General features: G+C 46.9%; 46 protein-coding genes (1 of these 46 running past the window's edge). 28 read left to right on the top strand and 18 right to left on the bottom strand.

The features are described 5' to 3' along the window. A partial coding sequence (locus QUA54_RS14460; protein ID WP_333415182.1) for a calcium-binding protein occupies positions 1-1,874 on the top strand: 1,874 nt, incomplete at its 5' end. A gap of 172 nt (positions 1,875-2,046) precedes the next feature. On the opposite strand, the gene QUA54_RS14455 is transcribed toward QUA54_RS14460, so the two are convergent. Further along, entirely contained in the window at positions 2,047-2,604 is a 558-nt protein-coding gene (locus QUA54_RS14455; RefSeq protein WP_333415181.1) for an NUDIX hydrolase, read from the bottom strand. A 90-nt stretch (positions 2,605-2,694) separates the two neighbouring features. On the opposite strand from QUA54_RS14455, the gene QUA54_RS14450 reads away from it, so the two are divergent. Next, positions 2,695-4,026, top strand: coding sequence for an AMIN domain-containing protein (locus tag QUA54_RS14450; protein ID WP_333415180.1), 1,332 nt, complete (start codon positions 2,695-2,697; stop codon positions 4,024-4,026). Positions 4,027-4,199: 173 nt separating this feature from the next. Here the strand turns inward: QUA54_RS14450 and QUA54_RS14445 are convergent, their stop codons facing one another. Continuing rightward, entirely contained in the window at positions 4,200-4,796 is a 597-nt protein-coding gene (locus QUA54_RS14445) for a DUF3172 domain-containing protein (protein ID WP_333189336.1), read from the bottom strand. A gap of 287 nt (positions 4,797-5,083) precedes the next feature. Here QUA54_RS14445 and clpS point away from each other — a divergent pair, with 287 nt between their 5' ends. After that, a complete protein-coding gene (gene clpS / locus QUA54_RS14440) occupies positions 5,084-5,365 on the top strand; it encodes an ATP-dependent Clp protease adapter ClpS (RefSeq protein ID WP_172192892.1) in 282 nt (93 codons plus the stop codon). Positions 5,366-5,592: 227 nt separating this feature from the next. Here clpS and QUA54_RS14435 read toward each other — a convergent pair whose 3' ends face one another. Both QUA54_RS14435 and QUA54_RS14430 read right to left on the bottom strand, forming a co-directional pair. Next, complete coding sequence (locus QUA54_RS14435; protein WP_172192890.1) at positions 5,593-5,922, bottom strand: RNA recognition motif domain-containing protein; 330 nt, start codon at positions 5,920-5,922, stop codon at positions 5,593-5,595. 286 nt (positions 5,923-6,208) lie between these two features. Further along, positions 6,209-7,492, bottom strand: coding sequence for a hypothetical protein (locus QUA54_RS14430; protein WP_333415179.1), 1,284 nt, complete (start codon positions 7,490-7,492; stop codon positions 6,209-6,211). 408 nt (positions 7,493-7,900) lie between these two features. Here QUA54_RS14430 and QUA54_RS14425 point away from each other — a divergent pair, with 408 nt between their 5' ends. After that, positions 7,901-9,286, top strand: a complete 1,386-nt coding sequence (locus tag QUA54_RS14425) for a UDP-N-acetylmuramoyl-tripeptide--D-alanyl-D-alanine ligase (RefSeq protein ID WP_333415178.1) — start codon at positions 7,901-7,903, stop codon at positions 9,284-9,286. Positions 9,287-9,438: 152 nt separating this feature from the next. On the opposite strand, the gene QUA54_RS14420 is transcribed toward QUA54_RS14425, so the two are convergent. Then, positions 9,439-9,894, bottom strand: coding sequence for a MarR family transcriptional regulator (locus QUA54_RS14420; protein WP_333415177.1), 456 nt, complete (start codon positions 9,892-9,894; stop codon positions 9,439-9,441). Between the two features lie 108 nt (positions 9,895-10,002). On the opposite strand from QUA54_RS14420, the gene QUA54_RS14415 reads away from it, so the two are divergent. The 3 genes from QUA54_RS14415 to QUA54_RS14405 all read left to right on the top strand — a co-directional run bounded on the left by QUA54_RS14415 (position 10,003) and on the right by QUA54_RS14405 (position 12,381). Further along, entirely contained in the window at positions 10,003-10,947 is a 945-nt protein-coding gene (locus tag QUA54_RS14415; protein ID WP_333415176.1) for an EamA family transporter, read from the top strand. A gap of 83 nt (positions 10,948-11,030) precedes the next feature. Continuing rightward, a complete protein-coding gene (locus QUA54_RS14410) occupies positions 11,031-11,726 on the top strand; it encodes a glutathione S-transferase family protein (RefSeq protein ID WP_333415175.1) in 696 nt (231 codons plus the stop codon). Between the two features lie 40 nt (positions 11,727-11,766). Further along, positions 11,767-12,381 (top strand): FMN-dependent NADH-azoreductase, encoded by a 615-nt coding sequence (locus QUA54_RS14405; protein ID WP_333415174.1) that lies wholly within the window; start codon positions 11,767-11,769, stop codon positions 12,379-12,381. A 279-nt stretch (positions 12,382-12,660) separates the two neighbouring features. Here QUA54_RS14405 and QUA54_RS14400 read toward each other — a convergent pair whose 3' ends face one another. From QUA54_RS14400 to rpsB, 7 genes are all read right to left on the bottom strand, one after another. Then, entirely contained in the window at positions 12,661-13,071 is a 411-nt protein-coding gene (locus QUA54_RS14400) for a hypothetical protein (RefSeq protein WP_333415173.1), read from the bottom strand. Between the two features lie 294 nt (positions 13,072-13,365). Next, entirely contained in the window at positions 13,366-14,010 is a 645-nt protein-coding gene (locus QUA54_RS14395; protein WP_333415172.1) for a Uma2 family endonuclease, read from the bottom strand. A 352-nt stretch (positions 14,011-14,362) separates the two neighbouring features. Continuing rightward, positions 14,363-16,447 (bottom strand): elongation factor G, encoded by a 2,085-nt coding sequence (gene fusA / locus QUA54_RS14390; protein ID WP_333415171.1) that lies wholly within the window; start codon positions 16,445-16,447, stop codon positions 14,363-14,365. Positions 16,448-17,024: 577 nt separating this feature from the next. After that, positions 17,025-19,532: an ATP-dependent DNA helicase RecG gene (gene recG, locus QUA54_RS14385; protein ID WP_333415170.1), complete on the bottom strand. Its 2,508-nt coding sequence runs from the start codon at positions 19,530-19,532 to the stop codon at positions 17,025-17,027. A gap of 150 nt (positions 19,533-19,682) precedes the next feature. Further along, positions 19,683-20,624 (bottom strand): hypothetical protein, encoded by a 942-nt coding sequence (locus tag QUA54_RS14380; RefSeq protein WP_333198571.1) that lies wholly within the window; start codon positions 20,622-20,624, stop codon positions 19,683-19,685. A 200-nt stretch (positions 20,625-20,824) separates the two neighbouring features. After that, positions 20,825-21,484, bottom strand: a complete 660-nt coding sequence (gene tsf / locus QUA54_RS14375; protein ID WP_172187020.1) for a translation elongation factor Ts — start codon at positions 21,482-21,484, stop codon at positions 20,825-20,827. 322 nt (positions 21,485-21,806) lie between these two features. After that, complete coding sequence (gene rpsB / locus QUA54_RS14370) at positions 21,807-22,637, bottom strand: 30S ribosomal protein S2 (RefSeq protein WP_333189325.1); 831 nt, start codon at positions 22,635-22,637, stop codon at positions 21,807-21,809. A 430-nt stretch (positions 22,638-23,067) separates the two neighbouring features. On the opposite strand from rpsB, the gene QUA54_RS14365 reads away from it, so the two are divergent. The 4 genes from QUA54_RS14365 (at position 23,068) to QUA54_RS14350 (ending at position 28,089) form a co-directional block, all read left to right on the top strand. Continuing rightward, positions 23,068-25,272 carry a cation:proton antiporter domain-containing protein gene (locus tag QUA54_RS14365; protein ID WP_333415169.1) on the top strand — a complete coding sequence of 735 codons (2,205 nt, stop codon included), beginning with the start codon at positions 23,068-23,070 and terminating at the stop codon, positions 25,270-25,272. A 167-nt stretch (positions 25,273-25,439) separates the two neighbouring features. Continuing rightward, positions 25,440-25,979, top strand: coding sequence for a hypothetical protein (locus QUA54_RS14360; RefSeq protein WP_333415168.1), 540 nt, complete (start codon positions 25,440-25,442; stop codon positions 25,977-25,979). A gap of 328 nt (positions 25,980-26,307) precedes the next feature. Further along, positions 26,308-26,913 carry a DUF3038 domain-containing protein gene (locus QUA54_RS14355; RefSeq protein ID WP_422614740.1) on the top strand — a complete coding sequence of 202 codons (606 nt, stop codon included), beginning with the start codon at positions 26,308-26,310 and terminating at the stop codon, positions 26,911-26,913. Positions 26,914-26,916: 3 nt separating this feature from the next. Continuing rightward, complete coding sequence (locus QUA54_RS14350; protein WP_333415167.1) at positions 26,917-28,089, top strand: DUF4335 domain-containing protein; 1,173 nt, start codon at positions 26,917-26,919, stop codon at positions 28,087-28,089. 175 nt (positions 28,090-28,264) lie between these two features. Here the strand turns inward: QUA54_RS14350 and QUA54_RS14345 are convergent, their stop codons facing one another. Next, a complete protein-coding gene (locus QUA54_RS14345; protein ID WP_333415166.1) occupies positions 28,265-30,343 on the bottom strand; it encodes an abortive infection protein in 2,079 nt (692 codons plus the stop codon). A gap of 5 nt (positions 30,344-30,348) precedes the next feature. Further along, positions 30,349-31,020: a hypothetical protein gene (locus QUA54_RS14340; RefSeq protein ID WP_333189320.1), complete on the bottom strand. Its 672-nt coding sequence runs from the start codon at positions 31,018-31,020 to the stop codon at positions 30,349-30,351. 730 nt (positions 31,021-31,750) lie between these two features. Here QUA54_RS14340 and QUA54_RS14335 point away from each other — a divergent pair. The 3 genes from QUA54_RS14335 (at position 31,751) to QUA54_RS14325 (ending at position 34,548) form a co-directional block, all read left to right on the top strand. Continuing rightward, on the top strand, positions 31,751-32,683 hold the full coding sequence (locus QUA54_RS14335) for an OmpA family protein (RefSeq protein WP_333415165.1): 933 nt from the start codon (positions 31,751-31,753) through the stop codon (positions 32,681-32,683). A gap of 173 nt (positions 32,684-32,856) precedes the next feature. Continuing rightward, positions 32,857-33,081: a hypothetical protein gene (locus QUA54_RS14330; RefSeq protein WP_333415164.1), complete on the top strand. Its 225-nt coding sequence runs from the start codon at positions 32,857-32,859 to the stop codon at positions 33,079-33,081. A 696-nt stretch (positions 33,082-33,777) separates the two neighbouring features. Beyond that, on the top strand, positions 33,778-34,548 hold the full coding sequence (locus QUA54_RS14325) for a sulfotransferase family 2 domain-containing protein (protein ID WP_333415163.1): 771 nt from the start codon (positions 33,778-33,780) through the stop codon (positions 34,546-34,548). A gap of 546 nt (positions 34,549-35,094) precedes the next feature. Here the strand turns inward: QUA54_RS14325 and QUA54_RS14320 are convergent. Next, complete coding sequence (locus tag QUA54_RS14320; protein ID WP_333415162.1) at positions 35,095-36,207, bottom strand: AI-2E family transporter; 1,113 nt, start codon at positions 36,205-36,207, stop codon at positions 35,095-35,097. Positions 36,208-36,349: 142 nt separating this feature from the next. Here QUA54_RS14320 and QUA54_RS14315 point away from each other — a divergent pair, with 142 nt between their 5' ends. Then, on the top strand, positions 36,350-37,306 hold the full coding sequence (locus tag QUA54_RS14315) for an alpha/beta hydrolase (RefSeq protein WP_333415161.1): 957 nt from the start codon (positions 36,350-36,352) through the stop codon (positions 37,304-37,306). Positions 37,307-37,627: 321 nt separating this feature from the next. Here QUA54_RS14315 and QUA54_RS14310 read toward each other — a convergent pair whose 3' ends face one another. Further along, positions 37,628-37,855 (bottom strand): hypothetical protein, encoded by a 228-nt coding sequence (locus tag QUA54_RS14310; RefSeq protein WP_333415160.1) that lies wholly within the window; start codon positions 37,853-37,855, stop codon positions 37,628-37,630. A gap of 111 nt (positions 37,856-37,966) precedes the next feature. Between QUA54_RS14310 and QUA54_RS14305 the strand changes: the two genes are divergently transcribed. Further along, on the top strand, positions 37,967-38,155 hold the full coding sequence (locus QUA54_RS14305; protein WP_333373835.1) for a DUF433 domain-containing protein: 189 nt from the start codon (positions 37,967-37,969) through the stop codon (positions 38,153-38,155). Between the two features lie 50 nt (positions 38,156-38,205). On the opposite strand, the gene cysS is transcribed toward QUA54_RS14305, so the two are convergent. Beyond that, positions 38,206-39,795 (bottom strand): cysteine--tRNA ligase, encoded by a 1,590-nt coding sequence (cysS, locus tag QUA54_RS14300; RefSeq protein ID WP_333415159.1) that lies wholly within the window; start codon positions 39,793-39,795, stop codon positions 38,206-38,208. Between the two features lie 103 nt (positions 39,796-39,898). Further along, positions 39,899-40,021 (bottom strand): hypothetical protein, encoded by a 123-nt coding sequence (locus tag QUA54_RS14295; RefSeq protein WP_281363531.1) that lies wholly within the window; start codon positions 40,019-40,021, stop codon positions 39,899-39,901. A gap of 265 nt (positions 40,022-40,286) precedes the next feature. Between QUA54_RS14295 and QUA54_RS14290 the strand changes: the two genes are divergently transcribed. The 12 genes from QUA54_RS14290 to QUA54_RS14235 form a co-directional block, all read left to right on the top strand. Next, positions 40,287-40,490: a hypothetical protein gene (locus QUA54_RS14290; RefSeq protein ID WP_172187033.1), complete on the top strand. Its 204-nt coding sequence runs from the start codon at positions 40,287-40,289 to the stop codon at positions 40,488-40,490. 98 nt (positions 40,491-40,588) lie between these two features. Further along, positions 40,589-41,923, top strand: a complete 1,335-nt coding sequence (locus QUA54_RS14285) for a DUF4912 domain-containing protein (protein WP_333415158.1) — start codon at positions 40,589-40,591, stop codon at positions 41,921-41,923. Between the two features lie 662 nt (positions 41,924-42,585). Then, positions 42,586-43,899 carry an ABC transporter substrate-binding protein gene (locus tag QUA54_RS14280; protein ID WP_333415157.1) on the top strand — a complete coding sequence of 438 codons (1,314 nt, stop codon included), beginning with the start codon at positions 42,586-42,588 and terminating at the stop codon, positions 43,897-43,899. A 180-nt stretch (positions 43,900-44,079) separates the two neighbouring features. Beyond that, entirely contained in the window at positions 44,080-44,973 is an 894-nt protein-coding gene (locus tag QUA54_RS14275; RefSeq protein WP_333415156.1) for a sugar ABC transporter permease, read from the top strand. A 98-nt stretch (positions 44,974-45,071) separates the two neighbouring features. Further along, positions 45,072-45,935, top strand: a complete 864-nt coding sequence (locus tag QUA54_RS14270) for a carbohydrate ABC transporter permease (RefSeq protein ID WP_333415155.1) — start codon at positions 45,072-45,074, stop codon at positions 45,933-45,935. Positions 45,936-46,122: 187 nt separating this feature from the next. Next, positions 46,123-47,205 (top strand): ABC transporter ATP-binding protein, encoded by a 1,083-nt coding sequence (locus QUA54_RS14265; protein WP_333415154.1) that lies wholly within the window; start codon positions 46,123-46,125, stop codon positions 47,203-47,205. 333 nt (positions 47,206-47,538) lie between these two features. Beyond that, positions 47,539-47,889, top strand: coding sequence for a hypothetical protein (locus QUA54_RS14260; protein WP_333415153.1), 351 nt, complete (start codon positions 47,539-47,541; stop codon positions 47,887-47,889). A gap of 575 nt (positions 47,890-48,464) precedes the next feature. Beyond that, entirely contained in the window at positions 48,465-48,902 is a 438-nt protein-coding gene (locus tag QUA54_RS14255; RefSeq protein ID WP_333415152.1) for a DUF3574 domain-containing protein, read from the top strand. Between the two features lie 170 nt (positions 48,903-49,072). Then, positions 49,073-49,276 (top strand): hypothetical protein, encoded by a 204-nt coding sequence (locus tag QUA54_RS14250; RefSeq protein WP_333198537.1) that lies wholly within the window; start codon positions 49,073-49,075, stop codon positions 49,274-49,276. Between the two features lie 326 nt (positions 49,277-49,602). Beyond that, positions 49,603-50,115 (top strand): hypothetical protein, encoded by a 513-nt coding sequence (locus tag QUA54_RS14245; protein WP_333415151.1) that lies wholly within the window; start codon positions 49,603-49,605, stop codon positions 50,113-50,115. 177 nt (positions 50,116-50,292) lie between these two features. After that, the gene (locus tag QUA54_RS14240; RefSeq protein ID WP_333415150.1) at positions 50,293-52,299 is read left to right on the top strand and encodes an ABC transporter ATP-binding protein; all 2,007 of its coding nucleotides are present in this window, start codon (positions 50,293-50,295) and stop codon (positions 52,297-52,299) included. A 640-nt stretch (positions 52,300-52,939) separates the two neighbouring features. Further along, positions 52,940-56,929, top strand: the 5' portion of a protein-coding gene (locus QUA54_RS14235; protein WP_333415149.1) for a PAS domain S-box protein. Its footprint extends 975 nt past the window's final position; only the first 3,990 of its 4,965 coding nucleotides appear in the window; its start codon is at positions 52,940-52,942; its stop codon lies off the right edge, out of view.

Below are 56,929 nucleotides of genomic sequence, written 5' to 3'. Positions count from 1 at the left end.
CCGCGCCGGAACCAACACCAACACCAACACCAACACCACCAACACCACCAACACCAACACCAACACCAGCGCCAGAACCGAGCCCGATATTCGGTCCAGTGCCCGAACCAGATACCGGTTGCGGTTGCCAACCACTGCCCCTGCCGCCCAACTTCACATTTATCCCACCCCAGCCTTCACAAACACTCAACTTCGACTCCAGCGCCGCACAACTCATCGACATCCAAAACACAATTCTCGGGACTGCGGGAAACGATTCCTTAACAGGAAACGAAACTAACCAACTGTTTCTCTCCCTCCGCGGCGACGACACAGTGTTAGGTGAAGCAGGCAGCGATATCGTTTACGGCGAACAACAGCGAGATTTCATAGCTGCAGGCCTCGACAGCGACATCGTTTACGGCGGCAAACAAACCGATGCCGTATTTGGCGGCAAACAAGACGATCGCATTTTTGGCGATCGTAATTCCGACACATTGTACGGCGATCGCGGTGCCGACACCATCGTCGGCGACAACGGCAACAACATCGACTTGACCGACAGCGACGGCGACCTGATTTTCGGCGGTTCTTCAGGCGATGCCATTGCTAGCAACCAAGGTTCCGACACCGTTTACTCCGGCAAAGCTGGGGACATCGCCTACGGTGGCACCGACAGCGACCTGATTTGGGGCGACAAAGGCGCGGACACCCTTTCCGGCGACAACGGAGACGACTCTGTATTCGGCGGCGTCCTCAACTCCCAGGGCAACGACCCCGACGGCTTCGATTTGCTGTTTGGAGGCGATGGCAACGACTTACTCAACGGCCAAGAACAAGACGACACCTTGATTGGCGGCAACGGCCGGGATTTGCTGTTTGGAGGCAAAGCCGGCGATCGCATTTTTGGCGAAACTGACTCGGATACTCTCTACGGCAATCAAGGTTCCGACACCATAATCGGCGACTACGGCACTCAACAAGGCAGCACAATTGCCACTGATGAAGGCGACTTAATTTTCGGCAACGACACGGGCGATATCATCGGCGGAAGTAGCGGTAACGACAGCATTTTTGCCGGCAAAGGCAACGACTTAGTTTACGGTGGCAAAGACAGCGACCGGATTTGGGGCGAACTCGGTTCCGACACCATTGTCGGGGATGAGGGAGACGATTGGCTTTACGGCGGTTTGCAAAACCAGTTAGTGTCCGATGTTGATGGCCGCGACTTGCTGTTTGGAGGGGATGGGAATGACTTTCAGGGCGGAGGTGAGAGTTCCGACTCTTTGAGTGGGGGTGAGGGTAACGATATTGTTCGCGGAGGCAAGGATGACGACTTGGTGCACGGAGATGCTGGCAATGACTTGATGTACGGCGACTCCGGCAGCGATATTTTGTGCGGCGATCAGGGTAACGATACCATTAATGGCGATCGCGGGGAAAATCTGCGAGGCGCTGTGGGTGAAGACGGCCAGCAAGACTGTATTAACGGGGGCAGTGGCGATGACCTGTTATACGCCAATGAAGGTCAAGATACTCTCAACGGTGATGAGGGTAATGACACCCTCAACGGAGGGAAAGATCGCGACATTCTCAATGGGGGTGCAGGGGATGACTGGCTGTTTGGCGATGGGGGAGATGATACTTTGATAGGAGGTATTGGCAGCGATCGTTTTGTGTTGAGTGCTAATAACGGTATCGATACTGTGCTCAATTTTGATGTAGGAACTGATAAGTTTGTCCTCACCGAGGGTTTGAGTTTTGAGTCGTTGCAAATTAACTCGACTGCGAATGGCTTTTTAGTTAAATTTGCTGGCAGTGGGGAGGTTTTGGCTCAGGTTTTTGGGGCTAATAATTCTCTCACTTCTCTCGATTTTGTGGCTGGGACTCGGTAAGAGCGGAGTCATATTAGGTTCCGTAAAATAACCATTATCAGGTTGGGAGTAAGGACTTCAGTCCTCCGAAAACTCCCTCTGAATTCCTCACTACTAACCTGATAATGTGTTCTTTTCCGGGGAAATAATATAAATTTAACCAGCTCGTGTATGGCTCCATGCACACCACACTTTACGGCTGTTTGTGCAAAAAATCTAATCCTAAAAAAATAGCTGCGATGCTCCCGGCTACGCAAATTTCTCGGTTTGCTATTTTACAAAAAACTTCGGCAAGTGGGACTAAAACTACTTCAATATCTTCTGTAATATCCAATTGTATTTGGCTGGCAAGCTTGACATTTTTAGCAAAGTATAGGTAAATACAATTGGTATCTTTTACGGGGTTATCATATAAGGTTGCTAGTTCCAAAATTTCTTCAGCAACATATCCCGTTTCTTCGGCAAGTTCTCGGGCGGCAGCAGATTTCCCGCTCTCTTCAGCAGGATTGAAAGTTCCAGCCGGGAGTTCCAGCAAAATCTCGCCTGCTCCGTGCCTGTATTGGCGCACAAATACAAGTTCTTGCTGCTCTGTCGTGGCAAATACTAGGGCGATATTGGGTCGGACATGAACAAAAAAGTCGTCTATAATTTGTCCGCTTGGCAATTCTATTTCATCTTGTCTAACCTGACACCACTTGTTGTTAAGAACGAAGCGCGATCGCAATAATTTCCATTTAGCTAAATTTTTCATATCGCCATAATGCTAAACTTTCAGCGTCATCCGAAGGCAAAATTTTCCCATCCATAATCTATTTCAGATCCAAAATTTCACCCAGCCGCTATGCCATACAAAAAATTACTCACCAGATTTGGGGAAAACTTACAAAAATTGGCTGTTAATTCTCTAGGACGCGGATTATTTGCGATCGAGTCACTGAGTCTGAGTCTAGCAGTCGCCGCCGCAGTTGCAGCAGTGCCGGCAGCACAGCAACCAGCAAATGCTTCTACAGTCACAAGTTGGCAATTCGATCCGGCGACAAATCAGCTAGAAATTACTCTCCCAGAGGGAACAACCCCCACATATTCTCTACTCAACCCGAATCAAATTGCTGTGGATTTGCCCAATACTGAGATCGGAGTAGATGCAACTCAGCTATACCCGCAAGGCACTGTACGTTCTGTGGCGGTGAGTCAACTTCAACCGGGAACGGCGAGAATTCTGGTCAATTTGGCTCCCGGAGTCGGTTTCAGCGCAGGGAAAGTTCAATTCCAAAGAAGCGGGGTAGAAAATCGCTGGGTGTTGCGTCCTTCGATCGAACCGACTCCTATTGTGGAAACTTCCGAAACTCAACCCCAGCCTGCAATACAAGTACCGCAAAACCAGCCGCCGACAGATTCCAACTCAAATGGTGCTCCAAAGGTCGATCGACCTGACCCTCCTACTTCCCTGAATCTCGCTACAAATTCTTCGCAGCCACCAACTCCCAACGACCAAATCCGACCGCTAAGAGTTCCTTTAGTCAGTGTTCGCATTGACGGAGCCTCAGGGGTACAAGGTACTGCTGTACCCCGCCTAGTTCCTCAAATAACGGCTGCTGATGCACCCCAACAGCGGACGCTTACCTTTGGTGAAGCACTTCCTCGCGGACGATCGAATGCTGTTTTGCAGGCTGCGGCTGGGGCGAATGTCTTGTTGCCGGCGGGGACGGAACTCAGTTTGCTATACCCCGGTGCTGAGGCTTTGCGCCTTGCCCGTGCGAAACCCAGCCGAGAGGAAGTACTGCTGCTGCAAGGGGGAATTCTCGACAGTCGCGGCAATACGATCGTACCTGCTAATACGCCTGTCATCGGTCGATTTGAAACGACCAACCTTGGGAGTCGATTTGTTGTCGAAGCTATTAGTCTCAACGGCCGCAATATCCCTCTCTTCGCTCGCTCGGAACCTGTGGGAGGCCGCCGACAACAGCCTTCCGATCGCAGTTTGTTGCGAAATACTGGTATTGGTGGTTTAGCTTTGTTCTTGCTGAGCGGCTTTTCCGGTATCGGTTTGTTGGCGGGAGCAGCCGGTGGTGTTGCTACAACTTACGTCGCTGCTCCTCAACCTGCTACGATTCAACCCGGCCAAATTTTGCAAGTTCAGTTAACTGAAGATTTCCCGCAGTTCGGTTTTTGAAGGAACAAGTCCGAGGTTTGAGGGAACAAGGAAGTCTTCCCTCAAACCTCGGGCTTCAAAATCTACTGAGAGCAGTTTTCCCTTGTATGAAATAAAGTAGGGACTTAGGCCAAGCCTAAGTCCCTACCCGAGCATCTGTAATTGACTCAACTGAAAACCGCTATATCGGCGATTTAGAAATTTTGACCTTCAGTGGTTGGAGCTATCGAACCCGGTTGGTTGAGGAACAGGTTTTTAGCGCCGTCGTTTTGGTAGATACAGTTAATTTCGGGTTGGGCTTCCAGGGGGCCGGTGAAGCCAAAGGTGTTCATGCGATTTTTGCACTCTCGCACTTGGTTTTGGCTGATGAGTTTTCTTTGTTCCAGAATTGCCCAGTTATTGGTTCGCAGGACGCATCCGGGGCGCATACTCGGCTGCGAAATGTAGACGTTGAAAGGGTTAAGGGTGACGTAGAGGCGCATATCTGTCACCATCGCGCTTGCTCCAAACTGTACGCAAAGTTCTGGGTTCGGGGCGCTGCGATCGATAAATTCGCGGGATGCTACGTTCTCTGGGCTAATGGTAGCTGTGGAGCTAAAAGCAATGCCAATCCCAATTCCCAGAATAAAGACGGCTGTTAAAATCCCAAGAGTGGCGGAATTGAGGAAAGAGGGTTTGCCGGACTGAGGTTGACGCCGCGACTGTCCGCCAAATGAGCCGGAGTCTTCATCTCCCCGGGATGCGTCGTCGCTGAATCTGTCGTCGTTGTAAGATTTAGGTTTGCGTTTCATATAAGGTTCCCTCAGTTCTGGAGACTCAACAGGTAGTAGTTTGTTATTTTTAACCGATCTCGCCTTTCTAATATTATGGCGCTAGGAAGGTGGTTGCGGAGGGCCCAGGACACCCCCTCTGGCTTTGGTGTGGGGTTCACGGCTCGCGATCGACCAAGGGGCTGCCTTGTCTGATTATTCAGATTTCAATAAAATAACTGAAAGTGACATACTCTTGCACAGCGGAGGAATCCGGTTCAAGATTGTTGACAAATTTTAACATTTTACAAGTCAGGAGGTATAGATTAGTGTCTGTCGAAATTATTCAAAAAAGTTCCACAGTCCGCAAGCTGGCACCGCGCTACCGCGTTCTGCTGCACAATGATGATTTCAATCCTATGGAGTACGTGGTGCAGACTTTGATGGCGACGGTACCGAGTCTGACTCAGCCACAGGCTGTGAATGTGATGATGGAAGCCCACACTAACGGGATGGGACTGGTGATTGTTTGCGCTCTCGAACACGCTGAGTTTTACGCTGAAACGCTCAACAATCACGGATTGAGCAGCAGCATCGAACCTGACGATTAAAACCTGACGGCACTGCAACCGATTCGCCCAGAGCGTTTCAGGCTCATACCGTCAACCCTCATACCAAAAAGCCAAGGGTTAGGCCCTTGGCTTTTTGGTATATTTAAAGCGGTAGATATGGAAACTTGAAGAGCATAGGTTTTTCGGAACGGCCGGAAGTGGTTCGGAGCTAGGTGAGCTCGATCACCAATTTCAACTCTCCAATCTCAAATCTTTATCAGAGGAAATTAATAACGTCCTCCGCCGCCGCCGCCTCCGCGAGCAAATTTTCCAGGGCCGCCGCCGCCCCGGTTGCCGCCACCCCGGCCTTCATCTTCGCGGGGCTTAGCTTTGTTAACTTTGAGGTCGCGACCCATCCACTCTGCTCCGTCGAGAGCACTAATGGCTGCATCTTCTTCTGCATCTGTTGACATTTCTACAAAACCGAAGCCGCGGGGGCGACTGGTTTCTCTGTCGGTAGGTAGATGTACTCGCTTAACGGTTCCGTATTCGGCGAAGACGGTGGTGATGTCTTCTTGGGTAACTTGGTAGGATAAGTTACCGACGTATATCGACATGAGGAATAACTCCAAAATTTAGACAGTGCGAAGATTTCAGTTTCGGAGAGTCCCCTGCCGATACAGAAGGGCAAGTTTTTAGACAATTCTGTAGCAATGAACAAAGCCTGCAACTGAATCTGATTCACACTTGGTACTTTAACATAGAATAGCGTCTTTTGAGTAGGTTTCAGCAGTTAATTAAGTCGTTCTAATTAAACGTAAAACTTTTAGGGTATTGAGAAACCTGGTTTCTCGGTGTGATGTTTTGTCAAGGTGGAAGCACAGAAAGTTGTGGCGCGTGCTCTCACCGCAGGAAAGATACATCCACCTTGCCAAAGTTTGTACTCAAAGCTAGATTCACGTTTTCCAGGGCTTTGACTAACCACACCACGCCTTCTCGGGTACTGAATTCATAGTGACCGAACAAAATTGCCAGCCGCTTTTCTAGGTAGGGCTTGACTTTGCCGCAAATTAGTACGATTTTCAGCAGCAAACCTGTGGTTTGGGTCGGCCCGAGATTAGAGATCAGGTCGATGAAGACAAAGTGGTTGGGCCGCACAGGACTCTCTACTACTAAAAAGTTCAATAACTGGCTGCAAGTTCTGATCATTAAAAATTCGTTGAACTTCTGATCGTCGCTGTGAGGAAAAGTATTTTGTAGTTGCTTATACAATTTTTCGTTAAATTGACGTTTGCCGTAGCGATCGTCGGTGACAGAAGAAATCAGGTATTCGTACAAGTCGTCTTTAAATGAGCCGTAAGACGCAGTTGTGCTGGCGTTCGCCGTGAAGCGACCCGCTAGCTCTCTGTAGGTATCGGCTCCTTCTACTTTTCCGACAAATTGCTTGAGGGCAAAGAACAGTTCTGGATCGCTCAACAGCGTTGGGTTTTTTATAGGCTGTATAACTCTCCCGAAAGAAATTGAGGTTTCCCGCCGTGCTGTTTGGGCTTTTCTCACTTGGTGAGCGACGTATTGGGAGAGGTTGACCTCAAATTGCTGCTGCTTTTGAGCTTGGATTTTTTTAATGATTTTCTGCTGTTCGTAGGTGCTGTCGTCGCTGAGCAGGCAGTGTTTATACAGGTAAGGATAGCGGGGAATTAAGGTTCCGAGGGCAAGGGTAGCAGGGATTTTGCTGTTGCTGCTATCTTCATTGCTGTGAGTTATGACTTTGGCTAAGCGTTGGAGTGTGAGGTACTGTTCGCTTTCGGTAAATTGATTTACTAATTTGGGGATCGAGCCTCGCGCCCGCGATTGATTGTAGCCAAATAGTATTTTGGGTGCTTCTTCAAACAGAGCGATCAATTCAGGGATGGCTGCTTGCTTGCTGGAGTAAGTTTGCCAGCGGTTGATCAGGATGTGGCAGCAGCGGTTGAGGATGTACTTGAATTCTTGTTCGGCGTGTTCTGAGGCTGCTATTTTTTCGAGTGCCTCGGCGACGGAGCGATCGGGATATCCGGTACCATGAATAAACAAAGTGCGAAAGCGGCTGATGAGTTCGGCCGGCTGCTCTCGTTGTACCAACTCCAGCCAGTGCTTGTAAAGTAGCTGTTCTTCTTCGTAAATTTTCTGTCTATTGTAGTCGTTCACTGTGGATTAACCTCCCAGTCTGGGGCAAGAGCTTTCAGCGCTATTAGCTTGATGAATTGGCAGATGAAGCGCAACAATTGAGTCAACCGAGCTGCTCGCCGGATGAGGCTTAGGGTAGAAGCTGTCAGCAGCTTAAGCCGATCGATATTTTTTGCTTAGTTAAAACTAATTACCAACATCAGCATGGCATGAATTGTTGGTAATTAGCAAGGCCTTAAATCAATAGAGCCTTTGTAAAGTATTGGTAAAGACTGTGAGTAGGTACGGAAGAATTTCTTGGTTTGCTGACGATTTAGTATTAGGATTGTCAAGGTCTATCCTGGCCAGCAGCCCCCTGTCAGTTAAATGTCAGGTCAAGCAAGGTAGGATTAGCTGTGAAAATAATTATTTGAAAGGTGAGTGCTGGTTATGGTTTGTCGCGTAAGTATCGCCAGACTTTTTGAAATTTTAAATGTACCTTTGCCTGCTGTGCCTGACGATGTTTTGACAGCTTTAGGGACAGGTATTGCCACAGATACGCGCACTCTTGAGGGAGGCGAAGTATTTTTGGCGCTGCGGGGAGACAATTTTGATGGTCATCAATTTGTGGCAAAAGCCCGTGATTTGGGGGCGATTGCGGCGATAGTCGATCGACATTGGCAAGAGGAATTGCCTAATTTTCCGCTGTTGCGCGTGGACGATACTTTAAAAGCTTATCAGTCGATCGCCCGCTGGTGGCGAAACCAGTTCAGTATACCTGTAGTTGCTGTTACTGGTTCGGTCGGTAAAACTACTGTTAAAGAATTAATTGCGGCGGTTTTGTCAACGAGTGGAAATGTTCTTAAAACTCAATATAACTACAACAATGAAATTGGCGTACCAAAAACTCTGTTGGAGCTTTCACCTTCCCACAATTATGCTGTAATCGAAATGGGAATGCGCGGGAGTGGCGAAATAGCGCTGCTGTCGCAAATTGCGCGTCCTACAGTGGCGGTAATTACTAACGTAGGAACGGCGCATATCGGGCGATTGGGTTCGGAAGAGGCGATCGCCCAAGCTAAGTGCGAACTGTTAGCCGAAATGCCTGCTGATAGCATTGCTATTCTCAATCACGATTGTGACAGATTAATAGCAACTGCGGCCCAAGTTTGGCAGGGAAAAACTTTAACTTACGGTTTAGAAGGCGGCGATTTGTGCGGAGAATTGCTCAATAATGATACAATGTCTGTAGAAGGTGTGGAATTGCCACTGCCGCTGCAAGGACGGCACAATGCTGTAAATTATTTGGCGGCTTTGGCGGTAGGAAAAGTTTTAGGTATTGATTGGGAAGTTTTAAAGCAAGGTTTGTCTGTGCAGTTACCGGATGGACGGGCGCGCCGCTACGATTTGCCGCAGGATATTGTGATTCTGGATGAGACTTACAATGCTGGTTTGGAGTCGATGTTGGCGGCCCTGAGACTGTTAGCAGATACTCCAGGAAAGCGCCGGATTGCGGTGTTGGGAACGATGAAGGAATTGGGCGACAGGGCGATCGAATTTCACCGACAAGTGGGAATGGCGGCGCGAGAGTTGAATCTGGATGCTTTGTTTGTTTTTGCTGATTTTGAGGAAGCGACGGCGATGGCTGCGGGTGCGGCGGGTTTGCCTTTTGTGGAGGTTGAAGATATTGCGAGGGAGAATTCCCGCGAAGATTTAGCAAGGCATTTAATGGAGTGTGTCACACCGGGCGATCGCATTTTATTTAAGGCCTCTCATTCGGTGGAGTTGAATCGAGTTGTTGAGAAAGTTAGAGCTGATTTGGGCGGGGAAGAATAGAAGAGAAACTTGGCGGTTGTGACTCGGCGATTTATATCGTTTCCGATGAAGAGCGGATTTGATATTAAAGAGACTTTTGGCGAACAAGAGTTCTGCCACCGAGACTGGCATCATTCTGGTTCGCCAAGTGAGGACTATCTGCTCGGACGCCCTTACTGACTAACTGCCGCAAGCATTCGCTTCAGCACTCGCTGCATCACCTGAAGTTCTTCATCATCCAGGTGACAGGCAAAGTATTCTGCAATTCCTTCAGCGTAAACCGTCCACATTTGCTGTTGCATCGCCAATCCTGCCTCAGTCAGCACAGCATAGGTGCCACGCCGATCGCTCGGACAGCGTTTTCGATATAGCAGTCCGGCTTTTTCCAGGCGATCGACCAGATGGGTCAGATTGCTCCGGCTCAACAGCGCCTTCTCGGCTAAATCGCTCAAGCGCAGACGATACTCTGGCGCTTCTTTGAGCGTCAACAGTACATCGTACCAATCCATCGAGGGCAGCCCGGCCTGAGAAAACTTTTCGCCCATGCGATCGAGCAGCTTGACGTTGGCGGTGATAAAAAGCCGCCAGACAGAGTTCTGTAGATTGTCCAGTATAGGTTTAGCAGTCATCTCAGGATTATCTCAAAAAAGTAGTTGAAATTTCAACTATCGCGTGCTATCGTAATTTTAGTTGAAATTTCAACTATCAAATACTAAACTACTTGCGAAGGTGAAACGATGGCTGCTAAAACGCCTCACACCGCCTGGAAATCTCTGCTCGAAGGCGATCGCGACTCACCCAATCTATTGGGACTGCTGGCAATGCTCCTGACAGTTGTTGCCTGGGCGATCGCTGCTAATGTCGCCAATCGCCTGTTTTTATCAGGAGTGCAGCCGTTTGAGCTAGCTGGAGCAAGCGCAACGATCGCCACCTTTGGACTTGCGATTCTGGATAGTTTGGTGGGACGCTCCCACGCCAAGCCGATCGATCGTCCACAATTTACGCTGGGACTCATTCTCGTTGGCTTAGTCGGTGCCGATTACCTGGCAATTCAGCGCTTGCCTGTAGCCGTGGCGATCGTTCTGTTATTTACGGCTCCTATTTTGGTTGTCCTCTGGACTGCTGTGACTTCCCGATGCCTGCCTGCTCGCCCTGTACTGGTGGCGCTAATTCTTTCCATCGTCGGAGTGCTGCTGGTTTCTAATTTACTCGTCAGTCACGAGGCACGGGTTGAGTGGTTGGGAATTCTCGTCGGTTTAACGACGGCGGTGTTTTTTGCTGCCTATATTGTACTGAGCGATCGGGTGAGCGCAACTCAAGAAACCATTGGTGTAATGTTGAAAGTTTTTGCCGTCGCCAGCCTATTTTGGATTGCCTATCAGTTGACGCAAGGAATACCTTGGACGCTGCTTGCACGGGAGAACATTCTGAAAGTTATCTATGTCGGAATTGCAGGGAATTTACTTCCTTATCTATTGTTTTTCTGGTGCATTCAACGGATTCAGGCAGAAAGAGCGGCGATCGCTGCTACGCTAGAACCCGTCGTTGCAGGAGTGCTGGCATGGTTTTGGTTCGATCAAACCCTGACAGGAATGCAGATAGTTGGTGGATTTACGATCGTTGTGGCGATTACCTGGATGCAGTTTCAAACCGCAACCCCAAACTCCCTAGATTCACAGTAGCTGTTGCGAATGCTACTAGCTAGAACAAAAAAACGATTGAGCGATCGATAGAAATTAAACGTTTAGTAAGGGAAGAATGACTCATGTCTCAAGTAAAAATTTATAGCGCCAAAGTTTGTCCCTACGCTCAGCGAACTCGCATGGTTCTACTAGAAAAAGGGGTAGACTTTGAACAGATTGAGATAGATCTGCAAAATAAGCCAGATTGGTTTGCTGAAGTTTCTCCCTATGGCAAAGTACCCGTAATTCAACACGAAGAAAATCGGATCTGGGAATCGAGCATTATCAACGAATATCTGGAGGAAGTATTTCCAGAGCCACCCTTAATGCCCAATAATCCGGGATTGAGAGCGATCGCCCGCATTTGGATTGACTTTGCCAATACCAAATTTACCCCTGCATTTTACAAATTGCTGTTGAGCCAGGATGTTCAACAACAACAAAACTGGACAAATGAACTCCATCAACACTTGTTGTTTATCGAAAAAGAGGGATTTCGTCAGTTATCAAAAGCAGGTTCCTACTGGTTAGGTGATTCACTGAGTTTAGTCGATCTGTCCTTCTATCCCTGGTTCGATCGATGGATAGCTTTAGAACATTATCGAGGTGTCAAACTGCCAGCAGAATGTACTCGATTGAGGGAATGGTTGGGTGTGATGCAGCAGCATCCTTCTGTTCGAGCAACTGCTCAGCCTCCCGAAGTTTACATTCAGGATTACGCCCAGTATGCCAGCGATCGAGCCTCTGGAGTAACTGCTGCGGAAATGCGACGCTACTAGGCAATCAAATTCAAAACAATCTCATGGAGAAAGTGATTTTATGGTTCGCATTTTACAGATCGACACCAGTCCTCGGTACGAACAATCTCATTCGCGGATGCTTGCGCAAGAATTTATGGAAAAGTGGAGCGCTCGTCATCCTGAAACTAAAATAATCCACAGAGATTTAGGGTTAAATCCTGTGCCTTACATTGATTCGACATGGGTGAAGGCAAAGTTTACCCCACACGACCAATACACTCCCGATTTGGCAGATGCGCTCCAGCTTTCAGATGAATTGATTGATGAGTTTTTGACTGCCGATCGCTACGTTCTATCTGTCCCGATGTATAACTTCAGTATTCCGGCAGTGCTTAAATCCTACATCGACCATATTGTTCGACCCAAACGCACCTTTGCTGTTGATGCTGGTGGTTTTAAAGGATTAGTAACTGACAAAAAAATGCTGATTTTTACTGCTCGCGGCAGTGATTTTAGTCCGGGTTCTGCATTTGCCCCATTTGATTTTCAGGAACCTTTTTTGCGAACTGTATTTAACTTTATTGGCATTACGGATATTCAATTCATCAATGCCAATGCGCTCAACTCCAATCGGCGGGAGCAATCTTTAGCAGAAGTCAGAACAGCGATTCAATATTTTGCCTTCTGCTGGTAGTTCATTTAATTATATAGCAGTTGTCAAGTCAGTGACACCTATACGATCGGCGCTCTGTTCGGGACAGAAAAATACCACAAACAATAAATGTAGTAGGCGGGGAAGTAGCTCAATTTTTTCCTCGGAAACCTGCTGGATTACTGGGTATTTGAAATTAGTCGATCGCGTCGAACTCACGTTTTGATCGTTGATGCATAAAGGTAAGGTGCACACTGCGCACACCGAGGATAGTGTCTGCGCGTAAGTCCCGATCGATCAATATTCCGATCGCTCTAACGGCTAGATTTCGATATCTGGAGAAATCTCAATTATTGAAATTTTGGCATTTTCAACTAATGTATTTCCCATCATTATATTGTGCATTGCCTCAAACTTAGATTCATCCTTAGCAATTCGTTCGTAGTGCAAAATTACGTGATAACGCTTTTCAATTGGCTCTCCAGAATCCGAAATTTTCACCGCGTCCCAATCTATATTTTGAGATTCTTCGGCTTTCTGGCGGTAGCGAGAGGCTAAATGTCCTAAGCCGATCGCGATCGCGTGTTCTTTCGTTTGTCCGTAAAAATTCATGCGATCGTCGGGGCGATCGCTCAGAGATGACAAAATCTGACAAAGATACTGCCCGTTTGATTGAGCACAAACGTCGATCGCAATTGTACCAGCAGTGCGATCGGGATTTATTTCGGTCATCTCAACCTCGCTATCTGATGAAATAAAATTGCTAAATCGTATCAGGGTCAATATTTAATTCTCGCAGTTTGGCGGTCAGGCGATCGGCTCGTTGCGTCTCTTGTTGAGCACGTTACATCTCTATCAAAATTGAGATGGAGGAGAACATTAGCGATACGCTTTAAGATATGCAAGGGCGAAATTGAGGTGAATTTGAGTATCTCGCCCGAGTCATCCATCCGCGTCAGTCAGCGTTCATCGGCGGTTGCTAAAAAGAGCGTCAAACCCAGCCATCCCCTAGGGAATCGCCCTCATTCACTCTCCTGACTGAATTTGACTCCTCACCCACTCCCGGAACAAGCGAATTAAAGCATTTTCTTTTGTAGTCCTCCTCAATTCCAAAAAGCGCAGCATCTCAACTTGCGACAAAAAAGGGAAAGTCGGAGAAACATCTCTTTCGGCATATTCCTGTGATTCTAACTGATAAATTATTAAACGATTTCCGTCGTAGCGCCAAACTTCCGGTACGCCTAAACTTGCATATAAAGAAAGTCGATCGATCGAACTGCTAGTCACGTCAATTTCCACCACTAAATCTGGCGGCGGATCTTGATTGAGATCGATTTGTTGTTTGTCCCAAACCACATCCTCATTTTGGATGTAGTAGCACTGATCCGGTTCCAAACCGCGAGCTAAATCCTCGCGCCTGCAAGTTAGTGAACCCAAACTCCGAATTTCAACATTTAATTCTTCACTCACACTTTCCACAAAACGACCCAAAATTTTCTTACTACCTTCGTGGGGTGCTGATGGAGTCATAATTTCTAAATTTCCGCGATCGTAAGTCAGGCGAATTCCTCTCTGTTGGGCTAACTCATTCAGCAAGGATTCGTATGTTTTCCAGCTAATATTTTTCAGCAGAATTCCGGTACTTTGACTCGGGATCAGGATGGCTGTCATGGCTACCTGCCTGGGTTTTAAATTATTGATTGTATCTTAGCAAAGATTATATTGATTGATGCGCGATCGCCCTTTTAGAGAGACTTTTGAAGAGAGCATCTCTTGCGGAGACTAAAAAGTATTTTTTAGGAGTGTGAAAATAAAATTGGTATAAGCCCAGGCGCATCTAAGTTTTACTGTGAAGTGCGATCGAACTCTTGTGGGGAGTTGGGGTTGGGCGTCTCGCCCGCCCGAAAAATACAATTTATATCCGCTGGAGCTTACTCCCATTGACCAAGGTTAAAAACTAGAAAAATCTAGTTTTTAACCTTGGCGATCGAGTGCGACGAATCGATTCGTCGCACTCAATACACTACTTCGCAGCTTGACGCTCTTTTGCCGCTTTAATCACTTCTTCAGCGATGTTATTCGGACAAGGAGCATAGTGCGAGAAGGACATTGAGAACTGTCCGCGCCCAGAGGTCATAGTACGCAAGTCGCTAATGTAACCAAACATTTCGCTCAACGGCACATCTGCCTTGATCCGCGCTCCTGTCTGGCTTGTCTCCTGAGATTTCATCATCCCCCGGCGGCGGTTGAGGTCGCCGATCACGTCGCCCATGTAATCATCTGGAGTGAATACATCGACATTCATAATCGGTTCGAGCAACTGAGGCCCAGCTTTAGGCAGAGACTGGCGATAGGCCGCTTTGGCAGCAATTTCAAAGGCCATTGCTGACGAGTCAACGGGGTGGAAACCGCCTTCTAGAAGCGTGAATTTCAAGTCTAGGCAGGGGAACCCAGCCAAGACGCCTTTGTCGATGCAGCTTTCAAAGCCTTTTTCGACCGCTGGCCAATATTCTCTCGGTACGCTACCACCAGTCACTTTTGACTCAAACTGGAAGCCGCTTCCCACCTCACCAGGCTCGATCACATAGCCAATCTTGGCAAATTGACCGGAACCACCTGATTGCTTTTTGTGGGTGTATTCGTCTTCGAGGCGCTTGGTAATCGACTCGCGGTAGGCTACCTGCGGTTCGCCGACTTCTACTTCGATGCCGTGGGTGCGCTTGAGAATGTCTACTTTGATGTCGAGGTGTAACTCGCCCATCCCCTTGAGAATCGTTTCGCCGCTTTCTTGATCCGTCACCATGTGGAACGATGGGTCTTCTTGCACCATCTTGGTGAGGGCTGCTCCCATTTTTTCTTCGCCGCCTTTTTGTTTCGGTTTGACCGAAATCGAAATAACGGGATCGGGGAACACCATCGGCTCTAGGGTGGCAGGATTTTTGGGGTCGCAGATGGTGTGTCCGGTGCGGACGTTTTTCATACCGACGATCGCCACAATGTCCCCTGCTTGGGCCGATTCGATTTCTTCGCGAGAGTTGGCGTGCATCTCCACCAAACGGCTGACGCGCTCGGTTTTGCCTGTGGCGGTGTTGAGTACGGTGTCGCCCTTGGACAACTTACCGGAGTACAGGCGCGTGAAGGTTAAAGCACCGTAGCGATCGTCCATGATCTTAAACGCGAGTGCCCGCAATGGCCTGTTGGGATCGACGATCGCAAACTCGCCGGTTTCCTCGCCATCGAGATCGACTTCTGGCTGCGGTGTGACTTCCATCGGGTTCGGCAGGTAGTCAACTACGGCATCGAGAACCAACTGCACGCCTTTGTTTTTAAACGATGAGCCGCAGTAGGTGGGGAAAAATGCCCGATCGCGAGTACCTTTGCGAATGCAGCGCTTGAGGTCGTCGATGCTCGGCTCGTTGCCTTCGAGATACTGTTCCATCACAGCGTCGTCTTGGTCGACGGCCAGTTCGATCAACTTTTCGCGCCAAGTTTCGACATCATCGACCATATCGGCGGGGACATCTTTAATTGCATAGTTCATCGGATCGCCTGATTCATCCCAGATCCAGGCTTTGCGGGTCAGCAAATCGACTACACCGCAAAACTTTTCTTCTATGCCGATCGGCAATACCATTACCATCGGTTTAGCGCCAAGGATTTTATCGACTTGCTGGACAACGCGGTAAAAATCTGCGCCCGTGCGATCGAGCTTGTTGATGTAGATGACGCGAGCGACTTTGGAATCGTTAGCGTAGCGCCAGTTGGTTTCAGATTGCGGTTCAACTCCACCCGAACCGCAGAACACACCGATGCCACCATCGAGAACCTTCAGCGAACGGTACACCTCGATCGTAAAATCGACGTGTCCCGGGGTATCGATGATGTTGAGCTGATGCTCGTTCCAGAAGCAGGTGGTAGCAGCGGATTGAATCGTAATACCGCGCTCTTGCTCCTGTTCCATGAAGTCAGTAGTCGCCGCGCCTTCGTGAACTTCACCAATTTTGTGGATTTTGCCTGTCAGTTTCAGGATTCTTTCTGTTGTGGTGGTCTTGCCAGCATCTACGTGGGCGAAGATGCCAATATTTCGATAACGAGTGAGATCTTTCATAATTACTGTTGAGATTAAATTCGACGAACCGTCGGCGACCACCTGCAAGCGTAACCAGCGAGGAATCAATGTTGCCTTAGGCGCCAGTACAGGCTAGATTTCCTTTCCCCTGTTTCTGGCAGAACTATCTTAATTTTGACACTTCCCCGTCATTCCTGCGAAGGATTTTTGGTTTAATTCAGTACGGGAATCCTTACAATTCATAAAAATACCCTAGACCAAGGGAAAAATTTTCTGTGAAAGTTAGGTTGGGTTCAGAAAGTAGGTTGGGTTGAGGCACTCGTACCCAACAAATTCTTGTTTTTGACGCTTCGCTAAACTTGATATTTTGCACCATTCTCAGCAAAACGGTATAAAGCGGGTTTTCCTGACAAAAAACCTCAGATTTTACGTGACTTTGTGGCAAGAAACCCGGTTTCTGGCATTAAATCTGACATTAAATAGGTAGGTGCAAATAAATCAGCCTACGGGGAGAGGGTGCGTGAGTGGAGCAATAAACTGTCGGCTGTGATAGATATTCGCTTAACCCGACCATACAAAATATTATTAAAAACACTGTTGCTGCGTCCAGGAATATCTAAGTCAAAATCGACCCGCTCATCATCCGCTGATATCTCCGCTCCAATTCATCCCGCACCACTGGCCACTGATTCAAAGTTTCATCATTCTCAATTACCATTTGAGCCGCCGCCCTCGCCAACTCCAAAACCTCCTGATCCTCCACCAAACTCGCCAAAGCAAAATCCGGCAAACCCGACTGCCGAGTGCCCAAAACCTGACCTGGCCCGCGCAATCTCATGTCCATTTCCGCAATAAAAAAGCCATCTTGAGATTGTTCTAAAACCTTCATTCTCTGCATAGCTTCCGCCGTTTTGGAACCGGGCATTAACAAACAATAAGAACGGTTGCTGCCCCGACCGACTCGACCCCGCAACTGGTGCAATTGGGACAGTCCAAAACGCTCAGAATTTTCAATCAGCATTACCGTGGCATTCGGCACATCTACTCCCACTTCAACCACAGTAGTAGATACTAAAATATCCGTTTCTTTGTCCCGAAACTTAGTAATTGCCTCATCTTTGTCGGCACTGCTCATCCTGCCGTGGAGCAAACCCACCTTAAACTCAGGAAATACACTTTTTTCAAGTTTCTCTTTTTCCTCAATTGCCGATCGCACATCCAACTTTTCCGACTCCTCGACCAGCGGTAGCACCACATAAACTTGACGCCCGCTAGCCACTTCCCGCCGAATCAAATCGTAAGCTTGAATGCGTTCTTTGGCAGACAGTACAGTGGTTTGAATCGCCTGCCTGCCGGGGGGAAGTTCATCAATTTGACTCACATCTAAATCCCCGTGCAGCGTCAGCGCCAGCGTCCGGGGAATGGGAGTTGCCGTCATCGTCAAAACGTGGGGAGCTTCGCCTTTTTGCTGCAATTTAGCGCGCTGCTGCACGCCGAATCTGTGCTGTTCGTCAATTACTGCCAAACCCAATTTTCTGAAACTCACCGTATCTTGAATCAGCGCGTGAGTTCCCACTAAAACAGGCAATTCTCCGGTTTCTAACTGGCTGTGAATTTCCCGGCGCTTTGCTACTTTTGTCGAACCAGTTAACAGTTCGACAGACAAGTGCATCAAGTTAAACCAACCTACCAATTTGCGATAATGCTGTTCTGCTAAAACTTCTGTCGGCGCCATTAAAGCGGCTTGATAGCCGGATTGAATTGCTGCTAGCATTGCCACGACGGCTACTACAGTTTTACCGGCACCGACATCGCCTTGCACCAATCTGTTCATAGGTTGCGGCGAAGCTAAATCGTTGAGGATGTCGTTAATTACTCTTTCCTGAGCATTAGTCAAGGCAAAAGGCAAGATTTCATAAAAATGTTCGATCAATTTGCCGCTAGGAAGGATGACAGCACTAGCTTGAGCTTTTCTTTGGGTTTGGCGGCGCTTTAAAAGTCCTAATTGCAGGTAGAAAAATTCGTCAAAAACTAAGCGGCGGCGGGCGGCGGCCAAACAATCTCGATCGAGCGGAAAGTGAATATTAGTCACGGCATCGGCTAAACCCATTAAACCGTAACGCTCGCGCAAATCTTCCGGTAGCGATTCTGGCAACATTTTCGCCGCCGGCATTGCAGCCAAAATCGATCGCCTCACCGAACCGGCATCCACCCCCTCTGTCAGCGGATAAACCGGTATCAGGCGGCCGACTTTCATTGATTCGATCGCACCGCCGGAGTCGTCTAATACTTCTAACTCAGGATTGTCTAAAGTAATTCCATATTTACCCTGCTTCACCAACCCGGAAGCTGCCAGCACCGCACCAGTACAATACTCGCGCTTTTTGAATTCTTGCCAACCGCGATTACTGTAGCGAGGACCTGCAAAAAAACGACTAATTTTTATTTCTCCGCTGCGGTCTTTTAAAATTACTTCTAATATGGTTAACTTCTTATTCTTCGGACTAGAAAAGCAATTGCACCGCTTTACTTCTGCGATCAAAGTCACAGTTTCCCCAGCTACGAGTTCGCGAATTTGTACTTGCTTTGCATAGTCGATGTGGTTGCGCGGATAGTAGTAAAGCAAGTCGTATACAGTGTATAAACCCAGTTTTACCAAGCGGTTGCCATTGGCGGGCCCGATGCCGGTGACGCGGGTTAACTGTTGGTCGAGAGTCAGGCCCGGCGGTGCGGGTGCTGCACTCAGGGGTGCAGTTCGGGGAACGGAAACTGCTGGGGCGGTTGGTTGGGGAGCGTTTGCGGGTCTGACTTGTGCTGCTTGTTCTTGCTGGTGCCGAGTTTCTTGTTCCCAAACTTGCTCCATTTGCCTCAGAAAACTGACCGTAATGGCGATCGAATGTTGGCGCTGTTCGAGATCTTTCTGAGGGTAGATGTCAAATTCAGCGGCTAGTTGTCTGGCTCGATCGCGCGAAGAAGCCGCCACAGCAACTGCCAACTGTCTCAAACTGAGGCCCAGAAACTCGCTGAAGCGGTATTGACTGCCTTGGATGTCGTTAAATCCGCGATCGGCTTCTACTGAAAGAGCTTTTTGCAATCGCTGCCATTCTGGTTGATTATTAGTCATCAGTCATCAGTCATTAGTAATTAGTAATTAGTTATTAATCATTAGTCATTAGTCATTAGTCATTAGTCATTAGTTATTAATCATAGCTCAAGAATTCCAGACAACTGTCAACTGTCAACTGACAACTGACAACTGTCAACTGTCAACTGACTAATCTTCAAACCAACTCGATCGCCAAGCCGACTCAGCGTCCACCACAGCAAGTTCCCGCTGCTTTTTCTGGTAATCGCGGCCTAGCGAGTTCAACTTTACAGAGAGGTTGCGAATTTGCTGGCGCCAAGCCGAGGTTCCCGCATCAGCAAACTCTATTTCCGACAGTCGCAGTTTAATCGCTGTAATGTGCAGCGCCCTATTACCGGATGTTTCTGCCAAGTTTCGGGATGCTGATGACGCATCGGTTTCAATGATTAAGTTTAATAAGTTAGGTGGCCCAGCAACGCTGTCGCCGGACAATTCAGCTTGAGAAGCAGCTTCTAGAATAGGTTCTGGCAACTGACTGGGCAAGATTCCCGACTGTTGCAGCAAGCGGTTGGTGTCGCGAGAAAGCAGCTTGATAATACGGGCGATCGACTTTTCTATACTATTTTGCCAGCGCGCCAAACTTTCGGGGGAATTGGCACTTGGCATTTGGTAATTTGCCAATGAAAATAGATAGTTAATGGCGGAAACTTCGTTTTTTCCCTCTTTTTTTTCCTTTATTTCTTCTTCCTCTTCTTCTTTTTCTTCTTCTTCCTCTTCTTCCTCTTCCTCTTCCTCTTCCTCTTCTTCCTCTTCCTCCTCTTCTTCCTCTTCCTCTTCTTCTTCCTCAGATTCTGTCGTCACTAGAGAGCGCAATTTTTCCTCCGACGCCGCAGCCAAAGCCCTTACAGACTGCTGCATTTTTTGCCGCCCGTCGAAGGACAACTTGAGAAAGGACTCCGGTACTGCTTGAGTGCAAAGGTGATAGCAAGCCAAAATTAATTGCTGCCGCACTGCTTGTCCCAACGCAGTTAAATAACCATCGTATGTACTGCGAAACTCCAAAGTCAAGGCTGCTAAAGCCTCTTCGAGTCCTGCCAAATCTTGCTCTATTCGCTCTCTTGCTCGCACCATATCTCTTGTATAAAATTAAAATAGGAGGCGGGCAAAAAAACCAGGTTTCTGCCACAAATTGTCTGAGTTTCCATTTAATACTGGTTATAAACCGGGTGTTTTGTACACCGTCCGAGAGTCCTGTAAAAATTAAAAATTAAAAATGCAAAAAATCAAGTTTTCACATTTTTAATTTTTAATTCTCAATCTTACATTGGGGATTATTTAGCACCCATTTGGGCTGCCACTTCATCGGCAAAGTTAGCTTCTACCTTTTCAATGCCTTCGCCCAACACAAAACGCACGAAGCGGCGCACTTGGACATTTTCTCCAATTTGGGCGATCGTTTGTTTCACCAACTCTTCCACCGAGATATTCTGATCTCTAATAAAAGGCTGATCCATCAAAGATAACTCTTTCATGCGCTTGTCAATACGCCCTTGAACAATCTTTTCTTTGATGTTGTCCGGCTTGTTGCCCAAGTCGTCCTTCTCCATTTCAATTGCCTTTTCTCTTTCGACAACTTCGGCGGGGATATCTTCAACTTTCACGTATTCCACATTCGGGCAAGCTGCAATTTGCATCGCAATATTCCGCACCAAAGTTTGGAATTCTTCGCGGCGTGCCACAAAATCAGTTTCGCAGTTAACTTCCACCAGCACTCCCACGCGGCCGCCCGTGTGAATGTAGCTACCTACGAGCCCTTCTGAGGCAACCCGTCCTGCTTTTTTGTCTGCCCCAGCGAGACCTTTTTTCCGCAGCCACTCAATGGATGTTTCGATATCGCCATCGTTTTCAGCGAGGGCTTTTTTGCAGTTCATCATGCCCGCGCCGGTTTTGTCGCGCAGTTCTTTAACAAGTTTTGCAGATATGTCCGCCATCTTCTTTAAGTTCCCAATCAAAATTAGTTATTAGTCATTAGTCATCAGTCATTAGTCATCAGTCATTAGTCACTAATTTTAATGTTAATGATTAGACCAGAGTGAAGAAATACCCAGTCGATATTAGTACCGACTTTGTAGGTGTAGCGCCAGAATTAATTCTAGCGCTGACACAATGAATGCTTTTGCCAGAACTCTACTAATGACTTAGACTCCTGCCATGTACAATTAAAAATTAAAAATATCCAACTAAAAATAATTATTATTTTTAATTTTCAATCTTTAATTTTTAATTTGCTGGTGTCAGAAACCGAGGGCAATACTAGCTCTCGGTTTCTTCGCCTTCGGCCTCAGCAGCTTCGTCGGGATCTACATAATCGGGGTCATCCAATTCTTCGATTTCGACATCATATTCAGCGCCTTCGTAACCACCGTCGTAGTCGTAGTCTTCCTCAGAGTCGCCGCCCTGCTGACCGTGACGACCTTCGTAGATGGCATCAGCCAACTTGCCGACAATCAGCTTGATCGATCGAATAGCATCGTCGTTCGCCGGAATCGCAATGTCCACCAAATCCGGGTCGCAGTTGGTGTCCAACAGAGAGACGATCGGAATTCCCAACTTTTGGCATTCCAACACCGCATTATACTCGCGGCGTTGGTCTACCAGCACCACTCCGTCGGGAATCTTGCGCATGGATTTAATCCCGCCCAGATACTTCTGGAGTTTGGCCATTTCTCGGCGCAGCACCGAAGCTTCTTTTTTCGGCAACAAATCTAGGGCGCCGATTTCCTCGCGGCGCTCCAAATCCTTGAGGCGCTCCACGCGGGACTTAATAGTCGTCCAGTTGGTGAGCATTCCCCCCAGCCAGCGCTGGTTGACGTAATAAGCACCGCAGCGTTGAGCTTCTTGGGCTACAATCCCGGCCGCTTGGCGCTTCGTACCCACGAACAAAAACTTTTTGCCTTTTTCTGAGGCCACTCTCATGTACTCGTAGGCGTCTTCCATAAGCTGAGCGGTTTGCACGAGGTCGATGATGTGAACCCCGTTGCGCTCTGTAAAAATGTAGGGAGACATTTTCGGGTTCCACCGGCGGGTTTGGTGTCCGAAGTGAACCCCTGACTCTAACATTTGAGCCAAACTGACTACTGGCATTGTATTTTTAACTCCTGTATTCGGGTTAATCCTCCACCCGGTCGTATTTCTGAAGGTTTGCGCCCTCGAAACACCCGAAAACCCGGATGTGCGAATTTAAACAACTTTTCTAGTTTATCACAGCGCGCGCTACTTTGTCTGACAATCTGATATCCCTAGGTTTAGATGGGCGGTGGGCACCCGGAGGTGAGATTTAGTGCGGGGTGCGCAGGCTGCGGTTAGAGTTACTTGCAAGCGCTTCTTAAAAACGAAAAATCGAGGTGGGAGGTTGCCAAAGCCTTTGTTCGCTTGTGAGAGAATGGCGTTGTTGGTGCGCCTCTTGTGCCTTCTACCTTCGATCGAGCTGGTACCCATTTTTTTCGATCGGCAATTCTGTCGGCTTTACTGCCGTGCTCTCTCGATCCGCAAAAATCTCAAAGCTAAAAACGCCATGCCCATCCCTATTCTAGTTCTAGTTGAAGTTCTAATTGTCATCGCACTTTCCCGAATTGTCGGTTTGGGATTCCGCTGGATCAAACAACCTCAAGTCATTGGAGAAATCGTAGCAGGAATTATGCTCGGCCCGTCTCTGTTTGGGTTAGTTGCACCAGGTTTAGCAACAGCCCTTTTTCCCGCCGAGGCTGTCCCCTTCCTCAACGTGCTATCCCAAATCGGGCTGATATTTTTCATGTTTTTGGTTGGTTTGGAACTGAATCCGAAATACCTAAAAAGCAATTTAGATATCGCGATTTTAACTTCCCACGTCAGCATTCTAGTGCCGTTTTCTCTGGGAAGCTTGCTAGCACTGCTGCTGTATCCCATTGTTTCAAATAATAGCGTTTCGTTTACAGCATTTGCCCTGTTTTTGGGCGCTGCGATGTCAATTACTGCTTTTCCGGTGCTGGCAAGAATTATTACAGAACACAACTTGCAGAATACAAAATTGGGGACGCTGGCCCTGACTTGCGCGGCTGTTGACGATGTGACAGCTTGGTGCTTGTTAGCAGTGGCGATCGCAGTTACTAGAACTAACTCAATGTTAGGCGCTTTACCGACAATTATTGCATCTTTAATTTACATCGGTTTCATGCTGACTGTAGTCCGATGGTTGTTGCAGCGAATTTCCCAGCACTACAACCGCACGGGCAGGTTAACTCAGTTAGTGCTTGCAGGAATTTACATGGGAGTTGTAGCTTCTGCCTTAATTACTGAATTGATCGGCATTCACTTAATCTTCGGTGCATTTTTGCTGGGTGCCGCCATGCCTAAAAATGCGGGATTAACCAGAGAATTAGCTCAGAAAACTGAAGATTTTGTCTTGATATTTCTGCTGCCAGTCTTTTTTGCTTACAGCGGTTTGCGCACTCAAATCGGCTTGCTCAACAGTCCCGAATTGTGGCTGCTGTGCGCCGCTGTTTTGGGAGTGGCCATTGTCGGCAAATACGTCGGCACTTACGTGGCGGCCAGAGTCTGTGGCATCAGCAACCGCGAAGCTTCTGCACTGGGATGGCTGATGAATACTCGCGGTTTGACTGAACTAATTGTGCTGAATATCGGTCTTTCTCTGGGCGTAGTTTCGCCGCTATTATTTACGATGTTAGTCATCATGGCTTTAGTGACAACTTTTATGACTTCGCCGCTATTGGAGTTGACTTATCCCAAACGGTTAATTCGGTTAGATATTTCAGAAGTTAGCTCGGAGGAATTAGAATTAGAAGCTTCACCAATTGCGGCTAGCAGCGAAGAAACTGCTAAAAAATTGCTGCCAACTTATCGAATTTTAGTACCGGTTTCTAATCCCAGCACGCAGAAAGGTTTACTGCAACTAGCGGTAGCGCTGGCGCAGCCGGCTGCTGGTATGGGTGGTGACGATTTACAGTCGGCGGCGGTTCATCCTTTGAGTTTGATAGAATTAAATGAGGATTATGCCTTTGAAAGTACGCCTGCGGAAGCAGATCGCATTATTCAAGAGCGCCGCTCGAAATTATCAGAATTGATTGAGAGTTTGGAACTGCCTGACGCGCGAAAATTTGTACATCCTATCGTTCGGGTTACTAATGATGTAGCCCGGGAAACGGCACAAATTGCGCAAATCGATCGCGCGGATTTGATTTTAGTAGGATGGCACAGGCCTAGTTTTAGCAGCAATCGTTTGGGAGGACGTGTCGGTCAAATTCTCAGCAACGCTAAGGTGGATGTAGCAATTTTTGTTGACAGAGACCGGGAAACGTTGAATAACTTGTTAGTACCTTACGCGGCAAACATTCACGATGATTTGGGGTTAGAATTGGCGCTGAGACTGTTAGTTAATAGCGAGGAACGCCGTTTGACGGTGCTGCGGGTGGCGGTTGACGGGGAATCTGGAAACGAGCTGAGTTACGAGTTTCAGCGAGTGATGGAGCAGTTGCCGGTTGAGGTGCGATCGCGCATTGAAACTCCGATTGTGGAGGCTGCTGAGCCAATTCAAGCTGTGGTGGCGGCTTCTGCTAATGCTGATTTGACTATTGCAGGTACGAGTCGGGAGTGGGGAATTGAGCGCCAAACTTTGGGACGGTATACTGATGAATTGGCTGTGCAGTGTCATTCTTCGCTGCTGATTACGCGGTGTTACGTTAAAGTGCGATCGCACTTGGCTTCGGCACTTCCTCAAAGGTAGTCAGTTGACAGTTGACAATTGGTAGTTGACAGTTGACAGTTGGCAGTTGACAGTTGGCAGTTGGCAGTTGACAGTTGACAGTTGTTATTAGTTATTGGTTATTTGTGAGTTGCCACCAATGCCCAATTCCCAATGCCCAATTACCGATTACCAATGACCGATGACTAATGACCAATTACCAATTACCAATTACCAAGATCATGCATCAGTTTAACGTCAAAAAATTAACATTCTATGGTGTTTCTATCGCTTTTGTTGCGGTACTTTTTAAAATAGTGAGTGCTTACGGGGAAACAAATTTAAAGGCGGCTCCGGCAATTGGGGGTAATTATCGCTTCGATGCTCAAAGTTTGCCCGAATGTCTGAAATCTGATTCGTTGGTCTTGACAATCGAGCAATCGGGTGTTTATTTGAGCGGTAATTTGCGATCGGGCAGCAGCGAGGGCGATCGCGTAAAAACAGGCGAGGAGAAAGCTTCTCTAGTTGGCAAGTGGGAAACTCAAGGATTGAGTTTGTCGGGTGCTGTTCCTAATTTAACGGGTTGCAGCGACTCCAAAGCAACGGGTCAAAACAGTTCTGTTAAACTGCGAGGAATTGTGGAAAAAGAAAGCCTCAAGGGAAAAATTAGTCTGACAGATGGGGCGGCGGCTACTGATTTTACGGCTCAAAGACAAGCGGCGGTGCAACCCCAGAAGAAGGAACATTGATCGATCCCAATGGGGCATAAGAAATGGGGAATGGGTAATTGTCAAATTCTTTGTCCCTCTCCGACTCTGCGACTTTCCTACTCTCCGCTTCTCCCCAGGCTAAGTAAGGAATCAAAAAGCTCTGGAGGCGGGGGTGGGGGAGCGGGCGATCGAACTCCTGCCCCCAGAGCTCGCCCGCGACGGTCGGTTGCTGCTAGATTGGAAAATATATCTAAAAGTGAATGATAAAAATAAAGTATCCCAGAAGAGTCTTTGGTTGAGAATTTGTCTTGCTCAAGACCCCCCGTGCCCGTATAGTTTGTTTGGAATGGATGTTGCCGTGATCTTAATGCCGTCAGAAACTTCGCTTACCCAGTCAAAACCCTTGATTTTAGACAGTTTGCCAGACTTGTCGCCGAACGATGGCGGGTGTCCCCGCCGGGCTAGATTGCAAATTGACTTGATGTTGCTGGCGATCGAAGCCTTGTATCTCGGAGGTGCTGAAGAAATGCTGGCAGTGTCAAAGGACCTGGAATTGGAATCAATTATCAAAAATCGGGTTGCCCTTTGGCTGATGCGCAATACTAACCCGCTGAGACGCTACACGCAGCGCCGCTCCCTTACCATGGTGGAGGCAAAAGCGCTGGTGGCGATCGCCTGTAATATGGCGCGCAAGTTAACCGCGACAATTCGGCAGTTGCTGCTAGACTCACAGCAGTTGCGATCGAGAAATATCCCCCTCAACCAGAACTTGCCGCTGGCTGAGTATTTAGAACGCTTTCGAGCTCACTTTCGATCGCGCATGAACCCCAAGCGATCGCTAGTTGCAGCTTACGATTCCGACGACAAGCTCAACGAACTAGCTTTGAACTTGTTGAGCAAACTGCTATTTTGTACAGGCACAGCCGGAATGCAGCGCTTCTGGGTTAGCCTGTTTGATGGAGAAGTTGAATAAAAAATGACTATTAGGCGTCAGTACAGTCTGCCAAATTGCACCCTGGTTCTAGAAGGGTTGAGCGATGGATCGGCAGCCAGCCAATTAGATATACGGCCGGTGCTTTCCATACTAATGAGCGCTGAATGCTATGTTACAGGTCTCAGCGGGCCCCTAAGCGGGGGACGAGACTTTTTTGAAAGCTTGGTGAGGGCCGTCAGCAGCTACGCTCAAGAATTTATGAGCGGAGTGCATTATCCCGATCGCTACGGCCCGAATTTGGGTATGGTGCAGTTGCACAGAATTGACGGGAATTTGCATCGGTTGACCGTTCTACCCACCGAAACAGGCAGCCCAAGCCAAATCGATCAAAAAACAGAACTGTCGGCAAAAGTAGATTTGACGACGGTACAGCTATTTGACTTAGTGGAAGCGATCGATCAGTTTTTTGCGGACACGCAGACGCTGCCGGAATTGTCACTGCAATTAACCCCAATTTCCAAGCGTTACGTCAAGTCTGCCGAACCTTTGGCGAAGCGGAGTTTGCCTGCTGTCGTGGGGGTGTCGAGTTTGGCTTTGGCGGCGATGGCGTTTTTCTTGGTGCCGGTGCCCGAAGTCCAGCGCCCGAGAGATCCGGTGCGGCAGCCCAATCCAGCCGGCCAGAATCTCGGAACGCCGAATCCGAGCGGATCGGGTTCGCCTAATCCCAATCCCACGCCTGCGGCGGGCGGTTTGCTGCCTGGGGATAAAACTCCGAACGCTGAATCGAGTTCGCCGACTCCGATCCCCGCACCGCAGTCGGACGCTTCACCTAGCGCCACACCGCAGTCGAACACTTCGCCGGAAAGCACGCCGAGTCCTGTTTCTGAAGGTTTGGCAAGCCCTGAGGTGGCAGCCGTGCCAATTAGCGATCCAGGGGAAATTGAGCTGTTGAAGGGCAAACTTTCCCAGCAAATTGACGGAGTTGTGAAGAATCAGCCTCGCGTTGATGCGGAGTTGGTTTATCGGGTGAGTGTGGCTAAAGACGGGGCGATTGTCGGTTACAAGTCGGAAAATTCGGCAGCAGTCGATCGATCCGAAACGCCGTTGTCGGAGTTGCTTTACAAACCGGTTGGCAGCAGGCCGCCTGCGGAACCGCTGGCTGATTTCCGAGTAGTTTTTGCACCAGACGGCACTGTTCAAGTCACTCCTTGGTAATGGTTGATTGTTGACTGTTAACGGTTAACTGTTGACTGTTGACTGTTAACGGTTGACTGTTGACTGATACCAAATCCCGCTTAAATGCTCCCTCAATCTCTTAGTCTGCGGAGGCAGACTTGGTTTTTCTAGTAGCGATTTCAATCGCCGAATCATCTACAAACCGATTGCTGATTTAAAATCCTGTTGGTGCGATCGGCTCAATGTCGGGGTCAAATCCTCCGACTTGATTTGTGCGAATTATCCACAAAAATGCTCCCTGTTTTAAGAAAATTTTAGCGATTTCATCTTGGGTACGCCTGGGCAGCATTGTTCGGTAACTAATAGCAGCTTTTATTAGGTTCAATATACCCGCAAAAAAGGTTTTTTTCAGTTCCGAATCAATCCCCGCCAATCTCGGATTTTTCCGCCAATCTGGACGGACAATGCCGAGAGGCATTAATACTTTTTCTAAACTTTCTCCTAAAGCTACTAACTGGTGAAATCTTTGGGTTTGTGCGTCGGTGGGATGTGTTTTCAGCCAGTCTTGAATCTGAGGATTTGACTCTATTTCGGAAGTAATTTTTTTAATTGTCGCGTAAATTGCCTGACTTGAATCTTGGACGCAAGAAGTTGCTGGCGTCACTAAACTTGCGCCGGTGCCGTCTCCGCTGCGGTAGCGGGCCATCATGATATCTAGTTGCTGGTTTAATTCGGTTAAAGGCGACAAGGCGATCCCGCCAAAATCGTAGTCGCAACACACGCAATCTAATTTACAGATGATATCGCAAACCGGGCGATCGCCCAACCAGCCGCGCTGCAAGTCTCCCATATAGCTTTGCCATTTGCTGGAACCGGCAACAATTCCGTCGGGATTGTGGGCGTAAACTTGTTTGTATTCTATGTCAAAACGCAGTTCGCCGGTAAATCGATCGCGCACCACTTTTGCTACTCCGAAAGCAAAATGTCCGGTGACAATTCCCAGCGGTGCAGGTTCGCGTTTTTTGCCGCCGATACCGCCGAAACTGTGAATCACTATGCCGATATCTCCTTCTTGCCAAGGGGAGATTGAAGCGTTTTCTGTAGCATCATTTGGGGTTAACAATACTATTTTTGCTTGCCCTTTTTGTGCTGGTGTATTTGCCCAATTTTTGCTGCTTAAATAAGCCAAAGAGTTTTTTAGACCGAAATGTGTTTCATCTGGTGTTAATTGGGCAATTTTGCGGGGTTCGATTGCCTGCACTACAAACATACTGTCTTCGTCTCTTTCGCCGTAAATGTACCAGCCGTCTGGATTTAAGGGCGATTTTTCGATCAGGTGATTGGTAGACCTCGCTACGCCATTTTTGTCTGGCTGTACTTGCGGAATCCGAATAATTTCGGCTGCGCCGTCAAATTGTCGAGATGTTTTGTTGAAATGCCGGACAATAAATTTGTCGCTGTCGGGTTCTTTTCGTTGCAAAATTGAGACGAAGGCGCACAAACGTCCGATAATTTGTACTGGTTCGCGATCGATCGTGAGTTCATGGCGATCGCTGCTGCTATAATTAATCGCAATCACCGGTCTGCGCAGCATCACAGTCACGCTGTCTTCGAGTCTGGTGCCTGCTAGAGTTTCTAAAGGGCCTACATTTCGCCAGCCGTTCAATCTATCTGGATGAATGTTGCCAGATTTTTTACTATCTTTAGCCTGTTTTGTGAAGTTGATATCTTGCGTTACTGCGTGGGCAAAAAACTGTACTTCGCGATGTGTGCTCCATTTCAAAAATGCTGTTTTGCCAATAAAATTTTTATATTTTTTGGGCGCATTTATTACTTCAATAAACACTGTACCGTAGGGCTGGCGCTGTTCGCTTGAGGGCAAAATTAACCGCCCGTGCCAAAGAGCGATCGGCTTGTAGAGATAGGCAACTGCTGCTGAATTTTCGCAGATTATCTCCGCATCGAGCGCTTCTGAAATATTGCTTTTTTTTCCAAAAATAGCAGCCGTTAAATTGCTGTCACTTTCTACGAATTGGGGTTCTAAAAAAACTTTGTCAGGTTCTGAAATATTAGCGGGTGAATTGCCAGCCTTTCTTTTAAACGACCGTCTAAAAAAATGGCTATTTCCCTCCAATTTCGCCTGCAACCAATTGAGAAAAATCCGAATAAAAATAAAAGCTGTTAGGCCGCAAATTACAGCCAGAACTATCAGCGCCAGAGTCAAAATGAATTGATCGAAAGATTGACCTGACAGTAAAAAAATTGTGGGCCCGTTCAAAGCAAATGCCGCCATAATATCTAAAAACGAGTTTTAGGTTCGATCCAGTCTGTGCTGGCTTGACTGCCGAAAACGAGGGGTTTGTCCTCGGTGATAGCTACGGTTTTGCCGGTCATATCAACTGCACAAAGAGGCCAAGATCGATCGCCCAAATTGCCGGCGCGGAACAGAACTTGTCCGGGACAAACTTGACTCCAACCCAACAATACAGCATGAGTGTAAAGACTGCGAGCGGGAGCAACGGTATAAGTGTAATTATCATTTTTGTCCCAAATGACACCGTAGTCGGACATATCGGAAGAGTTGAAAAGTGCTTCAAATTCGCGGGCGAGAACGCGGGAACCGTCTTGATTCCAAGAAACAGGCACTAAAATGGCGATCGTCCCGGACATATCTGTGTCATCGCTAGCATACATTCCGCTTTCCGCCAGCGGCGAAGCAGCCGCCACTGTTTGCAGTTCCCCTGTTTTGAGATTTTCCACAAACATGACGCTGCTAACCCGACACCGGGCGAATTCCGGCTGCACTTGCAACTCAATTCGACTGTAAGCCGCGTATTGGCCGTTAGTTGAAACTAGGGAAGGACTGCGATAGTAGCGGAGGCCTGTGCCTGCAGTTGAGCTAACTTTAGCATGAGTGGCACTAATCCATTCCCACGGAACGGGATAAGGGCTATTTAAAGGGTCAGTCATCGGTTTTTCTTCCAAAAGTTTTACTGGATTATCCAACAGATTCAGGCTTACACGCAACGGACTAGAAACCCGGTTTTAGCCTCGATACTTCGCCACCCAACCCCAGATTTGTAGAAACCGGGTTTCTTTTTCAGATTTGAGATTTGTGCTCCCATCTAAAATCTAAAATCGATCGGCAAAGGCGGCAAGGTCTGCTATCTTAATTTAGTTCGTTACACAACTTAACTCAAGTTTTATTAAAATCTCACAGATAAGATAGTACCGAAATCAATATGGTATGTGAACCGAGAGGGAGTTTGACCTAATCACCTCATAGTTTACTAAACTTTTTCTCAAGCGAATTATGGCGATTTTATTGACAGACGCTCCGTTGTATGCTATAAGGTCTAGATAAACCCAAAAACCAAAGCAATTTTTTTCTGGTTTGCAATTTTTTTCTGGTTTGTAAACCGCGATCGATGTAAAACTGACCAGCCTATAAAAAGGTCGAACGGGATACCACGATTCGTTAAATAGGTTGAAAATAATGATTAAACAATGGCTAAAAGCTTTAAAAAAAATAGTTGTACTGACAAAAAATAGCGTGTTGCTCCACCCGAATTTACGGCAGCGGACCAGCAGGAGCAGACTCATGCACGTAGAAGCTGGACTCAGACCAAGCAACGAAAATACTTAGAGTTGAATGGTGAAGCAAAGATAAAATTGAGCCAAGTTTTGTATAGCAGGAAATATGACGCGATCTTTTAACCAAAAACCTTCAATCCCCCCGACTCGCGCCTCCAAGTCGCGGGGAAAAGGTTTGCTTGTACTGTCGCTGATTTTTAGACTGCTGCTGCTGGGGGTAGGCAGCGGTTTTGCCTGGGTTCTGGGGATGGCGATCGCTCAAATTTATCCCTCAGGCGCGACTGAGATGCCGCTGGCAGAGAGATTGCTGCGTCTAACTCAAAATGTGACCCCCAGCCCGAAACTCGCACCAGCAAAGCAAATTCCGGCGCTCCCGACACCAACCGCTACACCCAGTCCGCAGTCCACAGTCAGTCCTGCGCAGAGAGAGAAATTGCAGTCGGATTTGAGACAGTTGCAGGGCGAGCTCAACGCGCTGATCGGCCGCACGGCGGCTTTGGAAAGTCAGTTGGGCAGCAGCCGCCCGACGGAAAGTTTGGAAAAGCGGTTGCAGTTGATGTCGCAGCAATTGGCGGGGCCGGAAACGGCGGCAAGTCCTGTTCCTGCTTTGCCCGCGATCGGCAGCAGCCGGAGTCCGATCGCTGAAACTGTTAATACTGCGCCACAGAATGCCAACAATCCGGTGTTTGGGGGGGACGGGCTGATGGTGACTCTACCCAGCGATGTTTTGTTTGATACTGGTAGCATTTCTTTGCGCGCGGGAACAAGTGCGATTTTGGACAATTTGGTGGCGGAGTTGGGCAATCACGAGGGGGCAACTGTGCGGGTTGCGGGCCACACTGACGACGCGGGGGAAGCGGCGGACAATCGCAATGTGTCGTTGGCGCGGGCTCAGGCTGTGGTGCAGTATTTGTCTGGTGTGGTGGGCCAGAATTATCATTGGGTGGCGATCGGCTATGGGGAAAGTCGCCCTTCGGTAGACAATAGTTCCGATACTAATCGGCAGCGCAACCGCCGCATTGAAGTGGCAATTAATTAGGTAGGCGGAACTAAACCGATCTATGTAACAGTATGTAAACAGGGCTGACTTAGCCACGCTTAGGGCTTTTGGATACTTTACACTCGTTTACATAATTGCGTTTTACAGCGCCTACTTACTTAAATTTGAACAATTTAAACAGAACAATTGAAGCGGGAAATACCCTTTGGCTTATGGCTATTTCTAATAATCCCGATGCGATTAATTACCTCTGTCAATTCCTCGATCCGGGTGACTTTGCGACGTGGTTATTGAGATTTTGTCAAGGCGACAAAACAGCGCAGGAGGAGGCTGTTACAGCATTTGCCGCGTCGATCGAGCGCTGTCAGGAGGCAAGGGATTCGATCGCCGCCACGACGCCGGGGAAATTTGATGAAGTTCGACCTGCTCATCATTGAGCAGCCGACAACCGCAGGCATTTCAGCTTTTTTCACATTGATCGAGCGCTACCGGAATACAGGAGAAATGTGAAGTAACTTCGAGTTATCTGGGAAGATAAAGTGATTTTTGCGTATGATTATAGGTGTGGGAGAGAAGGGGTGAATTTTAATGGTCGAGAGCTTTACTAGGGGTAGGCTTGCAGTGATTTGCACCTATGCGAGTCAGACACAAATGCTGAAAACTTGATTGTGAGAGAGTTTGAGATATCTTTGAAGTTTCCTGCTTGACAGGGCAATCACTGAAAGGGTATATTGATCGAAAAAAATCAGACAAACGAAGTCGAAAAACGTATTCAGCAATTACTTGCTATGGATTACAGGATTCATTTTCACGTGTGGACTCAAGAAAAGTTTTTGGAATTATTCCTCTATTGTCATTAGCAAGTGTCATGAGCAAGCTCAGCTAAAATTTGAAAGAGAGTTAGTTCAGAAAAATCTCAATAAATTCATTACTGTATGAAAAAAGTTTAATCAATTAAAAAATATCAAGGCATCTAAAATAACAGTAACAATGAAACAAAATCATGTAATTTTATTGACCTGTAAACATAAAAGACATAATCATAATGTTCTATATAAGCAACCCGCTTATTTTTGAAATTACTTGTTGACTTAGCTGCCAGACATCTCATATTTGAAAGTAGATAATTCAAAATGAAAGCTGCCAAAAATTCTGCTGAAAATATCAAGAAAGATTTAATCATTTTTACGCATATTCCCAAGACAGCAGGGACATCATTGCGTCATATTCTCATGCAACAGTATGGTAAAAATGCTGTATTTATGTTTTATGACGATCCAACGGTAACGACAAAAAATGCAGAGGAATTACTTAATGAACTGAGGAGTTATTTTCAATACTTTCCTGAAGTAAATGACCAAAACTTTAATAGCTTGGTGAAACTGAGAGCGATTAGCGGGCATAAACCTTTTGGGATTCATAATTTATTGCCTCTCAATAACTTCCATTATATCACGCTCTTGCGCGAACCAATAGAACGAGTGATCTCTTTTTACTACCACGTATTCGGCAGAACGGAACATAGCCTTGAATATTTAATCTCTTGTAAACAATCAATAGAATTTGATAATTTACAGGTGAGAATGCTATCGGGAGTCGGCTGGAAAGTACCTTACGGTCATTGTTCCTGTAATATGCTAGAACAAGCTAAACACAACCTACTTCACTACTATACTTTTGGCATTCAAGATAGGTTTCCTGAAAGTTTAGAAACTTTCAGCAGACATCTGGGTTGGTCGCAAATTCAGATTGTTGCAGAAAATGTGGGGAAAAACAAACCGAAAAGTTCTGATATTGGCCAGCAAACCTTACATTTAATTGCCGAACAAAATCTACTAGACATAGAGCTTTATCAGTTTGCAAAACAGTTATTTGAGGAACAACAAAAAACTTCAAGCACTTAAAATTTTTGCTGGGTCGAGCCATGACAAGTAGCCAAAACAGGATTTCAAGATCGTAAAATATCTCCAGTGTAGGAAGAGCAAAATACCGTAGACGGAGTACATTATTTTGCCTGGAATATCATTATACTATTTATTTGTGTAAGTAGGTAGGCGGAATTAAACCGCTCTATGTAACAGTATGTAAATAGGGCTGACTTAGCCACGCTTAGAGCATTTGGATACTTTACAATCGTTTACATAATTGCGTTTTACAGCGCCTACTTACTTAGTCCTTAGTTTTTAGTAATCAGTCATCAGTCATCAGTCATTAGGCTTATTACATCGATGAGGCATTTCAAGATTGTTTGCTAAGGCATACAATTCAATTTTAGCCTTTAGTTAATAGTGCGAGGTTAAGAACTCGCGAAAAGAACACTCGCGAGTTCTTAACCTCGCACACTACTTTCAAGCATCTTATTCCGATGCCAACAGAAACCAGATAAATTAAATATTTCAATTCCCCTCTCCCTATGGCATCATCTCCCTATCTTCCCCGCTATCAGGCTATCAGGCCGAAGGTGTAAGAGGTGGCAAGTCAGAATTATTTGTAGCCTGATCTATGGCATCTTGATGTTCGCTCCTAAGCTTCGGTTTTAAATACAAGTTCTCAATCAAAGCTGCCACTCCCGCAAACCAAGGCGGTACAATTACAGCTCCAATAATTCCCAATACTTGAACGCCTCCCAAGACAGACAGCAATTGATATAAAGGATGCACTCCAACCGATGAACCAACCAGCAAAGGATCTAGCACGTAGGTTTCCAAATTCTGGATGATTACAAATAACAGCAACACCCACAAAAGTACCCAGCCACCTTTAGCTAATGCTACGATTAATGCTGGTACTGCTCCCAAAACTGGCCCGAGGAAGGGAATCAAGTTGGTAACACCGGCGATCGCACCCAAGCCTAAAGCAAATTCCGGCATTCCCAAAATGCTTAAACCTGTGGTAATAAATATTCCTAAAATCCCCGAAACTAACACTCGACCGCGAATATAACTCCCCATTCTTTGACCGATTGGCGCTGCTTGTGCGGCTAATCTTGCATCCCAAGGTTTTGGGAAAAACTGCACCAAACTTTTAATTAATGTGTCGCTGTCGGCAACCATGTAACCGGAAATAAATAATGCTAAAACTAGGCTGAAGACACCGCCTAGAATGCCTCTCGTTAAACTGTACGATCGCCAAACCAGTTGTTGGCTCGATCGAATCAGCCAATTAGTCAGCGATTGAGTGTCCACAAACTGACCCACCAAGGTTGGGGCATTGTCGCTCAACCGACTCAATACATTAGTTGCCACAGTTCGCAAACTTTCGACATAAACGGGTAACTGCCGCAGCAGTAACTCTATTTGTTCGATTACCGTGGGGCCGATTAACACTACTGTCCCGCTAAATCCGCCGATGAGAGTTAAATAAACCATAATCACCGCTAGCCAGCGGGGAACCCGCATTGTTTCGGCCCAATTAACGATCGGGACGATCGACGCGGCCAGCACGACTGATATCATCAGAATTACTAGCAAGCTGCGCAATTGCCACAGCAGCACTAGCAGCAAGGACGATGCTACTATTAGCAGCAAGTTAGGTAAAGAAATGGTAATCCGCTGTTCTGACATGATTAAGTAATAAAGGTTTATATTTGCGCTTATGTCCTCCCATAGGGGGAGTTTATTTATCTTCTCAGTTACCAAATATATGTGGGTAAAATCTGCCCCTACTCATATTATAATCAAAAGTAACATCAGTACAAAAAAAAATATGCAACCGCAATATTCAACCCAAGATTTCTCCACTATTTCGTCTATTAAATCACCAACGCTGTTTTACGAATGGCAAAATTATCGCTGTGCTTATGATGTTTATAAACCAACTACTGCGACAGAATATAGCATCCCTTTGTTATTAATTCATCCGATAGGAGTTGGTTTGTCAAGAATCTTTTGGCATAGATTTTGTGAGAGTTGGTACAAAGCAGGGAACAGCAATCCGATTTACAATCCCGACCTTTTGGGCTGCGGCGATTGCGAAATGCCGGCTGTGGCTTGCTATCCTGAAGATTGGGCTGCACAGTTGCAGTTTTTCTTGGAAACAGTAGTAAAAAAACCTGCGATCGTACTCGTGCAAGGTGCTTTACTAGCTGTAGCCTTGGCTTTAGCAAAAAGGCAGCAGGAAAGCGGCTCAAATTTAATTCACGGCTTAGTTCTCGCAGGGCCTCCCGCTTGGGCGGTGATGAACAAACATTCGACAGAAAGACAGCAAAGAATTGTCTGGAATTTGTTAGATTCTCCCTTGGGAAACGCTTTTTACCGCTACGCCAGACGCGCTGAATTTTTGCGTTCTTTTTCCATCAAACAACTCTTTGGTGATGCGACAAAAGTTGACAGCGAATGGTTGAATGCTTTGCAGGCTGGGGCGGGGAATCCTGACAGCCGGCACGCGGTTTTCTCGTTTTTAGCGGGGTTTTGGCGCCAGGATTACAGCGGTACGATTCAAAAGTTCGATCGGCCCGCACTTGTTGTCATGGGAGAAAAAGCCTCAAGCATCAGTCAAGCGGGTAAGGAAGAGAAACCCGATGAAAGATTAGCGCAATATTTAGCCCATTTTCCCAATGCGGAAGGTTTATTAATGCCAGGGCGCAATGTTTTGCCCTACGAATCAACCGCAGAATTTGTCGAGGCTGTTGCGGCGTTTGTGGATAAGTTAAATAAAAATTAAATCTATTTGTGGAGTTATTATCTAATAATAACTGACACAGTTAATAGACCTCATCATGTGTCCCGATGTCGAGTAAAACAATGACTTCACAATTTGTTTCCGTGTCCTCTTCAATCGAGAACACGATACGACAATTATAGCCACAAGAGCAGGACTGAAGACCGTCGAGTTTGCCGCCTAGTTTGTGGGTACCTAGGTTTGGAAAAAATACATCTGCTTCCATTTGTTGAAGAGATTCTTCTATACGTTGCTGGATCTCAGGATTTCGTTTGACAAACTTGCGAAATGCTCGTTTGAATTTGGGAGTCAGAACCAGTTGTCTCATGCTTCCGGCTCGTCCAAAGACTGGCGTAATGTTGCAATAACATCCTCGGCTGACTGCTGTCGAAATTTGCCTGTACGGAAATCAGCTAAGGTTTGTTGGGCGTCAGCAGCTATTTCTGCGCGGACACTCTCGCTGTGACGGTTTTGCAGGATTTTGATCAGCATTTCCTGCTGTTCGTAGGACAGTTGCAAAGCAGTTTCTAGCACTTGGTCGAGGGTATTCATAGAGTTAGGCTATTAGCTCTAAGGTGGAAAAAATTGCGAAGTTGAGTAAATTGTATCGCTTATTCCAAGACTAGGCTAAACAAAAAAAAATGTACTAAACTCGGTTTTGTCATGAGCGACAACATCATTACGATCGAACCAGGTAAACGCGGTGGAAAGCCTTGCATCAGGCGAATGCGAATTACCGTGTATGATGTGTTGGGTTGGCTGGCTGCGGGAATGTCTCATACAGAGATTCTAGACGATTTCCCAGAGTTGACGGAGGAAGACATTAGAGCGTGTTTAGAATTCGGCGGTTGAAACCGCTTCTTGTCAAACAAAGTCTGCCTCCGCAGATTATGAATTTAGTTTCAACCCCGATGCCAGATGGTTGTACCATCTTTTTGATCGATCAGAGTAATGCCCCGATCCTTGAGTTCGTTGCGAATGCGATCGCCCTCAGCGAAATTCTTAGCTTTTCGGGCATCTTTCCGCTGCTGAATCATCGTCTCAATCTCCTCATCTAATTCGCTAATGATTTCAACTTTATTAATACTGAAAGATGAGTGATCGGTATAGATATTCGCACGTCCCTTGACTCGATTGGTAATTCCTAAAACATCGTCGGCTAAACGAACAAGAGTCTGCCACTTTTGTTGCAACACTTCCAAAGGCGTTTCTGTTTTTCCCTCATGTACAATTATATTCCTTTCGCGCCGCAATTCCTTCGCCAATTCAAACAGAACAGCTAAAGCATTCGGAGTATTGAAATCATCATCCATCGCTGCTCTAAATTGCTGTACAGCCTCACTCTCCACTATGGGCAATTTCCGAATTTTATCTACATCCCAACCCCATTGGGAACCGTGCACATAACCAAAAACTATACCTTCCTTAAGAGTATGCCAACCATTTCGAGCGTTAGCGATCGCCTCTTCGGTAAAATCAATTTGACTGCGGTACTGCGCCATCAACACAAACAGCCTCACCGCCATCGGTTCCACCGCTTTTGACTTCTCGCTTCCTTCATTCTGACTCCCCCCCTTACCAAGGGGGGGCTGGGGGGGGTTAGATTCCAAATCGCCCGACCAATTCCCCTCCAACAAATCGCGAATTGTAATAAAATTGTGCAAAGATTTCGACATCTTTTTGCCATTGACAGTCACAAAAGCATTGTGCATCCAATAATTAGCAAGTGACTTGCCAGTCGCGGCTTCAGATTGAGCAATTTCGTTTTCGTGGTGCGGAAAAATTAAATCGGAACCGCCGCAGTGAATGTCAATTGTTTCGCCCAAGCAATCACGCACCATCGCCGAACATTCGATGTGCCATCCGGGGCGGCCTTTTCCCCAAGATGAATCCCAAGCAGGTTCTCCGGGTTTAGCGCTTTTCCACAGGGCAAAATCAGACGAATCTTGCTTTTTTTGAGCTTCTATTTCTGCGGTTTCCAATCTACCGCTAGCCCCGGCTTGCATTTCTTCCAACTTGCGGCCGGAAAGTTTTCCGTAATCGGCAAACTGCCTCACGTTGTAGTAAACGTCGCCGCCGGAAGCATAGGCATAACCTTTATTTTCTAATTCGTGAATCAGGCGTTTAATGCCGTCCATTGTATGAGTTGCGCGGGGGTATTCATCGGCATCGAGAATATTCAGCTTCTCCATATCTACGAAATATTCATGGATGAAGCGTTCCGCCACGGCTTCCATTGTGGAATTAGTTTCGCGGGCGCGGTTGAGAATTTTGTCGTCAATATCTGTAAAATTCTGCACGTAGCGGACATCGTATCCCCGCCACATCAGATAGCGGCGCACCATGTCCCAAACAATGTAAGCGCGGGCGTGACCGACGTGGCAGTAATCGTATACCGTAACGCCGCAGCAGTACATCCGCACCTTTCCTGGTTCGATGGGTTCAAAAGGTGATTCGCGACGGGTCAAGCTGTTGTAAAGCGTTAGAGTCATTCGATTTTAGATTTTAGATTTTAGATTTTAGATTTTACAAGATTTACGCAGAACCTCTATGTGTAGGGTGCGCAGTGCGCACCCGATCTGTATAGGTAGCGCGTCAAACTATTTTTGCGTCCAGGACTGTTGGTTTGTAGTTGCGATCGCCCGTTAGCGAAGCTTGCAGAAAAAGAGCGCCCAACTGCCAGCCTAGGAAATTTGGTACTAAATCTCCTCTATCCATAGTACCGCCCCGGCAGACTCAATCTCACATCTAATTCATGTCAGGGAATCTTGATAATAGTTGGTGACGATCCCCACAAGCGTTTTTTTGTCAAGGTTTCCTGACATATTGATCCCCAAAATCACGAAAATGCGTATAACTACTCATGATTGATGGCAAAGACCCCTTGACCCGATCGCAACTTGTCTGCAACATTAAGTCATGACAAAGCGATCCCAAAGAAATGCTTCGATTAAGCTAAGCAGATCTGGGAGTCGAATAGCGCGTGTGCTGCCAGCACAGCGTTGCTAGCAGCACCGATCGCACTCACAAAATCGATCTTGTCAATCAAGAATCGACAGAAAAGTTTTATTTAGATCGGACGGTGCGCGCAGAAGCCAAGAAGTCACAACCCCCGATCGCATTGGGGACAAGACAAGCTAAAAACAAGCAAGGCTTCAAAGGTTGGAGAGATTTGGAAGCTCGATAATATTTGCATTTAAAAGAGTTTCTAACTCAAAAAGTCAACACATTTGTGTTGAAAGAAAAAATCTAACCCGCCATCCCAAATAAGTGGAGAACAAACTCATGGCAAAAGAACGCCCACCATTAGAAGAGATGACTTTGCGACAACTCCGCAGAGTTGCTAGCGAATGTGGAGTCTCTCGCTACAGCCGGATGCGGAAATCGCAACTCCTGGCATCCATTCAAGAAATTCAGCGCACCAAATTTTCCTACAGCCCATCTCGCAAATTAGAGGCACAAGAAGCAGTGGAAGCAGCAAAGTTTGAACTCGGTCAAGAAGATAGAACAGGCGGTTCTTTGTCGTCTGTAGATGAAGGTTTAGCAGATTTGCCCAACGGCTACGGCGAGAGCCGGGTTGTTTTAATGCCCCGCGACCCAGAATGGGCCTACACTTACTGGGACATTCCCAACGCTCGCAAAGAAGAATTGCGCCGCCAAGGAGGACAGCAACTCGCCCTGCGGATCTACGACGTTACAGATGTTAACCTCGACACCCAAAGCCCGCACAGCATTCAAGAATATCCCTGCGACGAACTGGCGCGGGAATGGTACGTGCCAATCCCCGTGAGCGATCGGGATTACGCGATCGACATCGGCTACCGCTGTGCAGACGGCCGCTGGCTGGTATTAGCTCGATCGGCCGAAGTCCGCGTTCCTCCCGTCTATCCCAGCGACTGGATTGAAGACCAATTCATCACCCTCGACTGGGAAGAAGAGTTGCAAGGCAAAACCTTCGCCGAACTGGTTCCTCCCGCCAAGAAAATGGCACAAGCAGGCAATGGCGCTGGTTTCAGCACCAGGAACGCCATCTACGAACAAATCTTTGGCATGGCAGAATCTGCCGAATCCCTGCGCGTAGCGGGTTCTATCTTCGGTTCCATGCAGCACGTCGCCGGTTCCGTCCAGCAAGTCGGCATCCACGAACAAGCTCTCAGTTCCTACGTGTTCCCCTCCGGCGTTGGAATGTGGGCTGTTCCCACCATGTCCGGTGTCGGTATGTCGGGTGTCGGTATGTCCGGCCTCACCATGTCCGGTGTCGGTATGTCCGGCCTCACCATGTCCGGTATCGGTATGTCCGGTGTCGGTATGTCGGGAGTTGGCTTCGCCGCCCCGATGCGCCCCCGCCAGTTCTGGTTAGTTGCTGACGCCGAACTGATCGTCTACGGCGCCACCGAGCCCGACGCCACCGTCTACGTAGGCGGACAGCCGATTAAACTCAATGCTGACGGCACTTTCCGCTTCCAGATGTCTTTCCAAGACGGCTTAATCGACTATCCGATTTTTGCAGTAGCAGCAGACGGCGAACAAAACCGCGCTATCCACATGAAATTCAACCGCGAAACCCCAGAACGGCACACTAATACCAAGGAAGATGCTGTTGTGGAATGGTTGGGCTAATCGCTCGCGGTCGATCGCGATCCGGGCGATAATGCAGGTTTGTGCCAATTTTTTAACCATCACAAGGCATAGCCTGAGCCGATCGTGATTTGTTAGGGTTAATCCCAGACAACAACCCATAACACCCCCTATACACCGTACTCCTATTTTGAGGAGCGGTGTTTTTTGTATTTAGGACTTACTCAGAAAGCGGGTTTTTATAGCAGAATAGATCGCGGATCGGGCGATCGGCAAAAGTTATACCAATTCTTAAAAGTAGGGATAAATATAGGTTGTATGCGAACATCTGTAGGGACTTAGGCTTAAGTTCCTACTTTATTTCATCGGATTGATAACTGCTATAGCAATCCTACTAAATGAGTCGTAAAGTTTTTACGCCACCCCAACCCTCTCCGAAGTCGCGGGGAGGGAGTAAGAAATTCACAAATGATTTAGTATTGCTATATATTAGACTCTTATCTCAATATCTATCTGTAGATAGATGTTTACTTAACTCGCTATCGAGAGTGTTAAATCAAAATTTGCACTTTTCACTCCACCATTATTAAGTAAGCTAAAGTTTACTTAAATTTTTATTGCACAAACTCGCTAAATTCAGCGAAACAAAAGAAAGCGAGTTATGAGAGAAACAAGGCGATCGCACAGCCACTTTTCAAAAGCAAATGCAAAAAATAAATTCCCCGCCGCAACGAAGGCAGAAGCCTCGTCTTTTAGCCTTATTCGCTGCCACACTAGCCACCGTCTTGCTTTTATTTATTCTGCCGGCACTGACTCAACAGCCAGTCGTGCTCACCATGTTAATGCAAGGCCAAGACCTTCTTAACTGGAAACCATTTGTCAAAGAATTTGAACAGAAAAACCCCGACATTCGCATCAACCTCATAGAAGGGCCTTTTGACACCAACCTCATAGAAAATCTTTACACATCTGCCTTTCTTTTAGGCGAATCGCCTTACGACATCATCAACATGGATATTGTCTGGGTTCCCAAATTTGCAGCCGCAGGTTGGGTAAGCGATTTGACAGACAGAATTCCCCCCGAACAACTATCAAAATTCATCCAAGGTAACGTCGAAGGCGGACGGTATCGGGGCAAACTTTACCGAATTCCCCATGCTTCCGATGCCGGAATGCTTTATTACCGCAAAGACATTTTAGAACAAGCGAAAATTCCAGCCCCGAAAACCTTTGAAGAGATGGTAAAAATCTCTCAAAACTTGCAGAAACAGGGAAAAGCAACTTGGGGTTATTTGTGGCAAGGCAAACAATACGAGGGAGTATCTGCGATGTTTGTCGAAGTGCTCTCCGGTTTCGGCGGCTTCTGGGCTAACCCTCAAACTTTTGAAGTTGGGTTAGATAAACCCGAGGCAATTAAAGCAGTGGAATTTCTCAAAAATACGATCGCCTCCGGCATTTCTCCTCCGGGTGTCACCACCTACGGCGAAGAAGAAACCCGGCTGTTGTTTCAAAACGGCAAAGCGCTATTTTTGCGAAACTGGCCGTATGTTTGGAAGCTGGCAAATGCCGAAGGATCGAATGTTAGAGGTAAAATTGCGATCGAGCCAATGCTCAGCAGTACCGGTAAAACAGGCGGTTCCTGCTTGGGCGGCTGGGGCTGGGGAATTGCCAAAACCTCAAAACATCCAGAACAAGCGTGGAAAGCAATTCAGTATCTTACCAGCGAGGAAACCCAGCGGAAATTTATTTTAGAAACAGGTTTAATTCCCAGTTACAAATCCCTATTTACCAACAAAGAAATAGTCGCCAAATATCCCCACTACCCGCAACTGCTAAAAGTAGTGGAACGGCCAGCTTTGCGCCCGCCCCTGGCACAATACGCTCAAGCTTCTGATATTTTGCAGCGCTATTTGAGTTCAGCTTTTACCGGGAGAATGAGTGCAGAACAAGCAATGAAGGCAGCAGCTAGCGAAACTCGGAATTTATTAGGCAGTTTGAAACAACCCCAAGCTTCGTAAATTTGACATCTTGCCTCTGTCAGAAACAGGCAATATGCCTGTGAAGCGAAGAGTGAATTTTTTTATTGTGGGGTGGGCTTCTAGCCCGCCCGAACAGGCAAGATGCCTGTTCCACAAAAAGTTAATTCAATTGTGGGGTGGGCTTCTAGCCCGCCCAAAAATAAATAAAAGCTGAACAATATGCAATTAGACAAGATGCGACAGCGCGAACAAAAAACCGGGTGGATATTAGTAGCACCAGCTTTGATAATTCTGATGCTAGTATTTGCTTACCCAATATTGCGCGCTTTTTGGCTGAGTTTATTCACCCAAAACCTCGGTACTGAATTAAAACTGGTTTTTTCCGGTTTTGCTAACTACAGTCGAATGTTAGGTGACGGACGTTTCTGGCAAACTTTAGGCAACACCACAGTATTTACTGTCGCCTCTGTTGTGCTGGAATTAATTATCGGCATGGGCATTGCCTTAGTTTTAAATCAATCCTTCCCAGGGCGCGGCATTGTTCGCACCATCTCCCTGCTACCTTGGGCGCTACCGACTGCATTGATGGGAGTAGCTTGGGCGTGGATTTTTAACGACCAATACGGCGTAATTAACGACATTTTAATGCGTTTGGGATTGATTCAAAATAGCATTAGCTGGCTGGGAGATCCGACTTTGGCAATGATGGCAGTAATTACAGCAGATGTGTGGAAAACTACGCCCTTTGTCAGCTTGCTTTTGCTAGCAGGATTGCAGTCAATTCCCAATGATTTGTACGAAGCACACGCCATTGACGGCGCGAGTAGCTGGCAGAGTTTCCGTCAAGTTACCGTGCCCCTGCTGATGCCGCAAATTGTGATTGCTTTGCTGTTTCGATTTGCCCAATCTTTCGGCATTTTTGACTTGATTCAGGTGATGACGGGAGGGGGACCGGCGGGGGCAACCGAGACGGTTTCTATCTACATTTACAGCACGGTAATGAGGTATTTAGACTTTGGGTACGGGGCAGCTTTGGTGGTGTGTACTTTTTTACTGTTAGTGGCAGCAGTTGCGATCGCCGCTTACCTGTTATCGAGAGCCCGCATCAATTGATTTTAGATTTTAGATTTTAGATTTTAGATTTGAGGATTGTAGATTGTAGATTTTAGATTGCTGAACGGTTTGAATTTTTCCTTTCATTGGTATAAATTATGTCGATCGCCCGCGAACAACCCACAAAAAAAACCTTTGACATCCGGCAATTAATCTTGCCAATATCCGCGATATTAGTCGTCGCATATTTCCTCGCACCTATTATCTGGCAGATGCTAACTTCTTTCAAAGTAAATGCGGATATTTCGGCAATTCCCAACGTCTACATTCCCAAACGAATTACTTTTGAGCATTACCTGTCCCTCTTCCAACGTCGCCCGTTTGCTCTTTATATTTTAAATAGCGCTTTTGTTTCGATTACTTCAACATTGCTGTGTTTAGCAGTAGGCGCTCCCGCAGCATACGCTTTAGCCAGGTTGCGGCTGTGGGGCGAGAGAATCATCCTGGCAACTGTGACAATTGTAACGCTATTTCCGGCGGTGCTGCTATTTTTGGGACTGCTGGAAATTGTCAAAGCTTTGGATTTAGGCAATAATTATTTAGCATTAATTATTCCTTACACCGCTATCAACTTGCCGCTGACAATTTTGGTAATGCGGAGTTTCTTTCAACAGTTGCCAAAAGATTTGGAAGATGCCGCTAAAGTAGACGGATACAACACTTTCCAAATGCTGTGGCAAATCGTACTGCCGATGACATTTCCAGCTTTAGTCACAACCGGAATTCTGACATTTATTTCAGCTTGGAACGAGTTTATTTTTGCCCTAACATTTATGACTCGCGAATCTCTAAAAACAATTCCCGTCGCCACGGCTCAACTCAGCGGCACGTCAGTCTTTGAAATTCCTTACGGGCCGATCGCCGCAGCTACCGTTTTGGGAACTTTGCCCTTGGTTTTGCTAGTTTTGGTGTTCCAGCGGCGCATTGTTCAGGGTTTAACTGCGGGTGCAGTAAAAGGATAAATCGATTTTAGATTTTAGAACTCGTTCCTAGGCTCTGCCTGGGAACCGATATCTAGAGGCTCTGCCTCGCTTTTTAAACAGGAAAATTGGAGGCAGAGCCTCCGGATATGCGTTACCAGGCAGAGCCTGGTAACGAGTAAACAACACAGTCAACAGTCAACAGTCAACAGTCAACACTTTAAAAATCATGGCCAAATTGCAACTAAAAAACCTCAATAAAACCTACAGCCCTAAAGTTGTTCCCGTGAAAGACATTAGTTTGGATGTCAGCGAAGGGGAATTTCTGACTTTGTTGGGGCCGTCGGGGTGTGGCAAATCTACCACGCTGCGGTTAATTGCAGGGTTGGAACAGCCCACTAGAGGCGAGATTAGAATTGGCGATCGCAATGTCACTTATCTCAGACCGGGCGATCGGGATATTGCAATGGTTTTTCAAAGTTACGCGCTTTATCCGCACATGACAGTCTACGAGAATATGGCGTCGAGCCTCAAACTTCGCAAAATCTCCTCCGGCGAAATCAATCGGTTAGTGACGGAAGTAGCAACATCCCTCGGATTGACGGAATTAATCGATCGCAAACCCGGAAAACTATCAGGCGGACAGCGGCAGCGAGTCGCCCTCGGCCGCGCATTAGTGCGCCAACCAGAAGTATTTTTGCTCGACGAACCTTTGAGCAATCTCGACGCATTATTGCGGGAAAAAGTTAGGGCCGAACTAAAACAATTGTTTTCCTCCCAAAAAGCTCCTGTAGTTTACGTCACTCACGACCAAACCGAAGCAATGACGCTTTCTACAAAAGTCGCAGTTCTCAACAGCGGCAGCGTGCAGCAGCTAGATCCGCCACACTTAATTTATACCCGTCCTGCCAATCAGTTTGTAGCCGGTTTTGTGGGCAGCCCGCAAATGAATTTGCTAGTGCTTAAATGCCAGGGCAATTTTGCGATGTTAGGTGATTTTGGAGTTCCACTCCCAAATATGCCGACTGTGCCGCCAGAAATTGTGTTGGGAATTCGCCCGGAACACGTCGGCTTTGCAGATGCAGAGGCCGGCAAGATAGCCGCCCCAGAGGCAATTAAAGGTGAGGTTTATTTAGTGGAAAACTTGGGAATGCAAAATTTAGTTAGCGTCCGAGTTAAAGGTTTGGAGCCAGTAACGGTGCGGGCTTTGCTGCCAAATGACCGCCACTGGAATTCCGAAATTGTAGAGCTGGTTTTTCCGCCTCAGTTGCTGCACTGGTTTGATGTAAAAACGGGCGATCGCTTGCAATAAGAATTTGCCCTGAATAGCATGATTGATTAAAAATTCTCTAACCATGTGTATAAAAATAGGTGTTTTCCTTCTAATTAAGTTATGACTTTAGTTAGAGGTAAAACTATTTTGCTGCTGTTAACGTGATATTCATGTGTGAAAAAGCTAATTGGCTCACACATAGGTGGCGTATTTACCAGAATTTATCGCTAACCTATAACTCTATTTAGGTGGTTAATTGCAAGGTGAAGCTAAGTTGGCTTTCTCTGGCGTTAGCTGCTGAGTTTGGAGTGAGCCAATCAGATTTAAAAATGTTGAAATTTATCACCAATCAACTTAGGGAGTATTACCGAGATGAATTTGATTTCCACAGCCATTGCTCGCATCAGTTCCCTGCTTAAGGGCTTTCAAGTGAAGAGTTTTTTGAGTGTTGTCCTAGTCGGTTTTATGCTGCTGACGGCAAATGTTGATTCGGGACACAGTAACAAGGCTTTCGGCACTCCAGGAGGCTCAAAAGCGGATCTAAACAATCCTGAAAGACCCCAAACAACCCGGGAATGGAGGCAAGAAGCTCGCGAAACGTCAGACTCTCCGGGCGAACGAGCTCAGAAGATTGGACAAGAGGCAGGAGCAGCCGTGAAAGAAATGGGAGAGATGTACCAAGACACTGCTAAGAGAAGTGTCCGCGACTTAAAGGATAAGTAGGTCCACCTAAAAAAATATAACACTGAGAAACCTGATTGCTGTAGGGGCAGCGCCAAGAGTGTTCGCCCTTGCGGGTTTCTCAACACCTGAACAGTTTGACGTTTAAATAGGTTGAGCTACTTAATACGGCAGAGACAATCAAGTAGGCGAGCATAAATAAACTAAGACTGACGTTCATAAACCCGGTTTCTCATGTGAAACTGGGTTTTTGAGTTGGAAGCCTTTTATGTTAAATTAAATCAAATCCGCGTTAAAAACCCCTTGATAAGACTCGGCGGTTGAAACTGAGATATTGCTGGATTCTCCATAAGCATTTCAAGGGCGGACTAGGAGCAACGGCCCAGAATAAAATTGAACTATGAGTGGAACAGGCCGGAAAGCCTGCTCGTGAAAATGGTGCAATATGTCAGTTAAAACCGCTTTTAACTTCAAACTCGTATGTGGCTTCGATCGCCTCTAGAATGCGAGTTTGATGTCAAAATACACAAACTTTCGTCCCTCTCGCTTGAGACTGAGAAATAAGCGGTAAGGTGCTTAGGTTGCACCTTACATATAGAAGTTCCGCGTAATTCCTGATGAATAAACATCTTAACAGTCTTTGCTTGACCGGCCTGCTGTTCATCCTGCCTGTTTGTCCCGCGACAATTGCCCGCGCTCAACTTCCCGAAACTTCGGATACTAATGCCAAGCAAACAAATCTCCTCAAAGATGAACTGTATTTTGGGTTAACTAAACCGGAAGGTGAAACAATTTCGGAAGCAGAATGGCAGGAGTTTGTCAAGGCAGTTATTACCCCTCGCTTTCGGGAAGGGCTAACTGTATTAGAAGGATCGGGGCAGTTTCTCAACAGCTCGGGAATTCTAATTCGAGAAAACTCTAAAATAGTTATTTTGATTTATGAAAGTAGCCGGGAAAAAAATCAGGCTATTAATGAAATTATCGAAACTTACAAACGCACTTTCCAGCAAGAGTCCGTTTTGCGGGCCACGAGCGAAGTTAAGGTTTCCTTCTGATGCGGTCATCGAATCAGTGTATTTATGATATTATTTGGCTGAGCAAGGTCATACCCTCAAAGATAAGTAGGGTGCGGGTGCAAGCAAAATCATAATAATCATAATTTTTGGGTATCGATCGCACACTGCAAAAACTCGCTAGAAAAACCTGCCCGGGAGAAAACAAAAACATGACAAACGACGGCAACCCAAAAGCTGAACGGCCCGAAAGCGAGGATTCAGAAAATTTGGACGGTATGGCGAAAGCTTTTATTGTGAGCGTGGCTTGGTCTTACGCAGAGGCATTGGAGCGAACGAAACGATCGCGAAATCCACAGGAACCCGCGCCGGAATCTCCGACAGAACAAGTCGATCGCAATCCTGAAAGCAATTAATGAAAGACCGTTAATGCGATCGATTAGCCAAATTATCTGTGCGATCGAACACAGTAGTCAGTGAGCTGTTTTGAGTTCTGAACGATCTACTCAGAGCAGCGAGCTGTTCAATTAAAGCCGAATTTGTATTGGATTTTACAACAAAAAAAAGTGAAATCCCCGTAACCCTTCAATAAGCTCAAGACAAGCTTTAGTCAGGGGATGAGAACTGCGTTGCGGGTTTGAACCTCAACCTATCTCTATCCCTAAAACGGATTTAAACTAAACAAAGTACGGTTTTACCGCTACAGTGTACAAAACAAATAACCAATTTTTAGATCGGTCTCATGTCTAATTCAAAAATGATTGGCAAAGCGATCGCAGGTGGTCTTTGCTTCGGCATCCTCGCCAGCTTCACCGCTTCATACAGCCCCGCATCCGCAGCAGCACCAACAATTGCCCAAGAAACAGCAGCCCCGGCCGCCAGCAACATCGACACGCAACTCCTAGGCCAATGGCAAGGCACAGTCCCCTCCGGTCAGTCTTTCACCTTCGTCTTTGCCCCAGAAGGCAAATTATTTCTCATGGCTAAAGGCCCCGACGGAGCCGCCCGCGCCAAAGAAATGAGGTACAAAGTTAATCTCGGTGAAAAACCGATGCACATTGATGTCGGCCTCAGCAGCACAGAAACCGTTCAGACTGTTTTTGAATTGACTCCCGAAGGTCAAATGCGGCTTCAGTTGCAAGGCACCAATCCCGGGCAGGCCAGACCTAATGCCTTAAACGAGCAGGCAACCGTGTTTAAAAAGGTCTCTGAGGCCACTGCACTGCCTGCTGATACTCAAGTCATCGGTTTTTGAGGAAAATTATGCGCAGGCCGAAGGCACTCCAGTAGTTCTGAGTTGTGAGTTTTAATTTAAAGAATTTAAACTTTAAAATTCAAAACTCACAACTTAAAATTTTCCCACTGCCTTCTGCCTTCAACAGGCCCTGCTACAATCCACTTAATCTCCATTTAACTTTTGCCATAGACCTCCATGAGTGAAACCGTCCTAGAAGTTCGCAACCTGCGGGTTCAATTTCAATCTGCGGACGCAGGCGATGCGTCTGCAACAGTCAAAGCTGTTGACGGCATTTCGTTTGAGGTCAAGCGAGGGCAAACTCTGGGAATCGTGGGAGAGTCGGGGTCGGGAAAATCGGTAACATCCCTGGCTGTGATGGGTTTGCTGTCGAGTTCGTCTACGAAAATTGAGGGCGAAATTTGGTTTTCTCCGACAAAAGACGGCGCTAGCAATGGGCCTGTGAATCTGCTGGAAATGCCGGACAGGGAAAAACAAACATACCGGGGCAGCCAGATTGCGACGATTTTTCAAGAGCCGATGAGTTCGCTCAATCCCGTTTATACGATCGGATTTCAACTCACAGAAGCCATTTGTTTGCACCAAAAGGTGTCGCAGACAGAAGCGCGGCGCAAAGCAGCTTCTCTGCTGCAAGAGGTAAAGCTGCTAGCGGGCGACGATGAGCTCAGGCAGCGGTGTGTGGCTTTGCGGCAAGAAGCGGTTCGGGAGGACGATCGCGATTTGATGGAGCTCGTCAACGGCCAAAAACAAGCTATGCTCGATCGCTACCCCCACGAACTCTCAGGCGGTCAAATCCAGCGCGTGATGATTGCAATGGCCATTTCTTGCAATCCAACTTTATTAATTGCTGACGAACCGACCACGGCTTTAGACGTAACCGTGCAGGCAACAATCTTAGCTTTGCTGCGCGAATTGCGGGACTCTAGAGGCATGGCAATGATTTTTATTACCCACGATTTGGGCGTCATTGCGGAAATTGGCGATACGGTGGCGGTGATGTACCGAGGCAAAATTGTTGAGTGCGGTGCGATCGAACAAATTTTCAGCAATCCCCAACATCCTTACACAAAAGGTCTGTTAGCTTGCCGCCCAACTCTCGATCGGCAACTGCGCCGCTTGCCGACAGTTTCCGATTTTATGGATGTGACCACAAATGCTAGCGGCGAATTAGTAATTGTCGAGAAAAATACCGATTTAGACGGCGACATCAGCGGAGGAAATTCCGCTTTTCCAAATGGAAAACCGCCTCGGCTGCCGAATATTTCCGAACCTTTGCTGGCTGTGAATAACTTGCGAGTCGGTTTTCCGGTGCAGGGAATGTTTGGCGAAACTAAACGCTTGTTTATGGCGGTCAACGATATTTCTTTTGAGGTTTACCCGGGCGAGACTTTGGGTTTGGTGGGCGAGTCTGGCTGCGGCAAATCAACTTTGGCGAGAGCTTTGCTGCAATTAATTCCGATCGCCAGCGGTAAAGTGTTTTTTGAAGGCCAAGAAATTACGCCTCCTGCCATAAGTAGTTCGGCATCGCAGTGGATGGCTAATTATCGGAGGCAAAAAGAGTACGATCGCAAATTGCGGTGGCTGCGGCGCGATCTGCAAATTATTTTTCAAGACCCTTTTAGTTCTCTCGATCCGCGCCTGAATATTGGGGATGCGGTGATGGAACCGATGGTGATTCACCGCTTTGGTAAGAACCAAAAAGAACAGCGCGATCGCGCGGCTTATTTGTTGGAGAGAGTGGGTTTAAATCCCGATTTTATGCGGCGCTACCCTCACGAGTTTTCGGGCGGACAGCGGCAGCGAATTTGTATTGCTAGAGCTTTGGCTTTGAATCCTAAGTTTATTATTTGCGATGAGTCGGTTTCGGCATTAGATGTGTCTGTGCAGGCGCAAGTTTTAAATTTGCTGAAGGAGTTGCAAACAGAGTTTGGACTGACTTATATTTTTATTTCTCACGATTTGAGCGTGGTCAAGTTTATGAGCGATCGCGCGATCGTCATGAACAAAGGTAAAATCGAGGAAATTGGCACTGCTGAGCGCATTTACAGGCAACCGCAGCAAGCTTACACGCGGCAACTTATAGCTGCTATTCCTGCGGGAAATTTGGAGCGAATTCGGCAACAGCAACTAGGTCGCCAAGCTGCTTGGCCCCCATCCCCTGCAGATGAATCGAAACACTTGTGATCTCTAGTGTTTTAAACTGGTATCAATTACCAATTGCCCGTTACCAATTACCAATTACTAATTAACCATTAAGCGCGAATATCTCGTGCAACGAAAAACTTCTACAAATATTTTTTTCATTTTATCTTCACAAATCAGCAGTTTATCTTTATTTTAACTTCATAATTTATGGTCAAATTCAACCTGCTTGAACTTGACTAATATTCCGGGCTGTTCAACCCACACCCAGGGCGGTTCACGCAGTATTTTCATACATCAAACCCGGTCATTGCTGGACGCAAAAAGTGGTATAATACGCTACTCTAAAGCGGTAAGGAGCTTCATGCGCAGCATACATAATTAGGCTCTGCGTGCAGGATTAGCTCGATTACGCCAAATGTCCGATGACTAACAGCAATATGTAGCGTAGTATTATAGATAAACTTTCTCTATGAGTGGAAAGAAGTAGAAAAGGCGCACCCTAGCTAAAAAGAGATTGCTCGCTAATTCCGTAAATACACTTAATTTTCTGACCAAGTTGCGTAGATTTACGCAAGTTTAAAAATGATAGATTTCGCAAGCTAGGAAAGTTTTACAAAATTTAAACATCTTTATTGTAATTGTGACTCACCAAAACAAAAACGGAATCAAGAGTAAAAAAATGAAATCTTCTGTTCATATCGAAGAATCAAAAAGCACTAAATTATCGAACTTAATGCGACTGTTGTTGAGAAAATTCACGGCAGAAGTCACCACAATAGAAAAGGCAGAAGGCAGCAAGCAGTATGAAAAAAAAATCAGCCTAGCGACGATCGCCCCTGGCAGTTTATTCTCAATTTTGATAATTGTACTGCTGGTGTTAAACGGGTGGCTCGTAGCTGGCAGCGGCGATAATTTGTACGACGGCCAACTCGCACTGGGATTTTTGGGAATAGCAAATATTGTCTTTTTGGCGGTATCGGCGCGCTCAAACGCCTCTGCTGTCGCAGCCCAAAACGATCATCGCCCATCCAGCCAACCCGACGGGTGCGATCGCTTTTTTAGCCTCTCGCCAGATATGCTGTGCGTCATTGGTTTTGACGGTTATGTAACACTCATCAACCCAGCAGCAGAAAAAATCCTCGGCTATTCCCCAGCAGAAATGATTGGCAAACTGTTCCTTGAATTCGTGCATCCAGACGATCGCGAAATTACTTTAAAAGAAGTTGAAAGTATTGCTGCGGGAAATAATACCGTTGGGTTTGAAAACCGCTGGCGCTGTCGCAACGGTTCTTACAAGTGGATAGCCTGGACTGCTACCCGTTTCTGCGAGGAAGAATTGATCTATGGTGTCGGCCGCGACATTACCGATCGCCAAAGGGCCCAAGAGTCACTCCAGCACAGCAATTCTATCTTGTATTCCGTGATTGAAAGCACGCCGGATATCATTTGTGTCAAGGATATTCAAGGCCGCTACACGATCGCTAATTCTGCGCTAGCTCAATTTTTTGAAAAACCGCTTGAGGCAATTTTAGGCACAGACGATGCAGGATTATTTCCCGCTGCAATGGCCAGTAAAATTATCGAAATAGACAGCAGAGTGACGGCAGGAGAATATTTGACTTATGAAGAATATATACCAAAAAAGGGGGCTGTGCAAACGTTTCTAACCGCGAAATACCCTTGGCGCGACTTTCAGGAAAATATTATCGGCGTAGTTGGCATATCTCGCGACATCAGCGATCGCATACGCGCCGAAAAAGCCTTGCAAGAAAGCGAGGAACGCTACCGCTGCTTAATTGAAGCCACATCCCAAATTGTTTGGGATACTAAAGCCGCAGGCGAATTTGTCACCGAACAAACAGGATGGAGTGCATTTACAGGACAGACTTACGGCGAACTTAAAGGATGGGGGTGGCTGAATGCTATCCATCCAGACGACAGACAACATACTGCAAAGATTTGGTCTGATGCAATTGCCAACTGCACTTTATACGAAGTAGAACACCGCTTGCGCAGGCACGACGGCGAGTACAGGTACATGAGCGTGCGCGGTGTGCCCGTATTGAACGCAGACGGCAGCGTTCGCCAGTGGGTGGGAGCGCACTTCGATATTACCGATCGCAAAATAACAGAAGAACAAATACAGCAGCAAAAAGAATTTTTGCGCAGCATTTACGACGGCGTAGATTACAGCATTTTTGTAATAGATGTCGGCGAAGACGGAGAATTTCGCTACGCCGGCTGGAACCCAGCAACAGATTTACTCGGCGGCATCAGCAGCGAATTCGGGTACGGCAAAACTCCTGAAGAGCTTTTCCCAGAAGCTACAGCAGCAATGTTCCGGCAGAATTTGATCGACTGTTTGGAAAAAGGCAGCTCGATTTCCCGCGAATATCCCGCTAATTTTGTGCCTGGAGAAATCTGGTCGATCCTAACTCTGACTCCGCTGCAGGACGCATCGGGCAAAATTTATCGCGTTGTCGGCAGTTTCACCGACATTACAGAACGCAAAAAAGCAGAAACACAATTGCGCGAACAAGAGGAATTTTTAAACAGCATCTATAACGGCTCCAGTCAAGCTCTTTTCGTGATAGATGTCGGCGCCGACGGAGAGTTTCGCTATGCAGGCTGGAATACAGCCACAGAAGCCTATACAGGCCTTTTGAGCGCAGATGTCAAAGGCAAAACCCCAGAAGAGGTTTTTCCCCCAACCGTAGCAGCAGATTTTCGGCAAAGATGCGTCGATTGTTTGGCAGCCGACAGCTCGATTTCTTATGAAGACAGCGCCGAGTTGGAAGGCGCACAACATTGGTTTATGGTAACTCTGACGCCGCTGCACGATGCCTCTGGCAGAATCTACCGCCTGATTGGCAATTCGACTAACATTACCGATCGCAAACAAGCAGAAGCAGCGCTGCAAGAGAGTCAGCGTTTTGTTGAGCGAATTGCCAATACCAGTCCGAATCTTCTCTTTGTTTACGATGAAAGCGAGCAGCGAAATGTCTACAGCAACCGCGAAATCAGTGACACCCTCGGCTATACGAGGGCAGAAGTTGAAAACATGGGCAGCAATCTACTGCCCACCATCATCCACCCTGACGACTTAGCTAAATTTCCCGGATATTTTCAGCAATTAGAAAATGCTCCCGACGGCGAAGTTATTGAGTACGAATATCGGGTACGCGATCGACAGAATTGTTTGCACTGGTTAGTCAGCCGGAATATTGTATTTAGCAGAACAGAGGAGGGAAAAATTAAACAGCGTCTCGGTGCTGCTACAGACATTACACAGCGCAAAATAGCAGAACAAGCTTTAGCAGAACAATTGAAACTTTCTCTATTCACTGCAGATGTGGGAATTGCTCTAACTCAAAACCAGACTTTGCTTGCAACTTTGCAATATTGCAGCGAAGCAGTTGTGCGCCATTTGGATGCTGCGTTTGCTCGGATTTGGACGCTGAATGAAGAGGGAAATGTACTGGAACTGCAAGCAAGCGCGGGGATATATACTCACATTGACGGCGCTCACAGCCGCATTGCTGTCGGTGATTTCAAAATTGGTTTAATCGCCTTGGAGCGAAAACCTCACATCACTAATTCTGTGCAAGAAGATCCCCGAGTCCAGGACAAAGAATGGACGAAACGAGAAGGAATGGTGGCTTTTGCTGGATATCCGCTAATTGTTGACAATCAGTTGCTGGGAGTAATGGCGATGTTTTCTCGCCAGAAGTTGAACGAATCAACGCTGGTTGCTTTGGCATCAAGTGCCGATGCGATCGCCCTGGGAATTAAGCGCAAACAAACAGAAGAAGCTCTCGCCAGACAAAAGCAAACTTTGAGGGCAATTATTGACAACGCTCCCATTTGGGTGTGGCTGACTGACACTAAAGGCAAGATGCTGTTGGTTAACAAAACTTTTTGCGAATCTGTGAACGTTCCTGAAGAAAGATTTTTGGCAGCTTCTCATTCTTCAGAAATTTTGGGAGGGGAAGCATTTGCTAAGTGCATGGCATCTGACGTGCACATCTGGAGTCAAGATACTCCTTTTTATGCTGATGAAATTATCCAGTTTGCTGACGGTGAAAATCACCATTTAGAGGTGATCAAAGCTAAGGTAAAAGAGGCCAACGGCAGCGCGATCGGCTTAATCGGTTTGGGTTTGGACGTTACACAACAAAAAGAAGCTCAACGAAAATTGCAAGCTTCGGAAGCGCGATTCCGCAAGTTAGCGGAGCAGGAAGCGCTGCTGAACCAGCTAGCTAGCAATATCCGCGAATCTCTGGATTTAGATACTATTTTGGCAACAACTGTGCAGCAGGTTCGCGACTTGCTGCAACTCGATCGCTGTGTGTTTATCTGGTATTTGCCCGACGCTTCGCCACCTGCTTGGGATGTCGTCCACGAAGCTAAAAATGATGACTTGTTCTCGGATTTGGGTTATTTCCCTGCTGACATAACGGGTACGCTGTCGCAAAAAATCGCTAATTTGGAAGTTTATCAAATAGATGATGTTGCAACTCTCAGCGATCCCGTAGAACGAAAATTCTTTTTGGAGGTTGGTTACAAGTCGGTATTGGATTTGCCGATTAAAAGTACCGGGGGTTTAAATGGTGTTATTGGCTGCGTTTCTTGCAGCGAGGTGCGTAAGTGGACAAAAGAGGAAGTGGAG

It is taken from the genome of Microcoleus sp. MOSTC5, from assembly GCF_036701825.1.
Lineage (GTDB): Bacteria > Cyanobacteriota > Cyanobacteriia > Cyanobacteriales > Microcoleaceae > Microcoleus > Microcoleus asticus.
Note: the sequence above shows the minus strand (reverse complement) of the source record. Positions and strands in the feature narration are given on the sequence as shown.

What these genes read in the sequence shown, in the direction of transcription:
- QUA54_RS14255 (WP_333415152.1), top strand. Translation starts at nt 48,465, where the DNA reads ATGAATAAACATCTTAACAGTCTTTGCTTGACCGGCCTGCTGTTCATC.
- QUA54_RS14335 (WP_333415165.1), top strand. Translation starts at nt 31,751, where the DNA reads ATGACGCGATCTTTTAACCAAAAACCTTCAATCCCCCCGACTCGCGCC.
- QUA54_RS14450 (WP_333415180.1), top strand. Translation starts at nt 2,695, where the DNA reads ATGCCATACAAAAAATTACTCACCAGATTTGGGGAAAACTTACAAAAA.
- QUA54_RS14325 (WP_333415163.1), top strand. Translation starts at nt 33,778, where the DNA reads ATGAAAGCTGCCAAAAATTCTGCTGAAAATATCAAGAAAGATTTAATC.
- QUA54_RS14380 (WP_333198571.1), bottom strand. Translation starts at nt 20,624, where the DNA reads ATGGTGCGAGCAAGAGAGCGAATAGAGCAAGATTTGGCAGGACTCGAA.
- QUA54_RS14360 (WP_333415168.1), top strand. Translation starts at nt 25,440, where the DNA reads ATGACCAATTACCAATTACCAATTACCAAGATCATGCATCAGTTTAAC.
- QUA54_RS14350 (WP_333415167.1), top strand. Translation starts at nt 26,917, where the DNA reads ATGACTATTAGGCGTCAGTACAGTCTGCCAAATTGCACCCTGGTTCTA.
- QUA54_RS14260 (WP_333415153.1), top strand. Translation starts at nt 47,539, where the DNA reads ATGAATTTGATTTCCACAGCCATTGCTCGCATCAGTTCCCTGCTTAAG.
- cysS (WP_333415159.1), bottom strand. Translation starts at nt 39,795, where the DNA reads ATGACTCTAACGCTTTACAACAGCTTGACCCGTCGCGAATCACCTTTT.
- QUA54_RS14315 (WP_333415161.1), top strand. Translation starts at nt 36,350, where the DNA reads ATGCAACCGCAATATTCAACCCAAGATTTCTCCACTATTTCGTCTATT.
- QUA54_RS14410 (WP_333415175.1), top strand. Translation starts at nt 11,031, where the DNA reads ATGTCTCAAGTAAAAATTTATAGCGCCAAAGTTTGTCCCTACGCTCAG.
- QUA54_RS14240 (WP_333415150.1), top strand. Translation starts at nt 50,293, where the DNA reads ATGAGTGAAACCGTCCTAGAAGTTCGCAACCTGCGGGTTCAATTTCAA.
- QUA54_RS14455 (WP_333415181.1), bottom strand. Translation starts at nt 2,604, where the DNA reads ATGAAAAATTTAGCTAAATGGAAATTATTGCGATCGCGCTTCGTTCTT.
- QUA54_RS14405 (WP_333415174.1), top strand. Translation starts at nt 11,767, where the DNA reads ATGGTTCGCATTTTACAGATCGACACCAGTCCTCGGTACGAACAATCT.
- QUA54_RS14400 (WP_333415173.1), bottom strand. Translation starts at nt 13,071, where the DNA reads ATGACCGAAATAAATCCCGATCGCACTGCTGGTACAATTGCGATCGAC.
- QUA54_RS14265 (WP_333415154.1), top strand. Translation starts at nt 46,123, where the DNA reads ATGGCCAAATTGCAACTAAAAAACCTCAATAAAACCTACAGCCCTAAA.
- QUA54_RS14310 (WP_333415160.1), bottom strand. Translation starts at nt 37,855, where the DNA reads ATGAATACCCTCGACCAAGTGCTAGAAACTGCTTTGCAACTGTCCTAC.
- QUA54_RS14420 (WP_333415177.1), bottom strand. Translation starts at nt 9,894, where the DNA reads ATGACTGCTAAACCTATACTGGACAATCTACAGAACTCTGTCTGGCGG.
- QUA54_RS14320 (WP_333415162.1), bottom strand. Translation starts at nt 36,207, where the DNA reads ATGTCAGAACAGCGGATTACCATTTCTTTACCTAACTTGCTGCTAATA.
- QUA54_RS14435 (WP_172192890.1), bottom strand. Translation starts at nt 5,922, where the DNA reads ATGTCGATATACGTCGGTAACTTATCCTACCAAGTTACCCAAGAAGAC.
- QUA54_RS14295 (WP_281363531.1), bottom strand. Translation starts at nt 40,021, where the DNA reads ATGGATAGAGGAGATTTAGTACCAAATTTCCTAGGCTGGCAGTTGGGC.
- QUA54_RS14355 (WP_422614740.1), top strand. Translation starts at nt 26,308, where the DNA reads ATGCCGTCAGAAACTTCGCTTACCCAGTCAAAACCCTTGATTTTAGAC.
- QUA54_RS14395 (WP_333415172.1), bottom strand. Translation starts at nt 14,010, where the DNA reads ATGACAGCCATCCTGATCCCGAGTCAAAGTACCGGAATTCTGCTGAAA.
- fusA (WP_333415171.1), bottom strand. Translation starts at nt 16,447, where the DNA reads ATGAAAGATCTCACTCGTTATCGAAATATTGGCATCTTCGCCCACGTA.
- QUA54_RS14285 (WP_333415158.1), top strand. Translation starts at nt 40,589, where the DNA reads ATGGCAAAAGAACGCCCACCATTAGAAGAGATGACTTTGCGACAACTC.
- rpsB (WP_333189325.1), bottom strand. Translation starts at nt 22,637, where the DNA reads ATGCCAGTAGTCAGTTTGGCTCAAATGTTAGAGTCAGGGGTTCACTTC.
- QUA54_RS14250 (WP_333198537.1), top strand. Translation starts at nt 49,073, where the DNA reads ATGACAAACGACGGCAACCCAAAAGCTGAACGGCCCGAAAGCGAGGAT.
- QUA54_RS14365 (WP_333415169.1), top strand. Translation starts at nt 23,068, where the DNA reads ATGCCCATCCCTATTCTAGTTCTAGTTGAAGTTCTAATTGTCATCGCA.
- tsf (WP_172187020.1), bottom strand. Translation starts at nt 21,484, where the DNA reads ATGGCGGACATATCTGCAAAACTTGTTAAAGAACTGCGCGACAAAACC.
- QUA54_RS14305 (WP_333373835.1), top strand. Translation starts at nt 37,967, where the DNA reads ATGAGCGACAACATCATTACGATCGAACCAGGTAAACGCGGTGGAAAG.
- QUA54_RS14280 (WP_333415157.1), top strand. Translation starts at nt 42,586, where the DNA reads ATGCAAAAAATAAATTCCCCGCCGCAACGAAGGCAGAAGCCTCGTCTT.
- QUA54_RS14425 (WP_333415178.1), top strand. Translation starts at nt 7,901, where the DNA reads ATGGTTTGTCGCGTAAGTATCGCCAGACTTTTTGAAATTTTAAATGTA.
- QUA54_RS14445 (WP_333189336.1), bottom strand. Translation starts at nt 4,796, where the DNA reads ATGAAACGCAAACCTAAATCTTACAACGACGACAGATTCAGCGACGAC.
- QUA54_RS14270 (WP_333415155.1), top strand. Translation starts at nt 45,072, where the DNA reads ATGTCGATCGCCCGCGAACAACCCACAAAAAAAACCTTTGACATCCGG.
- QUA54_RS14340 (WP_333189320.1), bottom strand. Translation starts at nt 31,020, where the DNA reads ATGACTGACCCTTTAAATAGCCCTTATCCCGTTCCGTGGGAATGGATT.
- QUA54_RS14275 (WP_333415156.1), top strand. Translation starts at nt 44,080, where the DNA reads ATGCAATTAGACAAGATGCGACAGCGCGAACAAAAAACCGGGTGGATA.
- QUA54_RS14245 (WP_333415151.1), top strand. Translation starts at nt 49,603, where the DNA reads ATGTCTAATTCAAAAATGATTGGCAAAGCGATCGCAGGTGGTCTTTGC.
- recG (WP_333415170.1), bottom strand. Translation starts at nt 19,532, where the DNA reads ATGACTAATAATCAACCAGAATGGCAGCGATTGCAAAAAGCTCTTTCA.
- QUA54_RS14345 (WP_333415166.1), bottom strand. Translation starts at nt 30,343, where the DNA reads ATGGCGGCATTTGCTTTGAACGGGCCCACAATTTTTTTACTGTCAGGT.
- QUA54_RS14330 (WP_333415164.1), top strand. Translation starts at nt 32,857, where the DNA reads ATGGCTATTTCTAATAATCCCGATGCGATTAATTACCTCTGTCAATTC.
- QUA54_RS14415 (WP_333415176.1), top strand. Translation starts at nt 10,003, where the DNA reads ATGGCTGCTAAAACGCCTCACACCGCCTGGAAATCTCTGCTCGAAGGC.